Source organism: Paenimyroides ummariense, assembly GCF_900115115.1.
Classification (GTDB): Bacteria; Bacteroidota; Bacteroidia; order Flavobacteriales; family Flavobacteriaceae; genus Flavobacterium; species Flavobacterium ummariense.
In genome coordinates, this window is sequence record NZ_FOVI01000016.1 from 1 (window position 1) to 56,311 (window position 56,311).

Annotated in this window: 63 protein-coding genes and 4 pseudogenes (1 of these 67 cut by a window edge); 25 read left to right on the forward strand and 42 right to left on the reverse strand. The window is 34.4% G+C overall.

Annotated elements, in window-relative coordinates; all coding sequences use genetic code 11:
• From BM253_RS17525 to BM253_RS11395, 3 genes and pseudogenes are all read right to left on the reverse strand, one after another.
• Positions 1 to 245, reverse strand: a pseudogene (locus BM253_RS17525) (beta-ketoacyl-[acyl-carrier-protein] synthase II); the annotation flags it as partial.
• Positions 245 to 796, reverse strand: coding sequence for a beta-ketoacyl-[acyl-carrier-protein] synthase family protein (locus tag BM253_RS17530; RefSeq protein WP_317040956.1), 552 nt, complete (start codon positions 794 to 796; stop codon positions 245 to 247). The pseudogene BM253_RS17525 and the gene BM253_RS17530, both read right to left, overlap by 1 nt.
• Before the next feature lie 172 nt (positions 797 to 968).
• Positions 969 to 1,598 carry an NAD(P)H-dependent oxidoreductase gene (locus BM253_RS11395; RefSeq protein WP_091524140.1) on the reverse strand — a complete coding sequence of 210 codons (630 nt, stop codon included), beginning with the start codon at positions 1,596 to 1,598 and terminating at the stop codon, positions 969 to 971.
• Between the two features lie 73 nt (positions 1,599 to 1,671).
• On the opposite strand from BM253_RS11395, the gene BM253_RS11400 reads away from it, so the two are divergent.
• Positions 1,672 to 2,040, forward strand: coding sequence for a winged helix-turn-helix transcriptional regulator (locus tag BM253_RS11400; protein WP_091524145.1), 369 nt, complete (start codon positions 1,672 to 1,674; stop codon positions 2,038 to 2,040).
• Positions 2,041 to 2,285: 245 nt separating this feature from the next.
• Here the strand turns inward: BM253_RS11400 and arsB are convergent, their stop codons facing one another.
• The 9 genes from arsB to BM253_RS11445 all read right to left on the reverse strand — a co-directional run bounded on the left by arsB (position 2,286) and on the right by BM253_RS11445 (position 8,961).
• Complete coding sequence (arsB, locus tag BM253_RS11405) at positions 2,286 to 3,314, reverse strand: ACR3 family arsenite efflux transporter (protein WP_091524149.1); 1,029 nt, start codon at positions 3,312 to 3,314, stop codon at positions 2,286 to 2,288.
• 3 nt (positions 3,315 to 3,317) lie between these two features.
• Positions 3,318 to 3,932 (reverse strand): low molecular weight phosphatase family protein, encoded by a 615-nt coding sequence (locus BM253_RS11410; RefSeq protein ID WP_091524355.1) that lies wholly within the window; start codon positions 3,930 to 3,932, stop codon positions 3,318 to 3,320.
• 17 nt (positions 3,933 to 3,949) lie between these two features.
• A complete protein-coding gene (locus tag BM253_RS11415) occupies positions 3,950 to 4,414 on the reverse strand; it encodes a DUF6428 family protein (protein ID WP_091524152.1) in 465 nt (154 codons plus the stop codon).
• 96 nt (positions 4,415 to 4,510) lie between these two features.
• Positions 4,511 to 4,840, reverse strand: a complete 330-nt coding sequence (locus tag BM253_RS11420) for an ArsR/SmtB family transcription factor (RefSeq protein WP_091524157.1) — start codon at positions 4,838 to 4,840, stop codon at positions 4,511 to 4,513.
• A gap of 580 nt (positions 4,841 to 5,420) precedes the next feature.
• On the reverse strand, positions 5,421 to 5,915 hold the full coding sequence (locus tag BM253_RS11425) for a DUF6691 family protein (RefSeq protein WP_091524159.1): 495 nt from the start codon (positions 5,913 to 5,915) through the stop codon (positions 5,421 to 5,423).
• Positions 5,916 to 5,925: 10 nt separating this feature from the next.
• Positions 5,926 to 6,489 (reverse strand): YeeE/YedE family protein, encoded by a 564-nt coding sequence (locus tag BM253_RS11430; RefSeq protein ID WP_091524164.1) that lies wholly within the window; start codon positions 6,487 to 6,489, stop codon positions 5,926 to 5,928.
• An 18-nt stretch (positions 6,490 to 6,507) separates the two neighbouring features.
• Complete coding sequence (locus BM253_RS11435; RefSeq protein ID WP_091524167.1) at positions 6,508 to 7,920, reverse strand: MBL fold metallo-hydrolase; 1,413 nt, start codon at positions 7,918 to 7,920, stop codon at positions 6,508 to 6,510.
• A gap of 72 nt (positions 7,921 to 7,992) precedes the next feature.
• Positions 7,993 to 8,283 (reverse strand): DUF202 domain-containing protein, encoded by a 291-nt coding sequence (locus tag BM253_RS11440; RefSeq protein ID WP_091524170.1) that lies wholly within the window; start codon positions 8,281 to 8,283, stop codon positions 7,993 to 7,995.
• A gap of 57 nt (positions 8,284 to 8,340) precedes the next feature.
• Positions 8,341 to 8,961: a Crp/Fnr family transcriptional regulator gene (locus BM253_RS11445; protein ID WP_091524173.1), complete on the reverse strand. Its 621-nt coding sequence runs from the start codon at positions 8,959 to 8,961 to the stop codon at positions 8,341 to 8,343.
• 306 nt (positions 8,962 to 9,267) lie between these two features.
• Between BM253_RS11445 and BM253_RS11450 the strand changes: the two genes are divergently transcribed.
• Entirely contained in the window at positions 9,268 to 9,561 is a 294-nt protein-coding gene (locus tag BM253_RS11450) for a hypothetical protein (protein WP_091524177.1), read from the forward strand.
• A 52-nt stretch (positions 9,562 to 9,613) separates the two neighbouring features.
• On the opposite strand, the gene BM253_RS11455 is transcribed toward BM253_RS11450, so the two are convergent.
• Positions 9,614 to 10,390 (reverse strand): DUF3050 domain-containing protein, encoded by a 777-nt coding sequence (locus tag BM253_RS11455; RefSeq protein WP_091524180.1) that lies wholly within the window; start codon positions 10,388 to 10,390, stop codon positions 9,614 to 9,616.
• A 338-nt stretch (positions 10,391 to 10,728) separates the two neighbouring features.
• On the opposite strand from BM253_RS11455, the gene BM253_RS11460 reads away from it, so the two are divergent.
• Positions 10,729 to 11,547: a universal stress protein gene (locus tag BM253_RS11460; protein WP_091524183.1), complete on the forward strand. Its 819-nt coding sequence runs from the start codon at positions 10,729 to 10,731 to the stop codon at positions 11,545 to 11,547.
• A 47-nt stretch (positions 11,548 to 11,594) separates the two neighbouring features.
• Here BM253_RS11460 and BM253_RS17535 read toward each other — a convergent pair whose 3' ends face one another.
• On the reverse strand, positions 11,595 to 11,783 hold the full coding sequence (locus tag BM253_RS17535; protein ID WP_245758495.1) for a DUF5675 family protein: 189 nt from the start codon (positions 11,781 to 11,783) through the stop codon (positions 11,595 to 11,597).
• A 605-nt stretch (positions 11,784 to 12,388) separates the two neighbouring features.
• Positions 12,389 to 12,550, reverse strand: a complete 162-nt coding sequence (locus BM253_RS17345; RefSeq protein ID WP_177205772.1) for a hypothetical protein — start codon at positions 12,548 to 12,550, stop codon at positions 12,389 to 12,391.
• A gap of 59 nt (positions 12,551 to 12,609) precedes the next feature.
• Between BM253_RS17345 and BM253_RS17585 the strand changes: the two genes are divergently transcribed.
• Positions 12,610 to 12,741 (forward strand): hypothetical protein, encoded by a 132-nt coding sequence (locus BM253_RS17585; protein WP_262487587.1) that lies wholly within the window; start codon positions 12,610 to 12,612, stop codon positions 12,739 to 12,741.
• A gap of 253 nt (positions 12,742 to 12,994) precedes the next feature.
• On the opposite strand, the gene BM253_RS11465 is transcribed toward BM253_RS17585, so the two are convergent.
• Positions 12,995 to 13,768 carry a response regulator transcription factor gene (locus BM253_RS11465; protein ID WP_091524186.1) on the reverse strand — a complete coding sequence of 258 codons (774 nt, stop codon included), beginning with the start codon at positions 13,766 to 13,768 and terminating at the stop codon, positions 12,995 to 12,997.
• 123 nt (positions 13,769 to 13,891) lie between these two features.
• Here BM253_RS11465 and BM253_RS11470 point away from each other — a divergent pair, with 123 nt between their 5' ends.
• The 9 genes from BM253_RS11470 to BM253_RS11510 all read left to right on the forward strand — a co-directional run bounded on the left by BM253_RS11470 (position 13,892) and on the right by BM253_RS11510 (position 18,781).
• Positions 13,892 to 14,380 carry a hypothetical protein gene (locus BM253_RS11470; protein ID WP_091524190.1) on the forward strand — a complete coding sequence of 163 codons (489 nt, stop codon included), beginning with the start codon at positions 13,892 to 13,894 and terminating at the stop codon, positions 14,378 to 14,380.
• Between the two features lie 87 nt (positions 14,381 to 14,467).
• A complete protein-coding gene (locus BM253_RS11475) occupies positions 14,468 to 14,899 on the forward strand; it encodes a hypothetical protein (RefSeq protein WP_091524194.1) in 432 nt (143 codons plus the stop codon).
• 35 nt (positions 14,900 to 14,934) lie between these two features.
• On the forward strand, positions 14,935 to 15,417 hold the full coding sequence (locus tag BM253_RS11480) for a papain-like cysteine protease family protein (protein WP_262487588.1): 483 nt from the start codon (positions 14,935 to 14,937) through the stop codon (positions 15,415 to 15,417).
• A gap of 13 nt (positions 15,418 to 15,430) precedes the next feature.
• Positions 15,431 to 15,838 carry a hypothetical protein gene (locus tag BM253_RS11485; RefSeq protein WP_091524200.1) on the forward strand — a complete coding sequence of 136 codons (408 nt, stop codon included), beginning with the start codon at positions 15,431 to 15,433 and terminating at the stop codon, positions 15,836 to 15,838.
• 233 nt (positions 15,839 to 16,071) lie between these two features.
• A complete protein-coding gene (locus BM253_RS11490) occupies positions 16,072 to 16,590 on the forward strand; it encodes a hypothetical protein (protein WP_091524203.1) in 519 nt (172 codons plus the stop codon).
• 47 nt (positions 16,591 to 16,637) lie between these two features.
• Entirely contained in the window at positions 16,638 to 17,156 is a 519-nt protein-coding gene (locus BM253_RS11495; protein ID WP_143095633.1) for a hypothetical protein, read from the forward strand.
• 22 nt (positions 17,157 to 17,178) lie between these two features.
• The gene (locus BM253_RS11500; RefSeq protein ID WP_143095634.1) at positions 17,179 to 17,736 is read left to right on the forward strand and encodes a hypothetical protein; all 558 of its coding nucleotides are present in this window, start codon (positions 17,179 to 17,181) and stop codon (positions 17,734 to 17,736) included.
• Between the two features lie 23 nt (positions 17,737 to 17,759).
• Positions 17,760 to 18,317, forward strand: a complete 558-nt coding sequence (locus BM253_RS11505) for a hypothetical protein (protein ID WP_143095635.1) — start codon at positions 17,760 to 17,762, stop codon at positions 18,315 to 18,317.
• 20 nt (positions 18,318 to 18,337) lie between these two features.
• Entirely contained in the window at positions 18,338 to 18,781 is a 444-nt protein-coding gene (locus tag BM253_RS11510) for a hypothetical protein (RefSeq protein ID WP_091524216.1), read from the forward strand.
• Between the two features lie 248 nt (positions 18,782 to 19,029).
• Here BM253_RS11510 and BM253_RS11515 read toward each other — a convergent pair whose 3' ends face one another.
• From BM253_RS11515 to BM253_RS11540, 6 genes are all read right to left on the reverse strand, one after another.
• Positions 19,030 to 19,785, reverse strand: a complete 756-nt coding sequence (locus tag BM253_RS11515; RefSeq protein ID WP_091524221.1) for a HEAT repeat domain-containing protein — start codon at positions 19,783 to 19,785, stop codon at positions 19,030 to 19,032.
• Between the two features lie 314 nt (positions 19,786 to 20,099).
• Entirely contained in the window at positions 20,100 to 21,287 is a 1,188-nt protein-coding gene (locus BM253_RS11520; RefSeq protein WP_091524225.1) for an ABC transporter permease, read from the reverse strand.
• A 1-nt stretch (position 21,288) separates the two neighbouring features.
• Positions 21,289 to 22,242, reverse strand: coding sequence for an HlyD family secretion protein (locus BM253_RS11525; RefSeq protein ID WP_091524228.1), 954 nt, complete (start codon positions 22,240 to 22,242; stop codon positions 21,289 to 21,291).
• Between the two features lie 2 nt (positions 22,243 to 22,244).
• Entirely contained in the window at positions 22,245 to 23,621 is a 1,377-nt protein-coding gene (locus BM253_RS11530) for a TolC family protein (RefSeq protein ID WP_091524231.1), read from the reverse strand.
• Positions 23,622 to 23,625: 4 nt separating this feature from the next.
• On the reverse strand, positions 23,626 to 24,069 hold the full coding sequence (locus tag BM253_RS11535; protein ID WP_091524235.1) for a MarR family winged helix-turn-helix transcriptional regulator: 444 nt from the start codon (positions 24,067 to 24,069) through the stop codon (positions 23,626 to 23,628).
• A 721-nt stretch (positions 24,070 to 24,790) separates the two neighbouring features.
• Positions 24,791 to 25,213 carry an META domain-containing protein gene (locus BM253_RS11540; RefSeq protein WP_177205774.1) on the reverse strand — a complete coding sequence of 141 codons (423 nt, stop codon included), beginning with the start codon at positions 25,211 to 25,213 and terminating at the stop codon, positions 24,791 to 24,793.
• Between the two features lie 268 nt (positions 25,214 to 25,481).
• On the opposite strand from BM253_RS11540, the gene BM253_RS11545 reads away from it, so the two are divergent.
• On the forward strand, positions 25,482 to 26,846 hold the full coding sequence (locus tag BM253_RS11545) for an exonuclease domain-containing protein (RefSeq protein ID WP_091524241.1): 1,365 nt from the start codon (positions 25,482 to 25,484) through the stop codon (positions 26,844 to 26,846).
• 55 nt (positions 26,847 to 26,901) lie between these two features.
• Here BM253_RS11545 and BM253_RS11550 read toward each other — a convergent pair.
• The 6 genes and pseudogenes from BM253_RS11550 to BM253_RS11580 all read right to left on the reverse strand — a co-directional run.
• Positions 26,902 to 27,456 (reverse strand): annotated as a pseudogene (locus BM253_RS11550) (AAA family ATPase); the annotation flags it as partial.
• Between the two features lie 156 nt (positions 27,457 to 27,612).
• Positions 27,613 to 28,152, reverse strand: a complete 540-nt coding sequence (locus BM253_RS11555) for a hypothetical protein (protein ID WP_091524248.1) — start codon at positions 28,150 to 28,152, stop codon at positions 27,613 to 27,615.
• 248 nt (positions 28,153 to 28,400) lie between these two features.
• Complete coding sequence (locus tag BM253_RS17590) at positions 28,401 to 28,532, reverse strand: hypothetical protein (protein ID WP_262487589.1); 132 nt, start codon at positions 28,530 to 28,532, stop codon at positions 28,401 to 28,403.
• A 297-nt stretch (positions 28,533 to 28,829) separates the two neighbouring features.
• Positions 28,830 to 30,044 (reverse strand): hypothetical protein, encoded by a 1,215-nt coding sequence (locus tag BM253_RS11565; RefSeq protein WP_091524253.1) that lies wholly within the window; start codon positions 30,042 to 30,044, stop codon positions 28,830 to 28,832.
• 353 nt (positions 30,045 to 30,397) lie between these two features.
• Positions 30,398 to 31,330 carry a hypothetical protein gene (locus BM253_RS11570; RefSeq protein ID WP_143095636.1) on the reverse strand — a complete coding sequence of 311 codons (933 nt, stop codon included), beginning with the start codon at positions 31,328 to 31,330 and terminating at the stop codon, positions 30,398 to 30,400.
• Positions 31,331 to 31,927: 597 nt separating this feature from the next.
• Entirely contained in the window at positions 31,928 to 32,926 is a 999-nt protein-coding gene (locus tag BM253_RS11580; protein ID WP_091524359.1) for a YhdH/YhfP family quinone oxidoreductase, read from the reverse strand.
• Positions 32,927 to 33,038: 112 nt separating this feature from the next.
• On the opposite strand from BM253_RS11580, the gene BM253_RS11585 reads away from it, so the two are divergent.
• From BM253_RS11585 to BM253_RS11595, 3 genes are all read left to right on the forward strand, one after another.
• Positions 33,039 to 33,389, forward strand: a complete 351-nt coding sequence (locus BM253_RS11585) for a winged helix-turn-helix transcriptional regulator (RefSeq protein ID WP_091524263.1) — start codon at positions 33,039 to 33,041, stop codon at positions 33,387 to 33,389.
• Between the two features lie 521 nt (positions 33,390 to 33,910).
• The gene (locus BM253_RS11590; protein ID WP_143095637.1) at positions 33,911 to 34,450 is read left to right on the forward strand and encodes a Crp/Fnr family transcriptional regulator; all 540 of its coding nucleotides are present in this window, start codon (positions 33,911 to 33,913) and stop codon (positions 34,448 to 34,450) included.
• A gap of 58 nt (positions 34,451 to 34,508) precedes the next feature.
• A complete protein-coding gene (locus BM253_RS11595; protein WP_091524269.1) occupies positions 34,509 to 35,024 on the forward strand; it encodes a DinB family protein in 516 nt (171 codons plus the stop codon).
• A gap of 349 nt (positions 35,025 to 35,373) precedes the next feature.
• Here the strand turns inward: BM253_RS11595 and BM253_RS17350 are convergent, their stop codons facing one another.
• Together BM253_RS17350 and BM253_RS11600 are read right to left on the reverse strand one after the other, a co-directional pair.
• A complete protein-coding gene (locus tag BM253_RS17350; RefSeq protein ID WP_177205775.1) occupies positions 35,374 to 35,520 on the reverse strand; it encodes a hypothetical protein in 147 nt (48 codons plus the stop codon).
• A gap of 577 nt (positions 35,521 to 36,097) precedes the next feature.
• Positions 36,098 to 37,423, reverse strand: a complete 1,326-nt coding sequence (locus BM253_RS11600) for a serine hydrolase (RefSeq protein ID WP_091524273.1) — start codon at positions 37,421 to 37,423, stop codon at positions 36,098 to 36,100.
• Positions 37,424 to 37,659: 236 nt separating this feature from the next.
• Between BM253_RS11600 and BM253_RS11605 the strand changes: the two genes are divergently transcribed.
• The 4 genes from BM253_RS11605 (at position 37,660) to BM253_RS11620 (ending at position 42,058) form a co-directional block, all read left to right on the forward strand.
• Positions 37,660 to 38,712, forward strand: coding sequence for a sensor histidine kinase (locus BM253_RS11605; RefSeq protein ID WP_091524276.1), 1,053 nt, complete (start codon positions 37,660 to 37,662; stop codon positions 38,710 to 38,712).
• A gap of 5 nt (positions 38,713 to 38,717) precedes the next feature.
• Positions 38,718 to 39,440: a LytR/AlgR family response regulator transcription factor gene (locus BM253_RS11610; protein WP_091524280.1), complete on the forward strand. Its 723-nt coding sequence runs from the start codon at positions 38,718 to 38,720 to the stop codon at positions 39,438 to 39,440.
• A gap of 250 nt (positions 39,441 to 39,690) precedes the next feature.
• Entirely contained in the window at positions 39,691 to 41,037 is a 1,347-nt protein-coding gene (locus BM253_RS11615) for a serine hydrolase domain-containing protein (protein ID WP_091524283.1), read from the forward strand.
• 214 nt (positions 41,038 to 41,251) lie between these two features.
• Positions 41,252 to 42,058, forward strand: a complete 807-nt coding sequence (locus tag BM253_RS11620; protein WP_245758496.1) for a pepsin/retropepsin-like aspartic protease family protein — start codon at positions 41,252 to 41,254, stop codon at positions 42,056 to 42,058.
• A 189-nt stretch (positions 42,059 to 42,247) separates the two neighbouring features.
• Here BM253_RS11620 and BM253_RS11625 read toward each other — a convergent pair whose 3' ends face one another.
• The 8 genes and pseudogenes from BM253_RS11625 to BM253_RS11660 form a co-directional block, all read right to left on the reverse strand.
• Entirely contained in the window at positions 42,248 to 42,880 is a 633-nt protein-coding gene (locus BM253_RS11625) for a hypothetical protein (RefSeq protein WP_143095639.1), read from the reverse strand.
• A 218-nt stretch (positions 42,881 to 43,098) separates the two neighbouring features.
• On the reverse strand, positions 43,099 to 43,650 hold the full coding sequence (locus BM253_RS11630; protein ID WP_091524289.1) for a putative antibiotic biosynthesis monooxygenase: 552 nt from the start codon (positions 43,648 to 43,650) through the stop codon (positions 43,099 to 43,101).
• Between the two features lie 77 nt (positions 43,651 to 43,727).
• Positions 43,728 to 44,510 (reverse strand): alpha/beta fold hydrolase, encoded by a 783-nt coding sequence (locus tag BM253_RS11635; protein ID WP_091524364.1) that lies wholly within the window; start codon positions 44,508 to 44,510, stop codon positions 43,728 to 43,730.
• Between the two features lie 164 nt (positions 44,511 to 44,674).
• Positions 44,675 to 46,253 (reverse strand): annotated as a pseudogene (locus BM253_RS11640) (Na+/H+ antiporter).
• A gap of 434 nt (positions 46,254 to 46,687) precedes the next feature.
• On the reverse strand, positions 46,688 to 47,800 hold the full coding sequence (locus BM253_RS11645) for a serine hydrolase domain-containing protein (RefSeq protein WP_091524292.1): 1,113 nt from the start codon (positions 47,798 to 47,800) through the stop codon (positions 46,688 to 46,690).
• Between the two features lie 217 nt (positions 47,801 to 48,017).
• Positions 48,018 to 48,241 (reverse strand): annotated as a pseudogene (locus BM253_RS11650) (IS3 family transposase); the annotation flags it as partial.
• 433 nt (positions 48,242 to 48,674) lie between these two features.
• Positions 48,675 to 49,424: an SDR family NAD(P)-dependent oxidoreductase gene (locus BM253_RS11655; protein WP_091524295.1), complete on the reverse strand. Its 750-nt coding sequence runs from the start codon at positions 49,422 to 49,424 to the stop codon at positions 48,675 to 48,677.
• 106 nt (positions 49,425 to 49,530) lie between these two features.
• Entirely contained in the window at positions 49,531 to 50,487 is a 957-nt protein-coding gene (locus tag BM253_RS11660) for an NADP-dependent oxidoreductase (RefSeq protein ID WP_091524298.1), read from the reverse strand.
• 201 nt (positions 50,488 to 50,688) lie between these two features.
• On the opposite strand from BM253_RS11660, the gene BM253_RS11665 reads away from it, so the two are divergent.
• The 3 genes from BM253_RS11665 (at position 50,689) to BM253_RS11675 (ending at position 52,881) form a co-directional block, all read left to right on the forward strand.
• The gene (locus tag BM253_RS11665) at positions 50,689 to 51,039 is read left to right on the forward strand and encodes a winged helix-turn-helix transcriptional regulator (protein ID WP_091524302.1); all 351 of its coding nucleotides are present in this window, start codon (positions 50,689 to 50,691) and stop codon (positions 51,037 to 51,039) included.
• A gap of 71 nt (positions 51,040 to 51,110) precedes the next feature.
• Positions 51,111 to 51,977 (forward strand): AraC family transcriptional regulator, encoded by an 867-nt coding sequence (locus BM253_RS11670; RefSeq protein WP_091524305.1) that lies wholly within the window; start codon positions 51,111 to 51,113, stop codon positions 51,975 to 51,977.
• Between the two features lie 151 nt (positions 51,978 to 52,128).
• On the forward strand, positions 52,129 to 52,881 hold the full coding sequence (locus BM253_RS11675; RefSeq protein WP_091524309.1) for an SDR family oxidoreductase: 753 nt from the start codon (positions 52,129 to 52,131) through the stop codon (positions 52,879 to 52,881).
• A 69-nt stretch (positions 52,882 to 52,950) separates the two neighbouring features.
• Here the strand turns inward: BM253_RS11675 and BM253_RS11680 are convergent, their stop codons facing one another.
• Positions 52,951 to 53,292, reverse strand: a complete 342-nt coding sequence (locus BM253_RS11680; protein ID WP_091524312.1) for a winged helix-turn-helix transcriptional regulator — start codon at positions 53,290 to 53,292, stop codon at positions 52,951 to 52,953.
• Positions 53,293 to 53,396: 104 nt separating this feature from the next.
• Between BM253_RS11680 and BM253_RS11685 the strand changes: the two genes are divergently transcribed.
• Positions 53,397 to 54,143, forward strand: coding sequence for an SDR family oxidoreductase (locus tag BM253_RS11685; protein WP_245758497.1), 747 nt, complete (start codon positions 53,397 to 53,399; stop codon positions 54,141 to 54,143).
• 516 nt (positions 54,144 to 54,659) lie between these two features.
• Here the strand turns inward: BM253_RS11685 and BM253_RS11690 are convergent.
• The 3 genes from BM253_RS11690 to BM253_RS11700 form a co-directional block, all read right to left on the reverse strand.
• Complete coding sequence (locus BM253_RS11690) at positions 54,660 to 55,208, reverse strand: DNA-3-methyladenine glycosylase I (RefSeq protein WP_091524370.1); 549 nt, start codon at positions 55,206 to 55,208, stop codon at positions 54,660 to 54,662.
• Positions 55,209 to 55,289: 81 nt separating this feature from the next.
• On the reverse strand, positions 55,290 to 55,655 hold the full coding sequence (locus BM253_RS11695; protein ID WP_091524373.1) for a hypothetical protein: 366 nt from the start codon (positions 55,653 to 55,655) through the stop codon (positions 55,290 to 55,292).
• Between the two features lie 22 nt (positions 55,656 to 55,677).
• Positions 55,678 to 56,311, reverse strand: partial view of an SDR family oxidoreductase gene (locus BM253_RS11700; protein ID WP_091524319.1) — the 3' portion only. It continues 161 nt past the right edge of the window; the window shows 634 of its 795 coding nt (coding positions 162–795); the start codon falls outside the window, past its right edge; its stop codon occupies positions 55,678 to 55,680.

The following is a 56,311-nucleotide window of genomic DNA, read 5'->3' on the forward strand; positions in this document are numbered from 1 at the left end:
ATATCTCCCACAGGAGTAGAAGTTGCGTGTAAGTTCAAATAATCAAGTTCATCTGGATTTAGTTTTGCTTCTTCCAAGGCAAGCTGCATTGCTTTGGCAGTGCCCAATCCTTCTGGATGCGGAGAAGTCATATGGTAAGCATCTGCTGTCATTGATGCGCCTACCAGTTCGGCATAAATCTTTGCACCTCTTTTTTTAGCATGTTCATATTCTTCCAGTATAAGTGCACCTGCACCTTCTCCCATTACAAAACCGTCACGGTCTTTATCAAAAGGACGACTTGCCCTAAGAGGATATCAGCATTTCTTACGGACATGGCTTTCATGGCAGAAAAACCTCCTATCGAAGCCGGAGTTATGGGAGCTTCGGAACCGCCTGTAACAAATACTTTTGCTTTGCCCAAACGAATGTAATTAAATGCATCCATCATTGCTGTGTTGGCAGTAGCACAAGCCGATACGGTAGTGTAATTTATTCCCTGTAATCCGAATTTCATAGATATCATTCCCGAAGCCATATTAACAATAAGCTTAGGTACAAAAAACGGACTGAATCTGGGTACATAATTACCTGTTACATAGTTTTCAACTTCACTCTCAAAGGTTTCCATACCACCCTGACCAACGCCCCATATTACCCCTATGTCAAAAGGATCCATTTGTTTTACATCCAGACCTGAATCTTCTAATGCCTGTGAAGCACTGTAAAGTGCATATTGCGTAAAGAGGTCGCCTCGCTTTATTTCGTTGCGGTCCAGATATGTTTCTGGTTTAAAGTTTTTAACTTCACATGCTATCTGTGTACGAAATTTGGATGTTCAATTATGAACTGGCATGTTTGCTCTGCTTTTGACATTTTAAGCGATTTTATTAATTCAAAAACAATAAAATATACCATACGGTATATTTTATTTTGAAATATTTAACAAAAGTTGTTGCTTTGACCTTACATGTTCATAACTGTAAGTTTTATCTTATATAAGTAACAAAATGATCCTTTTCAAGGCGTACTTTTTTAAACCCTGCAAATATATCTTTTTCTGTATCCCTGTATCCTAGCGCAAGTATTACGACTGTTTTAAGTCCTCTTTCCTTTAAGCCCAGTAAGTTGTCAAATTTGTCAGCATCAAAGCCTTCCATAGGTGTGGCGTCTATTTTTAGTTCTGCAGCAGCAATCAAGGCAGTACCCAAGGCAAGATAAGCCTGTTTTGATGCCCAAACATGATTTTCATGGCTGCTTCTGGGAAGGATGTTATCTACCAAAGCAGATTTAAATTCCGACAGGTTTTCAGTTTCGATCCCTCTCACATCTGCAATATGTTGAATATATTCTTCAATGTGGTTTAATGTAATTTCATCAAATGCCGCAAAGACCAGCAGGTGTGATGACTCTGCAATTTGAGAATTGAATGAACCTTCGCCAAGTTTTTTCTTAAGTTCTTCATTCTCTATTGAAATAAGGCGGAAAGGCTGCAATCCTGCCGACGAAGCAGATAAGTTCGTTGCTTCAATTATCTGATCTAGTAATTCTTCACTGATTTTTTTATTACTGAATTTTTTGGTGGAATACCTCCACTCAAGGTTGTTTATTAATTGCATATCTTTTATTTTTTGTCAAAGTTGCAAAATATTTGTATACTTTTGTCACTAACAAACAAAAAGTAATAGTAACATGCAGGTAACTACTAAACCAGAAACGCCACATTCTTCAGAAGAGTGCAAACATTCAATCAGGGCTGTACATGACGCTATGTATGTATTGGGCGGAAAATGGAAAATTTCAATAATAGCGTGTCTGCTGTTTGGTGCAAAAAGATACTCGGACATTCTAAGGGAAGTTGAAGGCATATCAGGTAAGATGCTCAGTCGGGAATTAAAGGAAATGGAAGTTAATTTTTTGGTTAAACGAACAGTAGGTAAATCGCAACCGGTAATGGTTAGTTATGAACTTACCGAATACGGTGAATCTGTAAAACCGGTAATTTCTACGCTTGCAAATTGGGGGCATATACACCGCAAATGTGTTACAAAAAATAGTTAATATTTGTTTATACATAATTCAACATATTTGTAAATAATGCATTTTACACTCAATATGCGTTTATGTATAAATATTACTTGATAAAAAAAGAGGCTGCAATAAATACCCGCAACCTCTTAATAACCAAAAAAACACTTATGAGGTACAAAGATAATAATTTTGTATGCACGCATATATTTTTTTCCTTTTTTTTTTTTTTACTGCTAATTCTTTGCATCTGCGGTAATTCGATACTGTACTATGGGTCAATAATGTTTTTTCTTTAACCATAAGCTTGCACGTACTAAAAGGATCAAGACAGGAACTTCTACCAGAGGACCTATTACACCTACAAAAGCCTGTGGCGAATGAATACCGAAAACAGATATTGCTACTGCTATTGCTAATTCAAAGTTGTTTCCTGTAGCTGTAAATGCAATGGACGCATTTTTCCCGTAAGGAACTTTAAGCCATTTATTAACAAAGAAGCTCACAAAAAACATCAGTACAAAATAGATGATTAACGGAATAGCTACCTTTATCACATCCATTGGCAATTCTACAATTTTATCGCCTTTTAAGCTAAACATCAATACGATTGTAAACAGTAAAGCATATAAGGTAATCGGCGATATTTTGGGTATGAATGTCCTGTTATACCAGTCTATCCCTTTTGATTTTAACAATGCATAGCGGCTTATAAATCCTGCCAAAAATGGAATACCCAAATATATCAATACGCTTTTTGTTACGTCTTGAATGGATACGGTTACATTGAAGTTGGCTAACCCTAATTTTGCAGGCAGTACATTTATAAACAGCCAAACTAAGAAGCTGTAAGAAAGTACCTGGAATATACTGTTTAATGCCACTAACATTGCGGTGTATTCTCTGTTTGCTTTAGCCAAATCACTCCATACAATCACCATTGCAATACATCTTGCCAATCCTATCAATATTAAGCCTGTCATATAATCAGGCTCATTTCGCAGAAACAAAACAGCTAATCCGAACATCAATAAAGTACCGATAATCCAATTAAGCAATAATGAGATCCCTATTACTTTTTTATCCTTGAAAGCTTGGGGCAATAATGAGTAATCTACTTTTGCTAATGGCGGGTACATCATCAGTATCAAACCTATTGCCAAAGGAATGTTTGTAGTGCCCACAGAAACGGTATCCGTAATTTTTGCGATGCCCGGAAAGAAGTGTCCTAATCCTATACCTACCGCCATTGCAAGGAATATCCATAAGGTAAGATAACGGTCGAGAAATTTTAGTTTTGGTTGCATCGGTTATTTTTTAATCATTGAAAAAACATAGAACATCTCCGTTGCTATCTGCAAACTCCTTTCGGTATATATCTTTGATTGTTCCGGTGTATTATCTGAAATTTTCGGGTCTTCAAACGTTATGGGTATTCTCTTTTCCGCTCCTGCAATAAAAGGACAGCCACCATCTGCCTGCGAACAGGTCATAATAGCTGCAAATGCAGATAAAGGATTGAAAGGACTATCATATTTTTTTGAAAAACCGATTACAGGTAAAGCATTTTCACTGTATTTTATAGCATATACAGGATTATTATTGTCTGCAATTTTGAAAACACTAAAACCCTGATTGATCAATGTTTCTGTAACTTTCGGGAATAATGCTGTTTCTTCTGTTCCACCTGAGTAACAATGTACATTGGGAATGTTAAAATATGTTGCAGCAACCTGTGCCCAAACCTGCGATAAATGGCTTCTGCGTGAATTGTGTGTACAAATGAAGTTGATATTTATTTCTTGTTTGTCATTTACCTTTTGCTGTACAAAATCTATTAACGGTTGTAAAATACTTTTACGTTCTTCACTGATATTTTCAGTTGAATGTAACTGATTTATAGTGTCTTCTAATTTTCTATACATGATAATTTGCTTTAAGTTTAGCAACATCCCGAATTTGGTGTACAGCAAGTATTAGTCAAATCGGATAACTTTATTCTCTGTTTCTCTGAAGGAATACCACAAGCATCCTGAGCCAAACATGCAGTCGTTTTATTTTTTAGTACAAATGTTTTTCCGTTAAATTCCAAATCGTACTTGCCAATCGTTTCTCTTTGGTATTCTACTTCTATTTCTGCATCTTTAATATCCAACTTTTCTTCAGATAATTTGATGATGTCTAATAGTTTAGTCGGCTTTAATCTATGCTCGTAATCATCTGCATTCCATAATTGGAAATTGATCACTTTTTCATTTCTAATTGTTCCGCCACAATCAATAAAATTCTTTGTAATTACACCTACTTCTGTAATGTGGAAGTGTTCCGGCACAAATGTTCCGTCCTCTAATTGAAATTCAACATTATCTAATATCGGTAAAATTTCTTTGATTTTTGATAGTTTCATATTCCTAAACTTTTTTAATTAATAGAAAATTCAGTTTGCTTATTTATAAAAACGATATATTGCAATATAACGATGTAATAAAGTGTAAAAATGCTTTTAGCAGCATTGATTAGTCTGTACCTCTTGGTTAAAGAAATCGTTGAATGTATTTTGAACATTATTCCATTTTTTTTCATCAATACAGTAACATACCGATTTCCCTTCAATAGAACCTTTGATGATACCTATACTTTTCAACTCTTTTAAATGCTGGGAGATGGTAGCCTGAGCCAATCCTAATTCATCTACCAGATCATTACATATACAGGCTTTTTTGTTAATAATGTATTGCAAAATAGCCACTCGTGCAGGATGCCCCAATACTTTAAAAAGCAATGCTAAGTTGTTCTGTTCTTCAGTAAATATGTCTGATTTAGTAAGTCCCATATTATATATTTATATATTGCAATATTACGATATTAATTTAAATGCTCAAGTTTTTTTTGGATTTTTTTTAATTGAGCATTAGTCATTACCAAAAAACGGTCATATCGTACTTGTAGAGATATGTTAGTAATATAAAGACAAAAAGTCTTCCCATGCAAATCTACATCATTCGGATCTGAAGTTGTGAGCTAGAAAGCCATTAAGGTTGTACAAATATCAAATATTAATCCTCCTTTCTATTTTACCTTCTATAATATAAAAAGTCCAACAAAGCAACATACCAAAATCAAAAGCAGTATTAGTGAGAAAACCAATAGCCTGTGCCTATTGAAATTGGGATTGAACCAAAGAATATAGCGTAGAATGACGGTGATAGTCGGTGAACTACGGTTGTTGTAGCTTGCCGAAGTACCTAACCGAGATGAGTTAGCGAACAGAGAAAAGTTCAACCGTTTTTGAACTGAGGTAAGAATTGAAAATTCATGATTTAAAATGGCAAATAGATCATATTAAAAGAGATTTTCACTTCTTGTATATCTATTTCATTAAAAAGAACTGTTATTCAGACAGTTCTTTTTAATTAGTGCGGAAGTTTATCTCTTAAAAACCCGTAGAACCAGGTGCCAGCAACAGCACTTAATAATGTAATAGAAATAACGGTCGCTCCTGTACCAATTTGTGCAAACAGCGGACCGGGACAGGCGCCTGTTAATGCCCAGCCTAAACCGAAAATCAATCCTCCGTATATTTGACCTTTATTGAATTTCTTTGAATTGAAAACTATTTTTTCGCCATGAATAGTTTTTATATTGAATTTTTTAATGATAAAAACAGAAATCATTCCTACCAAAACGGCACTTCCAATTACTCCATACATATGGAACGATTGTAAACGGAACATTTCCTGTATACGGAACCAGCTGATTACTTCGGCTTTTACAAACACGATTCCAAATAATATGCCTACAACCAGATATTTTAAATTGTTATAAGGTTTGTATTGAAAACTTCTTTCATGTATGCATTGTTCAGTTGAATTTTTTCTCTGTGGCTTTATATCTATATTTTTAAGCATAACAATATTATTAAAGTGAAAGAATAAACGGTAAAATTAAGTTTGCCATTATGAATCCGCCAACCATAAAACTGATAGTTGCCACCAATGAAGGCCATTGCAGGTTAGACAGTCCCATGATGGCGTGTCCGCTGGTACAGCCGCCTGCGTAACGTGTTCCAAAACCTACAAAAAAACCGCCGATTACCATCAGAATAAAACCTTTCAAAGTAAATAATGTTTCCCAGTTCATAATATCTATCGGGACTAGATTAGTGTAATTGTTAATTCCGTAGCCACCCAGTTCTTCAGCTAAATCTGGATTGATTACGATTGGATCAGTATTCGGAACCAAATGAACAGCGACAACTCCTCCTACGAAAATACCTGTAACAAAAAATAAATTCCATACTTCTTTTTTCCAATCGTATTTAAAGAAAGGTATATTTGCAGGCATACAGGCAGCACAGATATGGCGTAGCGAAGAACTTATCCCGAAAGATTTGTTGCCAAGAATAAGCAGTAGGGGAACGGTTAATCCTATTAATGGTCCCGCGACATACCAAGGCCACGGCTGTTTTATGAATTCAATCATGTTTATTATTTTAATTTGTTAGATACTTGTTTTACTTGGGCACACAAAATTAGTTCTGGGAACACTGGTTTTTAAAATTGCATTAAAACCGCCCGAAATTTCTGTAAAGTTATCAAATCCTCGGGCTTTTAAAATACTTGCTGCAACAATGCTTCGGTATCCGCCGGTGCAATGCAGGTAAAAATGTTCTTTTGGGTTTATTGTACCAATCCAATCGTTTATGTATGCTAACGGCTTACTGTATGCTTCTGCAATATGCTCGGCTGCAAACTCACTTTCTTTACGGACATCTATAACAGCAGTTTTGCCAATTTTAAATTCACAGGAGAATTGCTCTGCAGTAATACGCTGTATCATATCTGATTGTTCGCCCGAACGTTCCCATGCTTCAAAACCACCAGACAAATATCCCAACACATGATCAAAACCTACGCGACTGAGACGTGTGACGGTTTCTTCCTGCTTATCCATATCGGTAACCAATAAAATAGGTTGTTGCACATCTGCTATCAGAGCACCCACCCATGGAGCAAAATCTCCATTTAAGCCAATGTTGATTGCTTTTGGGATAAATCCTTTTACAAAATCGGTATTGTTGCGTGTATCCAAGATTAATGCTCCTGTTTGCTTAAGCACCTCTTTAAATTCATTTATGTTTAAAGGTTTTAAACCTGTTTTAAAAATTTCATCAAAACTGTTATATCCTTTTTTGTTCATTGATACGTTCATTCCAAAGTAGGGTGGTGGGGGTAATAATCCTTTGGTAACTTCTTTAATAAAAGCTTCTTTGTTTGGTTGGTTTAGGGCGTAGTTGGTCTTTTTTTGATTGCCAAGCGTACCAACTGTTTCCTTCATCATGTTTTTCCCACATGCCGAACCGGCTCCATGGGCAGGGTACACAATAATGTCGTCGGATAACTTTATTATTTTGTTGTAAAGGCTTTCATAAAGCATACCGGCTAATTCTTCCTGAGTTCTGTTGGCTGCTTTTTGTGCAAGATCGGGTCTGCCTACATCTCCTAAAAACAAGGTGTCACCACTAAAAAGAGCAACTTCCTTACCATTTTCGTCAATAAGTAAAAAGCAAGAACTTTCCATTGTGTGACCGGGAGTATGCAAAACTTTTATTTTAACGTTCCCTATTTCAAAAATCTGATCATCTTTCGCTATTATGGCTTCAAATCCAGTATCTGCAGTAGGTCCGTAAACAATAGCCGCATTTGTTTTCTTACTCAGATCCAAATGTCCGCTTACAAAGTCTGCATGGAAATGTGTTTCGAAAATATATTTAAGTTTTACACCGTCTTTTTCCAAGCGGTCGGTATATGGTTTAGTGTCACGCAGCGGGTCAATGATCGCTGCTTCGCCGTTCGAAGCTATGTAATAGGCACCTTGTGCCAGACAGCCTGTATAAATTTGTTCTATCTTCATTATTTGAATATTTTTAAACAAATTTATATTACCGTTTCCAGCTGTACAGTTACTTTTGTTACATAACGTGAATTATTCGTTTAGGTACTCTAATTTATAATCCCCTATATGCTTCCTGCTTTTTGAAATACTTTTTTTCTGTTTGAAGTAATTGTAAATTCCTGTAATTAGCAGGATTGTTGCAACAGTTATAAATACAGTTTCTATTACAACCCCGTATTTTATCGTTGTAAGGTTATTAATGCTGATGCCTGCTACCAGAAAATACATCGAAGTACGCAAAAATGCCAGAAAGGTTGACTGGTTTGCTAGTATGGTACGTTCTAATGCTAATTTTTCGCGTAAAATTAAATCTTTATTCATATTTTAAGTTGTTTTGCCAAAAATAGATCAATAAATAAATGTACTGTGCTACTTTGGTTACATAAGGGTTATTTTGTTACGCCCTAATTTTACTCTTTTTTCTTCTTCCAACTGTTTTAGTAAGCGTGAAACTACTACCCGGGCAGTGCCCAATTCGTTGGCTAACTGTTCATGGGTAATCAAAATGGTTTCCGATTTTAAAAGTTCCGATTTCTTATTTAAAAGGTTCAACAGCCTCTCATCCACTTTTTTAAATGCGATGGCATTCACAATTTCCAGCAGTTCCTCAAAACGTTTATGATACAGGCGGAAGATATAGTCTAACCATTGGGGATATTCTTTAATGAAGACAGATACTTTATCAATGGGTAAAAACAATATTTCTGCGTCTTCTTCAACCTCTGCTTTTACCTTACTTGTTTCGTTATGTAAGCCTCCAAGAAACGACATAATGCAGCTTTCACCGGTTTTAATGTAATAGAGAAGAATTTCCCTGCCGTCTTCTTCGGTACGCAGTACTTTCATGGATCCTTTAACCACTATAGGGATAGATCCTATGTGTGCACTTTCGTTTAGTATAGTAGTACCTGCTTTAAAATGCTTCCGAATACTGTGTTCTTGTAATTTTTCTACAAGTTCAGGTGAAGTTTTAAACTCTGCAATTTGTTTTAGTTCCATTGGTTAAAAGATATTTTAGATTCTTTTGGTTAGAATAATCAAATTTACAACTATAATTTACAGTAAGTAAGTTTTGTATAGGATGCTTATACCATAGCTCTAAGGTTCTTATACTTAAGGTTTATAAAGCCTGTACTTGGTCTGTATTTCAATTTGGGGTTCCTTTGCATTTACTTTTTAATCTCTATAAGCACGTCATAAGTAATAAAAATGATCTTATATAATAGACATTTTTATAGATAGTTTGTAGAAAAAGTTACAACGAAAATTTGTATTTTTAAATTACAACAATAAAAATAATAAGCTATGAAAAGACTAAAATCGTATCGAGGAGATCCTACGTTTATTACTGTATTTCAAAACGGTTACCACTTAATTAATAATGGTTATTACATTGTTAGGGCAGATAAAGGTACTGCTTTAGATTCTTCGAAAAAGAACAATGAAAATGTACTGATAAAAATTAATTCCGATTATTATCTGTTTGAAATGAATGATGAGGTTAAAAAAAATAACACATTCTTTGATAATTTAAAGCGGTACAACCAAATCAGCTTACGGAATATATCAAAAGAAGAATACGATAACTATCGTAATTAACAACAAAACCGATCCAGATGATCGGTTTTTATCTTACTATAATAATTATTCTTTAATTACTGTTTTTATCGATTAACTCTTCAATCGCATCCCATAATCTAATCCTTTTTTCTAAAGATGTAACTGCTGTTTGTGCGGCTTCGTTCCATTTTACAGCATCAGTTCCACATAAGTAGGCAATCATCTCAAATGCCATAGGCCCGTGCTCGTCTGCGTCCAGTTCAATATGGCGTTCAAAATAATAAACAAGATCGGTAAGATCGGTATCTTTAAAGCGCAGTTTAAATTCTTTAAGCATTTCGGTAAACATATTCGGAATCAGATCTTCACGCCCAAAAGTAAATGCAGATGCTATTTCATGGGGTTTTCCAGCATCGATTACCTCAAAAGTGAAGGTTAGAAATTCTTTGATATAAGGGTGAAGCATGCTCAATTTTATAGCGTTGAATATATCTGTTTGCTGTACATTTTTTAAAAACGTTTCAATGTATTTCGTATCCGTATTGCTTTTTCGCATAGCTTCCAGATACATTTCAAAATGGCTCAGCCTTTTTCCATCCAATGTTACATCGGATTCTTCTGCAAGTACAATTTCGTTGATCAGATACCTGACTTCGGGGTTGGGAGAAGCAAACCATGGGCTTGTTGTACATGTAAGCTTTGACTGTAAAGCCTTTAACAACGACATAAAATCCCAGACCGCATACACATGAACCTGTAAAAATTGCTGCAGGTCGGGAATGGTAACTATCTTTTTGTATAAGGAATGGTTGATCAGTTTATCCTTCTGGGGCTGTATGTAGCTGTTTATTTCGTTTATTGAGGTCATATTTTTTTTGCAAATATATTATTAATATAGGGATAATGTCAGTATAGTTTAGCTTTTTAAAACATAATAGCGAAAATGTAATCCTTCATAAAGTGCTGTAAACTGTAATTTCAGATTCTTATCATTTGCGAAATCATCTAATATCCAAACCACAAGAGATGAAACGTTAGTTGATCCGGGAGCAAGACACTGTTTCGGCGGGGTAGCTTCAAAAGCTAAACTGGAACACGTAGCTTAAGGGTAATAAAAATGAAAGTCGTCAAATATAAGTGAATCCCTAATGTACTATGTATTATTAAATTTGGTAACTTTAATTAACTTATTTAAATTCTTTTGATATGATAAAAATACTGTTCCCTACAGACTATTCTGCAACGGCAGACAATGCTTTTATCTACGCAATGCAGATTTGTAAAAATTACAACGGTGAACTGTTCGTTTTACATTCTTATACATCAAAAAGTAGTTATAAAAATGTAGGTCAGGGAAATCCACTGGCTGCATCGGATTTGTTTAAAGACCAAATAAATAAAATGCACCGGCTTGCTGCAGAAAATAATTTAGGACAGGTACCTTTAAATTTTTTTATGGAAGAAGGAGAACTGGTACAAAGTATTCTTGATATTGTTTCAAAACAAGATATCAGCTTAATTGTAATGGGTACAACAGGCAATTCCGGCGTCGAAAATAAAATATTGGGTTCTACCACAGTCGGCGTTATAAACAATGTAGATATCCCAGTACTCAGTATTCCGCACTTATGTAAATTTCAGGAAATTGATGCCGTTGGGTTCACAACGGTTTATGATGAAGAAGATGCTTTGGTTTTGCGAAAGATGATTCCTTATGTCAAATTGGCTAATGCTGATATTTACTGTATTCACGTGAATAAGGGTAAGGAAGCTAAAACGCAAGAAGAAGTTGTACGATGGAAACTGCAGTTTAAGCAAGATCCTGTTTATTTCGTCGAAAAAAATCAGGATGATATCATAAAGGCAGTTTTTAATTTTATCGACCAGTATTCTATTGATATGTTAAGTTGTATTACCAGAAACAAATCACTTTTTCAGCGTGTTTTTGAAGGCAGTATTGCCGAAAAATTATCTTATCATAAACGAATTCCTTTATTAACCTTTCATGAAAATATGTTTAAGTAACGAATCATTTTAAAATATAGTGAAAAGTAATTATTAGCTATCGTGGTTTATATTTTTATGTGTTGCCGGTTCGTTTTTAGATAACAGTACAAAGTGCCATTTGAATTTTTCAGAATACTTTTTCTCAAAATATAAGTTCCTTCAGGTATGCACGAAAAACGCCTTTTGTTGTCCTGCCAAGGCAGCTCAATGGTGTAGGCTATGTGCTTTCCTTTTAGGGTAAGTTTGCCGTGCACGGTCGTTGCCAGATAAATAGTATAAGCACCAGCATATTACTGCTTGTTAAGGTTAACCACTGCCAGTACGTTAAACGAACCGTTGTTCAGCATATAGAACACCCCGAAACTGAATAGAGTAGTAACATGAATTTGAAAAACGACATTATAAAAAGCCGTAAAGCGATGAATGTTTTTACACGTAAAGAACAAAACGCCTTTTTGAGCGAAGCGAGCATTGTTTTGTTTACTGGGAAAGTTTGAAGAGTAGGTTTTTTTATGAAGTCTTGATTTTTTTGATTCGTTTTTGTGTCAAGACAAAAATGAACAAATAGGGTTTTAAACTATAAATTGTATTTTTTTGTATTATAGTTGTTATTTATCTTAACCACAAACCTTAAGTTTCACGGTTTCCAAACTGTAAAATAATGAATGTCGCAAAAGATGAAGAATGAAAAGTCCAATTTTAATTGTAAAAACTGAGATATTATATTTTTGATTGATAATGGAATAGTTTAATTACGAAAATTTAAAAAGGACATTCCTTGGTAAATTAAAATACTAACAAAAATCCTCATTTAATTCCTAGTTATAATAAATTTTTTGTCTCCCAAGGTGGTAAACCATCAATCTGTTTGCGACTTATTTAGCAGAATAAATAAGGAAATATCGACATCAATCAAACCTTTGAACTCAAAAATGGCAGCAGGCAGTACAACTATTTCAAATGCATACAGTATATAAAGCAGCAGGGTAAAATTCTCTATGGCAGCAGCTACCGTATCCATCTGTCACAAAAACAGCAGCTGTACCAATTGTTATTTTATGCTACTGCAAACAAAGCGGAGTGTATGTTGTACGGAATCGATCTGAAAAAGGACTATTGGTTACCGAACCCGAAAACAGTTATGTATCGGTTGCCGAATTCTGTATCTACAGCGGACTCCCGTATCAGGAAGTTACGGCCTTCTTAGATTGAATTGAATAACCACAACCATAGAATTAAAATCATAATCATAATTTTTATTCTATGCCTTTACCTCTGTTTCTAAATTCTCTATCTTCATATTTGGTATACCTGCCCCGGGTAATGCGTAGAGCGTCTGCCGTCTTCTGCTGTGAGATATCTGTCTGGCTTCTAAGGTAGCATATGTTTTCTTATAAAAATAGCGATTCCTATAATTTTTAGCGGCAAACATAGGTAATATTGGATATTAAATGTACTTTTTATACTATAGATATCCGTTTTCTAAACTACGTTTTATAAGTTCTATGCTGTTTTTTGATTTTGTTTTCTTTAAAATATTTTTGTGGTGTGTGCGTACCGTGTGGTATGAAATGTTTAAGACACTTGCAATTTCTTTATCGCTGTAACTTCTTGTAAGTAAAAGTAAAATTTCCAGCTCACGTTTTGTAAGCCGTTCTTCCAGCTTATCTTCAATTTTTTCCACTTTAAAACATTTCTGGTAAAAATCATTTCGGTAGCCTACACCGCTAACTGTTACAATATAGTTGTTTGTGGTGGTAATGTGCTGTATGTTGGTGTGTATGTTAATGGTTTGTATCAGCCTGCCCATTTCATCTTTCGCTGTGTGTATGGCTTGGTGGTGAAAAAGTTCGTATTTATTCTCGGAAACCTTCATACGAAAACAATATCCCGATTTTAAATTTAGGATATGTTCTGACCCCATAGAATTAATTTTTTTAAAAGACCAGGTTTCAGCTTCTACCACAAAAGGTAAGTCATCAGGATGAATCAAATCGATAATGTCTTTTAAATGTGCTGGATAATCTGGTAACGGGTGAAGTGTAAGAATATCCGGATGAAAGTTGTTAATGTTACTGGTGGCGATCTCTAATACATAATAGTAATATTTACCCATAACAAAAATATCTGCCAAAATACGTTCTAATTTAGGCGGATCTATAACAGATGCACTGTTCTGGGCAAGTGCATCGGGGTATCTTTCCCAAACTTCGTTCAATACATGCTTAACAGATTTCATAAGCCATTACTTTTGTTATAAAAATAGTTAAAATACTCTTAAAAATACCGCAATTGAGGTATTTTTTAACAATTAAAAAAAATTGAAATTTATATCTGCAAATTTATTGGTATGCGAGTAGTTATGTATTTTATAATAGTTGCTTTTTATTCAGCAGGTTATAGTCAAAAACCTAAAATTACTGAAGCACTTAACAGTGCGTTATATACAGAAAATAAAATGCAACGTTCAAACCCAGCGAATAGTTACAAAATAAGCTGGCACCAGGGCTACAAAGTAAAAGACAGTTTGCTGTATATACACTTTACAAAAACCGATACCCTTAGTAAATGCAGCTATACAGTTTACAGAACAGTAAACATATATAATATAAACGCTGTTGCAAAAGATATTAACGTAGTGTTTTTAACCCGTCCAAATGCAGTAAAAGAGGTTATAACATACAATAAATGCGCTGCCAATACAGCTACACCAAGAACAGAAACCTATTACAGCGATTTGTTTTTTACCGAAATAAGAAGTGCTAAAAACAATGAAGATTTAGCAGTACGTTTACAACAGGCATTCGCAGAAAGCTGTTTACAGATTAATATACCTTATTGGTATGATTGAAAAGAAAGATAAAGAGTAGGTATTGAGAAATTATAATAGTTAATGATGATTAACCCTTAAAAGTAGAACAATTAAATAATAGAAACTATGAAAACAACAATTAAAACAATATGCCTATTGGCTTTTTTAAATTTTGCAGGACAAAGCCAAGCCCAGACAAAAGAGGAAACAATTTCATGGATAAAGGAAAAGATAGAAAAATATCCTATTTATGATAAAAATATTGTAAAATCAATAGATCCATGTAAAATTACTGTGGAGGAATATATCGTTGAAAATGGGAAAGAGTACTTGTACTTAACATCTAACATTCCAACTACCCCAATTGCATTCCAAGGTAAAATGATGTTTTTTAATAAAGAAGTTGTCGAAAAGATCTATCAAAATCTAAATTCGATAGAATATAGTAGTAATGCAGCTGTATTTGATCCAGAAAAAGAACCTGAACTAGACAAAAGAATGCTTAAAGCCTTAATTCATCTAAATACCTTTTGCTCAAACAAAAAAGAAACATTTTAACTTTAAATATAAAAATTATGAAAACAAAAATACTAATGTTGGTACTGCTGCTATATAGTACTAGTCAATTAAAAGCACAAATAAATTGTCAAGAAAAAAGTATGTGGTGTTGGGCGGCATGCGTGCAAAGTGCATTAGGGCAAGCGGGTGTGCAACAAACACAATCGCAAATTGTTTCACGTCTTACAGGATGGCCAGAAGACAGACCGGCACGTAGTGAGGAAGTAATTGCATTGTTAACCTCATATAACTTTAGGGCGTGGAATGTTGCTTACCCTGCTAATCCGGAACAATTATACAATACCTTGGCAAGCGGTTGGAAATTAATTGCCTTTGTAAATCCCTCTAACAATCCTAATATTGGGCATTTTATTATGTTGCAAGGTATTTCGCCTTACACGGGTAATATTATGGTTAGCGACCCATCGTCATGTTTAACATATGAACAAGATATACAACATTTATATTATGCGTGGAAATGGAGTAGTTCTATTGTTGTAGGAACACCTTTAACTTAAAACAATTTTACAAATGAAAAAACTAATTACACTTTTTGTACTATTTCTTGGATTAGGAATAGCGAATGCACAAGAAAAGAAACCTATTTTCGGATATTTAGAATATCATTACCACTTTAATGATATATATTATAGTGACATTTTTCAACTAACACAGAACGAATGCGGTGATAAAACCTTTATTACATCTGCAAAAGAAACTTTTGAAAAATACTTGATATCTCAATACGGATTTAAAGCTGATCAGTACGGTGATATAGGATTTTCGTATTTGCCGTATGGCGATAATGAAAATGAAGAAGATTTTCGGACTAAAGAACAAGCTGAAGAGGGTAGAAAAAGAGCAATAGCACGAATAAAATCTGATATTACAGATGTTAAAATAACCGTTACGACTTTTAATTTTATATGTAAGAAATAATAGTTTGATGATAAACCAACGCTTCAATGACCAAAGCAAAACCACCTAAGATTTTTACCAGGAAGTCTGGGTGGTTTGTTCTTCTTGTAATATAAAAGTTATTGCAAAAGCAGATTATAAAGGTCAAAAGTCCGGTTGTTTTGTGCAAATTGCAGTTATAACAAAACAATCTCAACAGAGGCGGAGGTTTTGGGTATATAATATTTTAAATTAAAAACTTAAATTTCACCAACATGCAAAATCTATTTTTAATTCTCGCATTCCTCCTTGCAGGAATAGGATATGCCCAAACAGAAAATAATTCAGAACCGAATCTTGACGGACTGTGTGCGAAAGTATACACAGCCCAAGAAGAAGATGAAGGCAGTCCAAATATATACACATATCAAACAAAAATTCTTTCAGCAGCGCGCGTAAGTTCCTCCGATACCGAAGATGAAGTCAAAAAAAAAGTTCAAAAATTCTGGAAGAAAAATGAAGAAAAACTTATTTGTGATAATTTGGGCTTCAATGTTCCAAAAGGTTCAATTGTTAAACTTGCAGTAGCCCGTAGATTTGAAGATTTTATAGATGATGTTACTGAGACTTGGAACGTAGATTTAAATAAAGTTGACAAATCTGATAATAAAACTGTTTTGGACTATGTTCATTATGAAATGGAAATAAGAAAAGGCACTCCTCATGAACCTGTCCTCCAAAGATACTATAAGAAACTAAGAGCCGCCGGCGCAAAATATAAATCGGAATTGTAGCCCGTAAAAAAAAGCCTGAAATTATGAACATAAAAAATTTCACAAACATGAAAAATCTATTTTTAATTCTCGCATTCCTCATTTCAGGAATAGGATATGCCCAAACAAAAAATAATTCAGAATCTAATTTGGATGGCTTATGCGCAGTTGTTTCAAGTCTTAGAGAAGAATCTGCTGAAAGTGAACATGAATATGTTTATCAAACTAAAATTCTCTCCGCTGCGGGTGTTAGTAATGAAGACAGTGAAGAAACAATCAGAAAGAAGGTTCAAACTTTTTGGAAACAAAATGAAGCAAAGTTAATTTGTGATTCTCCCGATTTTAACGTCCCCAATGGTTCTATTGTCAAATTCGCTGTTGCAAGAAGATTCGAGGCTTTTATTGATGATGTTACTGAAAGTTGGGGAGTTGATTTGAACAAAATTGATTCAAGCGACAACCGGACCGTTCTTGATTATGTAAAATCAGAGATTGAAAAACATAAAGAAACGCCAATCGAATCAATATTAAAAAGATACTATAGGAAACTACGAGCCGCCGGCGCAAAACATAAGTCGGAATTGTAGCCCGTAAAAAAAGCCTGAAATTATGAACATAAAAATTCCAAAAATAACGGCATGTATTCTTTTATCGGTATTGCCCTGCACCGTTTTTTGTCAGGATAAAATCGACTTTTCAAAATGCAAACCGACAATGCCCAATCCGGGAAAGTTTGGCAGCGATGTTTATACTAAAAAAACCTATAAAGGGGCAGACGGGAATTTCGATTATACATATCAGCAAGTGATGTTCGAATCAGCTTGTGTCGACGTGGAGAATATGACAGAAAAAGAAATCGGACAAAAACTTCGAGATTGGTGGGATTTGTACAAAGGGAAACTTTTAATTGATAGTTGGAATTTTAATGTCACATATGGAAGCATATTTAAATATGCCATTTATGGCGGTGTAACAGCTTTCATAGACGATGTCATCTATTACAAATTCGATCTAAATTTTGTGGATGAATCGGACGGAAGAACAGTTCTTGATTACACAAGAGATGAAATGAAAAAACACGAAGAAAATTCCGCGATAAGAAAATGGCTTAAAGACACTTACGAAAAGCTAAGAAAAGCCGGCGCAAAACATAAATCGGAATTGTAACATGTAAACAAAAACCTCAAATTATGAACATAAAAATTTCCAAAATAACGGCAAGTATTCTTTTATCGGTATTGTTCAACACTGCTTTTTGTCAGGATAAAATTGACTTTTCAAAATGCAAACCCACAATGCCCAATCCGAGACATTTTTGTGGAGAAGTTGGCGCCAAAGGTAGTTATAAAGGAGCAGATGGCAGCTTTGATTACTCATACCAGAAAATAATGTATGACTCCGCCTGTGCTGATTTAGACAACATGCCTGAAAAAGAAGTAAATCAAAAGCTCCGTGATTGGTGGGATCTCTATAAGGATAAACTCACTTGTGACAATGTACAGTTTAATGTTCCTAATGGCAGTGTATTTAAATTTGCAATAAGAGCAAACCTAACTGCTTTTATTGATGATGCAATCTATGCAAAATTCGATTTAAATTATGTTGATAAAGCAGATGGAAGGACTGTTCTTGATTATACAAAAGATGAGCTTAATAAACAAACTACATCGTCTCCAATAAGAAAAGTTCTTCAGGAGTATTATGATAGATTGAGAGCCGCCGGCGCAAAACATAAATCGGAATTGTAACAAAATAAAAATTGAGTAAAATGCCTAACCGCTTTCAAGACGAAAACAAAATTCTATCCGACTTTTATGGTGAAGTTTGGGTAAAATGCCCGCAATGCAACAAAAAAGCCATTGCAACAGCAGACTATGATAAAAAAGAAGCACGCTTGTATTGTGAAAGCTGTGGCTATAACAAACAAACATCTACCGAAACATCGGTTTTTGGTATAAAAGGAAATTGGGAAATGGCAGCACATGGTTATTTTAATGCCAAACTATGGCTGCAATATTCGTTTAAGAACGATGTATTTTATGCTTACAATAATGAACATCTCCATTACTTGGAACAATACATTGCCGCCGGGTTACGTGAACATAAAAACAGAAAGGGTTTTACACTTTTAGAAAAGTTACCCAAGTTTTACCACGAAGCTAAAAATCGTGGCGCACTGCTTAGGATTATCCAAAAGTTAAAGGTGAAATAAGTAATCTATTGGAATATTAACTAGAATTAATCTTTTGTCAATTTTAAATAAGACAACTTTATTTTTTTTGAATTATCTTCTCAGATACCGAATGTTTCTGCTAAAGTAAACATTAAGATAATAGGTGTAAATAAATACGTTTGATTTTGATATGTCTTATACTAATTTTGTTCCTGTAATAGCATGCCAACAATATCAGTGATACAATTATGATAGGGCTGCTTATTAAAACATATTTATTGTTTTAATTAGTAATTATCTTCAATATATTTTTTTGCTTCGTTTTGTGACATTGCAGCAAAATTCCTGTAACGGTAATGTACGTCTATTATTTCTTCCAATGCTGCAGCAACCAACTCTTTGTTTTTCCACCTTTTTAAATGTGCAACGACTATTTGAATACAGCCTTTTTTATATGCTATCTGTCCGATAACGTGTACCAAAGTATTTCTAACCCTTGAAGTTTTGTCGTGTTGCAGTTCCTCTAACAATGGTAAAATATCTTTAGGATATTTTCTACCCCGAAGTTCTATCCCATGGCAGATTTCCCGCCTGATTTCTTTGTCTTTATGATGAAGATACTTCCTTGCCCACTTTAAAACAGGTTCAGGGTTTACCTCTCCCATTTTCTTTATAGAACCAATAACGGCATTTCGTGGCGAATGATGTAAGTCAAACAATCCTTCATCAAAAAAATGCTGTACTTCTTCAAACTGTATTTTGCCAATTTCCCCTGCGGAATTGATAACGGTTTGCCGAATTTTAAAATTGTGGTTGTGTAATAAACTTTCTAAACAAGCAATGATTTTGAGTTGTAACTCTTTGTTTTCAAAATAAATTCTCCAAATGGATAAATAAGCCGCTTTTCGGATATATGTATCTTCATCAGAAAAGTAGCGGGTGATTTTTTTTGTTTCGGAATTAAGCAGATCATTGTTGATGTCATCTTTGATTTGTTCAACCAATGTTGCACGTTCTTGTTTGGAAAGGTTGTAAAAGGCCATTATTATTTTGCAATTTTTTTTAATACATCAACATATTTTTTCTTTACTCCATTATCATTTTCCTTTTTGCTAAGTATTTCAATTTTGGGTAATAACATTTCCACTATTATCGGTCTTCAGTTTAAGTATTTCGGCTAATGCGTAAGCGGCTGCCCAGCGAACAACTGTTCCATTTGTTTCAGCATTTGGAAGTAGATTCCTAATTGTCTCATCAAGCTGAGTTGGAAAAAGTTTCTTCGATAATCCTACTCGCCTTTTTGATCCTGAATTTATTTTGGACGTTAGCGATTTGAATTTTCATTTTTGAAATTGTATTACTTTTCTGTGAGTTCAGTTAACGCTGTTGTTTGGCTTTTTAAAAGTCTACGGGTTTTCCATTTTAATGCAACAAAACTTAAGGTTCCACATACTAAAGCAATAATAAGCATATTTATAATGTAAGGATACGTTAAATCTACCGTTCCGTTTTCGATAATCAGAATTCTAAAAGCGGGTAAAAAATGCGTTAACGGGATTCCGCTTGCAATAACTTGAATCCATTGCGGCATTTGACTTAAAGGCCAGGTAAACCCTGAAATCATAAAACTTGGCGTTGCCACAACCATTAAAATTTCGGTTGCTTTTAATTGGTTCGGAATTAAAATACTAATCAAAATTCCGATGAAGCAAACTGCTACTATAAAAACACCGGCAATTAAAGTAAGTGCACCTAAATTATTGTAAAACGGAATGTTAAACCACCAGGTAAATGCCCAATACATAAGCCAAACCGCAAAACTCATAATTAAATACGGAATTATTTTAACCGCAATTAACGAGAAGGTATTTTTAGTTTGTTTTACTAAATTGATAAATGTTCCGTTTTCGAATTCTGAAGCAAAAGAAAGCGCTAAACCAAGTAATAAAACCTGTTGTAAAACGGTAGCCAAAACTCCTGGCCACAAGAAATACATATAGTTTGTACTTCGATTGTTCTTTTTAATAAAAGTTGTTTTAAATGGTTCGTATTGGCTCATAATCAAACTTTCGGGTGTTCCTTGTTTGCGCAAAGTTTCGATTTGAGTTCCAACTTTTAAAGTTCCTAAAACAACCTGCAGAGCGCCCGAAGCGTAATTTGCCGTTAAAACATTCGATGTATTTACAATCGTTGTAATTTCGGGATACTGTTTTGTTAAAACATCTTTTTCGAACCCTTTTGGAATTAAAACCACACAAGCCGCATCTTTTTCAATCATCAATCTGTCTAACTTTTGTGTATCGAATTGCAACGCCGAAATCGTTAAAATTTCGTTATCCTGCATCATTTCTATTGCTTTGGAACTCATAGAAGATTGATCTTCGTCTACAACAACAATTGGCAAATCTGTTACTTTTCCTTTGCTGTAAACATATCCAATCAAAATTCCATATAACAACGGAGCTCCAAAAAAAAGCATTTTAAGTACATCGTTGCCCCAAAACAATTTAAATTCTCTTTTTAATAAATTTAAAAACGTTTTCATGTTATTTCTTTAGGGTTACCGTAGATTTAGCTAACAGATCTTTCGCATCTTGCAATTGCGTTGGGCGAACTGTTACTTCGTATAAAGGATCCTGAATATCATAATCAGGATAAGCCGTGGCAATATTCGCGTACGCGCCAATTTGTTTTACGTTTTGAATCGTTCCTGCAATATCAACTTTTTTATACGCAACATGAACCGAAACCGTTTTTCCTTTTTCGTAAGCCGAAATACTGCTTTCAGGAACCGTAAATCTAAAATAAGTTGTCTCGGGCAATGAACCTTTAAACAACGTATAACCAGGCAAAGCCAGTTCGCCCAATTTAAGCGTTACTACTTCTATTTTCATATCCTGAGGCGCAACAATGTAACGTTCTTTTTCTGCAACAGCAACTTCTTGTAAAGCTCCTAAAGCACGATCTTGTTGCCCTAAAGCCATAGTTTGCTGTTCTAATCTAACGCCGTTTTTAACATCAGCAATTTCAGCATCTACCGCAATTAATTGTGCTTGCGCTCCTTGATATTTCGCAAAAACTTCGTCGTACTGCTGTTGCGGAACTAAAGAATCTTTTACCATTGCTTCTAATCGGCTTAATGATTTTTTTGCAAATTGATATTGCTCGGTCAACGCAGCTTTTTTAGCATTCAATTGTTTTAATTGATTCGAAGTGGCTCCGTGAACACTCATTTCGTATTGGGCTTCAGCCGATTTCACAGCTCCTTGTGCTTGTGCTTTTTTAGCGGCAACTTCCGGAATATCTAAAATTGCCAAAGTATCTCCCTTTTTTACAAAATCACCTTCCTTAACCAATATTTTATCAATTCTGCCGGCTAATTTTCCAACAACAGCAATTTCGTCCCGTTCTATTTTTCCTTGGATTGATTTTGCAACTTCTGATTTGTTTGAACATGAAGCTATTGTGCAAATACCTATAACTACTAATAACTTTTTCATAACTAATTATTTTTTATATACTGAAGCAAACTACCCGAAGCCTGATAAACATCAATTGCTGCTTGCCTTTGTTTTATAGTGGTTTCTATTTTATTTAAAGATTCCTTGTAAATATCGTTTTCGGCTGATAATCGGTCTGTAACGCTGATTAAACCGGCTCTGTATTGTTTAGAAGCAACTTCGTTATTATTTTTTGCAATAGCTTCGCGTTGTTTTGCAATATCTAATTGTTTTAAAGAAGTTGCATAATCTTTTTTCGTTTTTTCTAATTGAAGTACGATTTTCTCTTCTGTGTCAATTCGTTTTGCTTCAATTTGTTTTTTGTTTAATTGTGCTGTTTCTAACTTGTGTTTTCGTTCAAAACCAGAAAAAAGTTCCCATTTCATTGCTACACCCACCATCCACGTAGGATTCATAGTTAATGCATTCATTTTTAGATTTGCGGTTCTGTTTATATTGGATAACGGAATATCGATTTCGCTATTGAAAATAGAGGTGTATGAATACCCTCCGAAAGCTCCTATAGAGGGTAAAAAGGTTCCTTTTTCTTTTTTAATGGCATATTCCGCGGCTTCATCGAACGATTGTAGGGCTAATAATTCATTTCGATTATTTGAATTTAAATCTTCAAAAATCAAAATAGGATCTACATTGTGTTGAATTTTTAAAACTTTTTCAGTAGACCAACCCGTTGCTTGCTGAATTTTTAAAGCCAATAAGTCCTTTTTATTTAAAACGTCTTGCTTCCTGGTTTCCAGTTCTAGCGTTGCCAGTTTAATTTTATCACGATCGTACGGAATCGCTAAACCTTGTGATATGGCTTTTTCAACACGTTCGTTTTCTTTTTCCAGCCTTTTTTCACTGTCTTGAATAAGGGCTTCTGCCACATTCAACATTTGTAACTGATCTAAATCCAATAGCAACTCACGAACTACCTGATCTTTCCGCAACTCCATCATATAACTAGTTCCATCAGCTTTACTTTGTAGTGCTTTGGTACCATTATAGATCTGTCCGCCACTAAATAAAATCGCCTTTGCCGTAACCCCCGCATGAAAAGCTTGCCCTTTTGTTGAAAAATCAGCCGATCCTGCAAAAAGCTGGGCTCCTGTAATAGGCAGTTGAATTGTTGGAATATCCAAAGATCCTTCACTGTTTAAATACCCATAAAGTGCATTTGCTTCGACTTTTGGAATGTACTTGGCTTTCACCGAACGAACCTCGTTTTGAAGTTTTTCTTTTTCTAAATTATTCGTAAAAATTTCAACATCTTTATTTAATGCAGCTTCAATTAAAGTGTTTACCTCCTTTTCGACAAGAATTTGACTAAAACCTAGCTGAGCAGACAATACTCCAAAAAATAAATAAATTCGTTTCATAGCTTTATTTTATATTATCATATACAATTTGAAAAGCATCGCGGATTATTACAATTTGTTCTTCTGTTAATCCTTTTGTAGCTTTTTCAATAGTTTTACTTACTACATTTAAAATGGGGTCTTGCATTTCTTTTCCGCTATCAGTCAGAAATATCAAATTTAATCGTCGGTCAGTTTTATGATTTCTACGCTCCACAAAACCTAATTTTTCCAAGTTATCCACTAAACGAGTAACACTTGGCTTATCTCGGCTAGTGGCTTCAGCCAGAAACTGTTGTGAAACCCCGTCTGTATGATACAAAATAGCCAAGATAGACCATTGTTCGCGGCTTAAGTTTATTCCTTCATTTTTAAACTGCTGGCCTAAATATCTATTCAATAGTAAAGGCACTCGGCCTGCCAGTAAGTTATATTTATTCTCATTTGTTAACAAATTTGTCACATTCATAATTATAGTTGTTTAAACAACTACAAAGTTACATAATAAATAGTTGTTTGTGCAACTGTTTTTTTAAATAATTATTTCATTTCAACTTTTTGTAGGTTTTAAAAAATAGTTTATCAACAGTAATACAGCAAAAGTAGCTATATTAAAAATACTAAATTTTAACATGTATTAATTATAAATGTAAATGTTTTTAGTTATATTTTTCGTTTTAATAATAAGGAATTAATAGTTTGATGCATTTGATAATATATGCAAATCCAATATTTCCCATATCAGCAACATGGAAAAACAAGCTGTTTAAAGACCCCTACTTTGTTTTATTAGACAAGCTTTGGGTAATACCCCTTTGAGTAATGAGCCTCACTAATTAAAGTTTAAGATCTATCTGAAGATGCAAAAATTAGCAAATGTATCTCTTACCCTAGACAAGGATGTGATAAAAGTAAAATGGATTCAAAACTGTAAGTTCTCTTCAGTATAGTAGATTATTTAATTGTTGAATATTCTGCTAAAGAAGATAATGAGGGAGTCAAAACTATATCGCAAGATACAGTTCTTTGGGTGAGCACTCTCGGAAGATTAACAATGATAAAATCTAATACAAAAAAGACAGCTTTTAGGACTGTCTTTTTTACATATGAATTCCACGAACTAGCAAATTTTATGCACTGGATGAAATTTTCGCACTGTTCTTTTTCAATGTTTATGTTAGAAATTATTTCTAGTTTGCTACCATCTTAAATTTAGCAAGAGCCGTTCCATTTCCTTGTGTAAAGATCAACTTGTTATTTTCAACACGGTAATGATCTGCTTTCTCAAACATATTTTGTAATCCATATTCAGCACTCATATCTTTACATGCCATCATAGTAGACATACCGCGGGAAAATTTAATACCCTCATTTTTCTTCCATTCATACGTACCACCGATACCATTGCACCCGCCATTTGCCGAATAATTTCCGTCGGTTCCTAATTCCAAATAAGGCATCTTGCCATTTACTTTTTCCGAAATTACTTTACCTCCTACTTCAATCAGTTGCCATTTCTTACCCGTAATTTGAGTAGAAGTTGTTTCTACCTGTTTTTTCATCACACAACTACTAACTAATACTACAACAATTGCCGCTGCTAAGTAACCCAATTTAATTTTTTTCATAATCATATTATATTAATGTTTAATTAAATTATATGCGCGCATATAATTTGACGGCTCAATAATTTTCAATAAGCGTGCCAAATAAAATTATTATTCATATGAAAGAGTGTCATTATTCAACTCACTTTTCAAAGTCATATCAGGTACGACAAGGCAGCCAAAAAGTAAAACGACATTTACTGTCTAACATAGTTTTTTTTAAATCGTAAATTTGAAACAGATACATTAAGATAAATTACACGGATCATAGTAGATGAAGAAGAAGGAATATGCGGTGGTAGATATAGAAACCACCGGCGGAAATGCAGGAGGAAGCAGGATTACGGAAATAGCCGTTCTCATACACAACGGCACTGAAGTAACAGATCGCTGGGAAACACTTGTAAACCCGCAGCAACACATACCGCTATACATTACTGCTCTTACGGGTATTAGTAATGAAATGGTGTACGAAGCACCATTGTTCCAAGACATCTCTAAAGAACTGTTAGACCTGCTGTCTAACCGTATTTTTGTGGCGCATAACGTTAATTTCGATTATTCGTTTGTTCGTCACCAGTTTGAAGAGGCAGGATATAAATGGACTGCACCTAAATTGTGTACGGTGCGTGCCGCACGTAAAATAATCCCCGGACTTCCATCATACAGTTTGGGTAACCTTTGTCGATCTCTGGATATATCATTGGAAAACCGACACCGTGCCGGCGGTGACGCAGATGCTACGGCTGTACTTTTGTCAATGCTTATACAGAAAGATTCCAACGGGGAAATTCAGAAAATGATTAAAAAAACAGCACCGGATCAGCGGCTGCCACCAAACCTGCCTCCTGCAGATTTTGAATGCCTGCCAGAGAAACCGGGGGTATACTATTTTTATAATGCCCAGAAAAAGGTAGTCTACGTAGGCAAGGCGGTAAATCTTAAAAAAAGGGTAGCTTCTCATTTTACAGGGCATAAGATCACGCCGCAAAGACAACATTTTTTGCGGGACATCCATGGTATTTCATTTGAAGAATGTGCTACCGAACTCATGGCATTGCTTTTGGAATGCACAGAAATCAAAAAGCTGTGGCCTGTTTATAACACCGCACTTAAAAGGTTCGAACCAAAATACGGCCTTTATGAATATACCGCCCGTAACGGTTACAGATACCTTGCAGTTGGTAAGGTAAGCAAACTGACGCCATGTATAGAGGTTTTTGGTACTGTAAACGAAGGTATCAGCCTTCTGCGTAGTCTGCAGGAAAAATTTGCTTTAGACTACCGTTTTTGTAAATACGCTGTAAGCATTGAAAGTGAAGGTGTGGTTATTAATACCCTGTCTGATTTACCATCGGTAGAACAGCACAACCAGCTGGTACAGCAGGCAGTAGATTTTGTAACGGAAATTAAACCGAGTTATTATATTTTGGATAAGGGCAGGACTACAGACGAGCGCAGCTGCATATGGGTTCAGGACGGCCATTTTTACGGCATGGGCTATATTTCAGATGAAGCAGTTGTCACAGATGTACAACAGTTGAAAGATTTCCTTATACGCTATAAAAGCAACACCTATAGTATGCAGCTCATTTCTGCGTATGCGGTTAAGTATCCTGATAAAGTTACATGGCTGTAATTGTAGCTCAGTTCTAAAAATAAAATTGTCAACAGTTCAATTTTAACAGGACAATTTAGATGCAATCCAATACAAACCCTGCTCTCTTTTCAATAGAGGTTTTTGGAACTTCAATAATTTCATATCCAAACTCCACGTAGGTTTCCTTCATTTTTTCAGAGGTATAAACAGCTTCTTCCCAGGTTTGTTTTCGTTCGTTGTCTGTTTCATATATTTCTTCCCAAGGTGACAGTATAAAAACTTTCGTTTGATAAGTATGCAAGCTTATTGTTATAAGCAATTCTTTCGATATAGGTATATTTTCCATCTGCATGTAACAGATCGTGTCCAATATCCCCCGATCAAAAAATACAATATTTGAAGAAGCTTCATTAATTACACGCTTGTATGTCTTAATTGAAGCTTCAAGCATTAACTGCGAATATAATGCCTTATTTTTCCAAGGCAGTCCCTCACCGTTTATCCTCATCTGTTCCCTAATAATTTGTCGGGCATCTTCAGGAACCGTTTCGTAACCTTTTCTACTCAACTCATTTAATAGTAGTGTTTTACCAACACCCGGTCCGCCGGTAATTATATATAGTTTTTGGTTTTTCATCGTAGCCTTAACTTTTTCCTGATTTTTCTTCCATGTTGCGTATCAAAACCAATATAACCTTACCGATATTGCTTTTACAATGAAAAAAAGTCAAACTCGTTTTTATCCCTATTAAGGTTTAGAAGTGTGTCTCAATTGCAATTAAACATTTACCTGTTAAAATAGCATCTAATTTGTTTTTGATATTTTAAACAGTAGTACCAAAGAATAAATCTGTAAAACGGTTTGTATAATATTTATTATCCCAACTATAGGGTTGTTTACAATGTTAAGCAGCATAACCGGTATTGCCAGTAATCCCACAAGCATTAATACCAATAATACATATTTAATCCATTCATTTCCTTTGCTTACCAGGTATCCTATTCCAATTAAAATTCCTAGTGTGAAAATTGCGACAATTATTCCAAAAGCAGTTGTAGCTTGTGGACTTAAAATTACATTTATTAATCCTAAACCAGCTGATACATAAATTAGATTGGCAGCTTTTTTATAGTTAGTGTGAACCGCAATTTCTTCAAATTTAGTTTTTTGTGGAATTAGAAGCATAATTCTTTGTGTTTCGGCTTCCGAGAATTCAATGCCTCTATCCTTTAAAATTTCAAAGGCATACAATCGGGCTTCCGGAATAAATCTATTTCCTTCTTTTAAGTATTCCTCTAATTCTTTGTTTGTTTTTGTTTCTAAAATACTCTTTTTTACACTCATGGTTTTCTTAATTATCTTCTATTATTATTACTTTATCGCTGCAACAACGAGGGTATTAACTATGTGTAAATAATGGGTAAGCGGCAGTGTTTTAAGAATAGTTAACCTAATGTTTATTTATTGCTTTTAACTTAAATGATTTTTGTCCTCTGTCAGGCAAAATAGAATGGATTTTGTCGGAGAAGAATTCCTTAATAAGATTCAAATCACTTCCATTCATTTTGTCTAGATTATCAACAATTTTCAGGTTACGCAGCAACAGTGAAGCAATGACGGCTTTTCTCTTTGTATGTACTTGTGCAAAGTAATGCTTTATACTTTTCATCGTTCGCTTTAAATGTCAATAAGTCTGCTTGGTTTATGTTGCTGTTTTTTTTCATATTGTATGCCCGGTACTACTGATAACTTAATCATTCACGAATATAATAACTTTTCCCATTCCTTTGGTCAGTGAGTCTGTCTAACTGTCCCATTTATAATTTAAACGAGTAGTAGGGCGTTTGTCAGTTGCACGGGGTTGATTTTAACTGGTCAAATATAGATAAAGTTTGATAATACACATTATATAGTGTATTGATAAGCAAGGTTGATTGACTATTGATTGATTAGTAGAGGAGGAATAAAAACCGCTACTATTCTGGCCCTCTAGACAAAAAGAAAATTGTGCTAATAACCTGTTATTTAATTTTTATACTGTATTTATCAATAATATTGTAGTTTTCGTCTTTCATCACTATTGTATAGCGTCCCTTAATCAGATATAGCTCTCCAGGTGTATTGTTATCAGTTATTTCAATAATGTCTGCAGGTATTCCGCTCTGCTCAAATTCGTTGTTCCTATAGGCTAAAACAAGTAAAGGTTGATGGTTTTTCGTTTTTGAATTTGGTACCGTATATCTTACTTTCCCTTTCGAAAACCAGTCCGGTCGGTTATTAATATACGATGTCTGGGGATGGATAATTACGATGTCTGTCTGAATCAGTTCATTTTTTCCATTAAAAACTTTTCCATTTTTATCAATCAAGACAATCGGGCCATCTGTTTTATTCATTCTCATAAATAAATGGTTGTTTTCTATTTCGGACCTTTCTAAAAACATAGTCTGGTCTATGGTTAGGGGGTCTATCTTCATATTTTCCTTTAACCTGCCTGCCATTGCTTTACCCCATGCCGGATAGTCATTTTCGTACGCATGAGCGTAACCAACATGAATAACCACTTTTCCATTTGGATTATTTTCTATGTATTTCTGAATATTTTCAGCTTGTTCTATTTCTCTCTCTTTACCGTTTTTACCTTCTGATGCCTCATATTTGAAAAGCGTAAAGCCAATCTTTAAGGCTTCTGAAATTAAATTGCCGAATTCAGGTTCTTGGGTATAGTAACCTGTATCCAATACCGGAAATTTTCTTTCATTAACAGCAGTCTCAAACAATGCTTCAAGTCCAAGATAACGATACCCGTTTTCATACAATCCTTTTAAAACAGATCTGGTAAAAGTGCGGTGTTTAGCAATGTGGTGCGCTTCGTTAATAATAAGGATCTGTGCGTTCTTAGATTGTTTTATTATATAGTCTTTCGCATTGACTTTGTTGCTGGTTGTAAAAAATAAGCTGTCCTCTTCTGTTATTTTTGGCTTCCTCACACCATTCTTATCCCAAACTTTAAGAACATCCTCATAGTATCCGCTAAATGATAATTCTGTTGCACCAGTTTGATATTTCCACGAAACGGTGTCTTTGTTTATTTGAGATATAATATCTTTAGAGAACCTGTAACTATCTGGAGTTAATTGCCCGAATGCAACTGATATATTTAAAAATAAGATTGTACAAAAAAGTTTGTTTATTAAAATTGGTTTTATAGCTGCCATTGCGTGTAGGTTTTCCATGTTTGTTCACATCTAAATTAGGATTTTTTTAAACTTCAAACTCTTTACTATTTTTATGGAATAGGGCAGAGCCTAACGAATGCTATTTTACTTGAAGTAATGCCAAATATAATAACTGTACCCTTAAAAGCAATACTCAACCTTTATGTGTCAAATTAATCTACACATGCAAAAAACTTTTTTCAATGGTGTTTCTGCCTTGCAAATTATTCTAACGGTATCGGCATATTTTTTAAATATTTAAACACATCAAAGGCATTCTTTATATTAACTACGGTCTTTATTATTTGTGCCCTTTTTTGTTTTAAGCAAACTCGTTAAACAGCCATTAAACAAAGCAACAATTTATCATCTTACATTACCAGACTAAATTTATAGTTTGGCAAATTGTATTGCATTCGCATTTTCTCTTCTTGTTCGGTAACAACTTTAGTCGTATTATTCCATTTGACTTTTTTCAGCTCATTCACGATCAAAAAATCAATTTTCTTGTCAATTGGGAACACTCCTGCAGTAACGGCATCGTTTAATAGTTCCAAATAGTATTCGCGCCGTTTTGTATCATTATCATGAAGTAAAAATACAAGTTGTATATAATGGAGTTCACCTACTTCAGCTTCTGAAAAAAGTTTTCCTTCCTTTCTATAGAACTCGAATACCACTTTGCATATCTGTTCGGCTTTTTTTTCAAATTGACGCTTGCTTTTATATTTTTTAAACTTATGCAGCCTGTCTTTATTCTCATCTGTATAATCATGAAACAACCTGTTCTTTTGATCAGCAATAAAAAAATCAAACAGTTGCAGCCCTTTTTTCTTTTCAGTATAGCTCTGTGTAACAGAGGCTTTCATCGCTATTTCCTTAACCTTTTTCTCAATATATTTCCAGTTTTTATCTATACTCAAGAAATATAAGTAGCCGGTTTGGTTTTCAGAAAGAAGGTTTGAAGCAGCAATTCCCGATGTATATTTGGAGAACTCTTTTTCTACAAGACTTTTACTCAGATCAATATTTCCTTCAAAGAAATGAGCAGCTATTAAATTGTATCTCACTAAACTGCCAAGATGTGCTTCGGATTGTCTGTTGCTACATTCCTGGATGATTTTTTTGTATTCTTTCCTTAAAAATAACGAATCTAAATGCTGTCTCAGTACTTCCTTCTCTTTGTCTTGTTGCCTTAAAGCAACCCTCATCTCTTTCATATCAGTAGAATTCATATCTAATGTTGGTACTCGCTGAGCCTGGCAAATAGGGACAAAGGAAATTAAGACAATAGTCTGTGTCATTAAAAAATTAATCGTTTTTTTCATAATAGAAACTATCTACAGGTTGTTGAAAAATAATCGAGCAGGTCAAGAATTTAACAGGTGTAACACCAAATATAATAAATGTGGCAGAAACTTTGTAATCATTATTGTTCTCTAATCTTTCTAAATAAGGTTTAAGCGTTTTTATATACCTGAAAGTATTGCTCTTCGTTGTTGTAAGCAAACTATTATAATAAGTTCGTAAAAACAACAGCTAATTGTCGCCTTTTATAGTATTTGCAATGAGGTCAGAGGTGTGTGGACTGAACTTGCGGCTGCTGAGTTCATCGAAGTATTGAAGTAAGGTTGATTATCCCGCGGTTGCTAAGTTTATCGAAGCATCGAAGTCGCTATATTCCTAGCGCTCTAAAGAGTAATATTTCAGCAGCAAATGTTTTCTTTTTGGTAAACAAACGCTATAAGACATATACATGGTACTTGGGTGAAGGTATTTATTAAAGTGCAGAGAAAAATGACTATCATTTAAAAAATTATAAATTGTGGGAATAAGCAATAAATTGTTTATTCCCGTTGGCAAACTTTCTTTTAAAAAAAATCGTTTAAATCATCTAAAATTTACAGTGAATGGTTTAAGACATATCGTCCTTTGGCTTTTCCTTCTAATAGTGTTTTCAAGACATCGGGAAGTTGTTCCATAGAGATTTCTTTTACTATATCTTTTAAATGTGTAGGCTTCCATTCCTTAGCAAGCAAATTCCAGATTTTACTTTTATATTCAACAGGCTGTTCAACAGAATCTATTCCAATAAGCTTTATCCCCCTTAAAATGAAGGGGAAAATACTCGTTAAAATTTCAGCAGAAGCTACATTGCCACAAGTGGTAACAGCTCCGCTGTATTTCAGTGATTTTATAATTCCCGATAAAATACTTCCGCCCACGGTGTCTATTCCCCCTGAATAATCTGCTTTTGAAATTGCTTTTTGATCATAAGTATCAATAAACTTCTCTCTTGAAATAATTGATTCAGCTCCTAATGTATGAACTATAAAATCTTCTTCTTTTTTTTCTGATATAGCTACTACTTCATATCCCAATTTAGAAAGAATTGCTGTAGAAATGCTTCCAACACCACCTGTAGCGCCACTTACAACTATTTTTCCGTTTTCTTTTTCAAGACCGGAATGTATAAGGTTGTAAACAGATAAACCTGCTGTAAGTCCTGCAGTTCCAAAACACATAGCTTCAAAAAGGGAAAGACCTTCAGGCAATTTAATTACCCAGCTGGCAGGAACGCTCACATACTCACCAAATCCTCCCCAGGTATTCATACCCAGATCATATCCTGTAACTATTACATTGTCTCCTGCAGAAATGCCCTCAGAAGTCGAAGAAATAACCTCACCTGCAGCATCTATTCCCGGTATATGAGGAAACGTTCTTGTCACACCTTTATTTCCGGAGGCCGATAAAGCATCTTTGTAGTTAACAGACGAGTATGCAACTTTTATCACAACCTCATCTTTAAGTATATCTCCCATCAAAACTTGTTCTACTTTAGCATTAAAAATACCATTTTTTTCTCTTACCATTAAGGCTTTAAACTGCTGTGCCATAATCATTAATTTTTGTAAATTTGAGAAATAAAAGCTTATTATACAATAACTTACATTTTGTTTTCCTACTGAAATAAAGTGCAGTTTTGCTGATATTCAAATATATATAATTATGCAGGAAGTAGAAAAAATTGAAACGTTATGCCCTTCAGATGTTTTCTTACAGGTAATAAAGGGTAAATGCAAAACAACTATTATAGTGCTAATAAAAAAAGGCCGCAATCGTTTTTCTGAAATGAATAAAACGTTGCCAACTATCAGTGAGCGGATGCTTGCAAAACAATTGGATGAACTGCAAAAGGATGGAATAATTATGCGAAAGGTATTTGCCGAAGTTCCTTTAAGGGTAGAATATTACTTGACAGAGTATGGAGAAAGTCTATATCCTATAATCAATGAAATGAGAAAATGGGGATATAAGCACCTTGAGATCCAAAAAACGGAAAGTGGCGATACAGAGTGAAGTATTAATTGGTAAAGCCAAATTATTTCACTAAATTTTCTGTATAAATTTAAGACAATTTCAAATGAGGAATGCAGTTACCAAAGGTAAATAAAGCGATGTGGATTCTGTCTGGGAAAACTGTAGATTTAAACTTTTAAAATCATACTAAAGGAAATGTATTTTCTTTAAGTAAACTAAATATTTTTAATATACGCATTTATAATTTTTCGCTTTTTGCAGTTCGGTGGTTCTCATAGCAAAAAGAAAATTTTAATTATTTAATTATTTAATAACACAAAGGTCTAAGTTTGTAATTAACCCGCTATTTTAGCAACGTAATGCTAAAATGTACTTTTGTTTTAATATGCCTTTCCTAAAGTTGATAGAAGTTCCCATCAGTCTGCTTTTCCCTCTTTCTTTCTAAGTCTTACAATGATCAGATTTTTTTCGTAATTTAGTCACAGTCCAAAGCGCACAATTTGTAAAAAGGAATATTGACATTGCAAATGCAATCAATAAAAAATGACATTTTAAAAAAAATGAACACAATAGACAAAGTAGTTTTTTCTAAGTATCCCATTGATCATTACGGGGAAATATGGGAGAAGCTAACTATTATAAATTTTGATAAGAAAACGGTTTTACCTAAAGATGTGTTATGCTTTCTTCAAAAAGGTACAATAAGAAAATCCTTTACAGAATGTATAGAAGATGATGGAATTTCCATTGATTTCTATTTTGAAGGAGATATTTTTACGACAAAATATGAAGCAGACAATCCGTTTAATTATGAACCTATAAGTACTGGAATTTTGGGCTACGTTGAAATGACAGTTGTAAAACAACTTTTTTTAGAATCCAAACTTTGTAGCACCACTCAAAGAGTTTTTTTGGAAGAAAGATTACGTGAAAAGACCATCCGTGAGATGCAGCTTTTGCGATCTACACCAAAAGAAATGTACTTACATCTTCTAAAGAGCAAACCTCACTTCATACAAAATGTTCCTCTAAAATATCTGGCCTCATACATTGGAATTACACCGCAAGCATTAAGCAGGATCAGGAAACACATTAATTAACCTTGGTTAATTGCTTTGTTTTTCAAGATTAAGGTTCTTTGTGTAAAAACTAAGACAAATGCAAAAACAAGAATTAATTAAATGTTTCATCGGCAATCATCAAAAAGTAGTTCAATATATCAATGGTTTAACTGATGCCGAATTTACTTATGCCAAAGAAGGAAAATGGACGGCAGGACAACAACTGGAACATATCTTGCTTACTGTAAGTGCATTTCCAAATATTTTAAGCTCCAAAGAACTCATTATTAAAAAATTTGGAATCATCGATCGTCCAATGTGGAACTATAAAACGGTATTAGATAAATATTTTAAAACAACTTTGAAAGCTCCAGAATCTTTTTTACCGCAAAGAGAGGTTACAGCTGATCTAAAAGTAGAAATCATTAATGAGATTAGTAATAATCTCAAAGAGATAAAAGAAGCCTTTTTAAAGTATTCTGAAAAGGAATTAGACAGCCTTAGCTTACCTCATCCATTACTCGGTAAGCTCACTATCAGAGAAATGTTTTACCTAATGTCCTATCATCCTTTGCATCACCAAAATCAAATCATGAAAGCACTTAGTTATTAATAAAAATTAAAAGTCTTTTTTGAACTTGGTACATCTTGTAGAGTGTGTTAATATATTGAACAAAAATAAACAGTTTAATAAATCAATTTTTGTTAAACTGTTTAATTTACTTTGAACACATAGAGTTTTCTTTCGTCCGTCTTATTTTTACTGCTGAAATTTTAACAAGTTTAAGCCTTAAGTCAGAGTGTATTTCAAATTCGCTGTCTAATTGACTTTGAAAAACATAAATAAATCAGTGCCTGGCAACACAAAACAGAAAGATTAATACTAAGCTGGTATTATTAATATCAGCAGATTTTTTGTGTTCAAGAATTATAATTCCGTTATTAATGTTAATTTTTATTTATCAATAATTTTTGAAATTATTAAAAAGATTGATGATATGCTGAAAGTCTTTTTGTAACGTAAAAACACAGATCGTTGCATCAGATTCTGGAGAATAAATAATATCTGTTCCCCACCATCCACCATGATAATAAACATGGAATCCCATATCTAAATGATTTTACCGTGATTTTTATTCAAATCGTAGCCGCCACTTCCCAATAAAATTTGTGTTTGTTTGGTTAACAGACTTTTAATTGGCTGTTCAATAGAAATTTCGCCTTCTTCTACAGCCTTAATATTGCAGTAGAAACGTAGTGTTTGGTATTGCTTGCAATTAAAACCGGCTGCTGGTAATTTAGCGGTTCAGTTGTTTTGATATTTGAAATTCCTTTGCGTAACTCCAAGAAATATTTGGCTTGAGTGCCTCAACATGAATAATTAGTCCTATAGTATCTCTGTTACTATCATAGATCGAGTCAATTTTATTCTTAAAGACCGTGTTTATTCTGGCAAATCCCATAATTGGGATGCACACCACATGCGATAATAGTGTTTTTTCATACAGTTATGAAGAATAAGAGAATAAAACATTTTAATACCTGTCTTTCGTGTCAATGCTAATTGAATCTTTCTTTGTCTGCATCAAGTTCCCATCTGGTTATATAATATAGTTTTAAAATACAGTAAACTGTAATGAACTTTACATTATAGATTTGCTATGTAACGCTCACTGTCTTTAAAAATTATTTTTTAGTCATCTTAAAAACCATACCTCCCTGTTTAAAAATCATTTGGTTGCTTTCCGGTAGAAATTCAAGCTTTACACCAGCCTGCTCAAATTGGTATTTGTGGGTATCGTAAGCTTCTAAAGGCAGTGCAGGCTGATCGGTTCCCTGCGCGTACAATACTCCTTTATCGTGAAATACCGAAATATCTATAGGCAGTTCTGGCGAGTTGTAGGTACCTGTGTACCTATCCAGGTCGGCTGTATTTACTTCTACTTCCTTAAAGACAGGAACTTCGAAATCTTCTTCATACATCATACTTAAAACTCCCAATAAAAACTGGTTCCTGCTGTAGCGCTCTCCGTTTAAAACAAGGGCTATCGATACTTTGTCTTTTTCATTGTATCCCAATGCAGAATGTGTGCCTTGTGTATCGCCCCCGTGTCCGTAAAACATCTGGGTACGCATAGGCATCTGCATAAGTCCCCTTCCAAAATACTCTTTATTTTCAATTATGGGTTTCATTTTTTCAACCGTTTCCTTTTTCAATATTTTGTAAGTAAACAGGCTGTTAATAAATGTTAGCATATCAGCTGTTGTTGCAGCAATGTCACCGGCACCTGTAGTATTTGGAAAATAAAAATCTTCTACTTCTGTCCATTTTTGATCAATTCCGTAGGTGTACGATTCATAAATGTTAATGTATTCTTTAGACATGCATATCGTATTCTTTAAGCCCAAGGGGCGGCATATTTTTTCAGCAATAAGTGCGGTATAATCTTTATTACTTACCTGTTCAGCAATTTTTGCAAGCAGGTAATACGCGGAATTGGAATACTCTTGTTTTTCTCCCGGTTTAAAAGAAAGTCCCTGCTTTTTAATCTCTTCATAAATTTCTTTTTCAGCAACCTTCTGGTTCAGCCATTCAGGGTTTTCTTCTTTCCATACATAGTCTCCCAATCCGCTGCTGTGATGAAGCATCTGATCGATGGTAATTTCTTTTGCTCCCGGCATATCAGGAAAAAATCTTTGCAATTTGTCTTCTAATGAAAGTGACCCTTTCTCAATCAGTTCAAAGATTAATACGGCCGTATAGGTCTTGGTAATAGAACCGATCTTGTATTTTGTCTGTTTGTCAAATTTCTGCTCCGGTATATGGGCTTGTCCGAAGTTTCTGTCGTAAAGTTGCTTTCCGTCTTTATAAATTGTTAGGGAGCCTATACCTCTGTTATTGTTTTCAATCAGGGTTACAAAAGCATCCACTTTATCCAGATGAAAATCTTGGGCAGTACAGTTAAAAATAGCAGCAATAAAAAGCACAATGTAAATAAGTGTTGATCTCATAAATAAATAGTGTTAGGTTATACATATAGGAATGCTTCGGGTAATTAAGCATACTGCAAAGAAAACTACTAGCGTGTGTAGTGCTTTATGTTTTTTGACGTACGATCGTTTACAGGGGATATATATTTTTTTATTATGTATGGTTTACGTTTGTCCAAGATATTGACCCATTAGTGTAAAAAAATAACAGACAGGTTTAAGAATTTTTAATTTTGCTTCATGTAAGTATTATATACATGAAAGTTATAAGAAGGAATAATATGGTCAGGCTGGTACTCAACCTCATCTTTACAGGTTTAATTCTCTGGGCAGCATTAGCTAACAACAGCGGTAAAGAAATTGCTGTGGTTCATATCCTGGCTTACAACCTGCTTATTTTTATTCCCGGATGGATCAATATTTTCTATCTGCTTCCAAAACTTTTAAGAAATAAAAAACCTGTTCCTTACTTCTTTTACCTGCTTGTATCTTTTCTCGCTTTATGTGTGGTATTGGGACAATATCTCCAATGGCTCTTTACAAAATATCACACGAATGAATTAGATACATTTACACCTCTGGCAATAAGCTCTTCAGCTCCCAATTTCTTAAATAATGTACAATATTACTTTGACGCTTTTCCGGCTGTCGCTATTGTAATTACGGCGTTGATGATAGGTTACGTAGTACGGGAATTTCTTTTAAAATTGAAAACTGAAAAAGAAATAAAAAGCCGGCAGACAGTCGCAGAACTAAGTCTGCTTAAATCTCAGATAAGCCCCCACTTTCTGTTTAACATGCTTAACAGCCTGTATGCTTTATCGTTGCGCAAGTCCGATGATACTCCGGGCGTAATATTGCAGCTGTCTGATATCTTGCGGTATTCCCTCTACGAAACCCGTGAACGCGAAGTGGATGTCTTGGATGAAATTGCAATCATTGAAACCTATCTGGCCATACAAAAAATAAGGATTTCCGAAACGGCACATATTTTTTTTACACATAAGGGTATCAGTGCTGCCGACAGGATTGCACCGATGTTATTGTTGCCTTTGATAGAAAATGCTTTTAAACACGGGGTTGATTCTACTGCTGGCGATTCCTATATAGATGCAGCTGTATTTAAGCACGAGGACCGATTGGTTTTTACTTGTGAAAATAATTACAAAGAATCTAAAGAATCTATAGTAGGGGGTATCGGTATTGAGAATATCCAAAAACGTTTGCAGTTAATTTATCCGTCCCGCTATAAGCTGGATATCAAGAGGTCAGCAGGAGTTTTTAGAATCACATTATCAATTTTAATTTAGAAAAGATGATTGGAAAAATAAGATGTCTGGTGGTAGACGATGAAAAGCTGGCTCAGGAAGTCATGATCCATCATATTTCAAAGTTCGAGGTGTTGGAACTGGCAGGTGTCTGCAACAATGTATTTGAACTTATAAGTTTTTTAAATAGGGATAAAGAGATAGAGCTTATTTTTCTCGACATCAAAATGCCCGAAATAAGCGGAACCGAATTTGTAAACCTGTTTCGCAATCCTCCGGCAATTATTTATACAACAGCTTTCAGCCAGTATGCACTTGATGCTTTCGATCACAATGCGCTTGATTATCTTTTAAAACCCATATCGTTAGAACGTTTTACAAAGGCAGTACAGAAAGCACAGCTTTTTCTTACTCCTTTAAAAAATCCTGTTCCTGTTTTGAACGAAACCGCAAACGAAAGTTTTTATGTGAAAAGCGACAGGAAGCTGGTAAAGATAGATCCCGATGAAATACTCTACTTAGAAGGTATGCGCAACTATGTGTGTCTGTACTTGGAAACACAGAAAGTTATTGTTCATGGAACACTTACAGCAATAGAGGAACAGTTAAAATGTTATAAGCAGATCATCAGGGTACATAAGTCTTTCTTTGTAAACATAAATAAATTAAAATTTGTAGAGCAGCATGTAATAACGCTTACCAACTCAAAAAACATTCCCATAGGTTTGCAGTACCGCCCGCAGGTATACGAAAAACTAAAGGTGATCTAAAAAATAAATACATTAAATTAATTCGTACTTCAACCTTTTATGAATATGAATTCGAGTACCTTGATTATCTTGCCCTATGATGTATTCAATATAACAATGTCTCGCTTTAACAAATTTTATTTAGAGTCTTCTTCACAGTAACAATAAAAGTAGAATTAAATATGTATGTCACTTATTTCATATCATTGGTCAAAAAAATAAATAAAGTGCTTTATTCTGCACTTTATTTGCGTTACATAATTAGTTAAAAATGAAAAACATCTTCCTTATTTTTGCGCTAAGCATTTTTGGTTTAATGTCTGCGCAAAATACATACTATGTAAAATCTATAGACAGCCTTATGGGGTCATTTAAGCATAATAATGCTTTTTCAGGAAGTGTCCTGATTCAAAAAGATGGTAAAACAGTATATAAAGGCGAGTTTAATAGATTTGGAGATTATTCTGATAAATACAGAGTAGGTTCCATTACAAAGATTTTTACAGCCATTATTACTTTTCAGCTTATAGAAGAAGGTAAATTAACGTTAGATACAACGCTTGATAAGTATTACCCTGATATTAAAAATGCGGATGAAATTACAATAGGTCATTTGTTGAATCATACCAGCGGCATCTACAATTATTTGGAATGGGATGTTTATTACATTTCTAAGCAGAAAAGATTTTCAAAAAAAGAGATGCTAGATCTAATTTTTCAAGGCAAGCCCGATTTTAAACCCGGAAAAGATTGCATATACAGTAATTCAAATTACCTGCTGCTTGGTTACATTATTGAAGATATTACCGCAAAATCATACAAAGATAATTTAAATGAAAGGGTTGTAGATAAAATTGGCTTGCAGAATACCTACTGTGAAACCAAAGAAGAAGAATACCCGAAAAGGAATATCTCTTACTTGTTTAATGGGGAAAAATGGATTAAAGAAACCGAAACACATCCAAGCTTTACATTTTCTGCAGGTGCGGTAGTTTCCACTACTGAAGATTTATCGAAATTAATGGATAATCTTTTTAAAGGGAAATTGGTTTCAGAAGCTTCATTAGCACAAATGGGAAAAACCAATAATAAGGCAATTGGTTACGGTTTGTTCATGACGCCGTTTTATGATAAGATTGGTTATGGACATTCGGGAAATATCGATGAATTTCATTCATTTACAGGTTATTTTCCAAATGAAAGGGTATCTGTTTCACTACTGTCAAACGGAGGTAATATACATCTCAATGACATTGCCGTGGGTATAGCTAGCAAGTATTTTAACAGGGTTTATAAGAATAAAGATTTTACAGTTTACAAAAGCGAAACTGCACCGCCTACAAAAATTTATAGCGGTGTATACAAAGCAAAATTGTTAGGACTTATTAATATTGAAACATTTCAGATAAGCCAAGCTGCAAACAATTATCTTTTTTTAAGTATGTATGAAGATGGAAAGGATGCTCAAAAAGTTTTGTTGGAACGAAAAGGAGAAAATAAATTCTATGCACGGAAAAATAATGCACAGTTTGATTTTATAGTGGACAAAAAAGGTAATGTTACCGGTATGAAGCTTACACAAAATAAGCAATCTATAAGTTGTAAAAAGGTAATGTAACCTACGTAATAAAAATTATTCATTTTATTATATTTTGCTGTAGCATTAAAATTGTATTTTTAGCTGGTAAAATATATAAAACACTATTATGCAACCTTCTATGAATATAAGCTTTTATCATCTTAAACCAAATCTGCCGATATATTTTTTTACAATCTTTTTAATAGCAATTACCAACTGTTCCTATGCTCAAAATAGTTTAGTACGAGATACAATGTCGTTGACAATTAACGAGCAGAATACCGTATATGTAAAAGCAATCTTCAATGAAAAAGATTCGTTAAATCTAAATTTTGATACAGGTACAACAGAATTGGTACTGACTAATGATATACTCAAAAATAAACTGAATTCAGAAACAAAACTGTACAATACTATTTACAATCTAAAAATTGGAAACAACGTTTATAAAACAAGGGTATATGATGCAGAACTATCAGGCCATGGTACAGACGGGAGGTTTGGTTGGGATTTGTTCAAAGGTAAAGTTGTAGAAATAAACTACAATGAAAATATATTTGTTGTGCATTCCCAAATTCCAGACTATGTATTAAGTGATAACCATTACACAAAATTATATATTAATTATTTCAGCAGTATTTTCTCTGTAGAAAGCACTATTTCTCAAAATGGCGAACAAATAACCGATTGCTTCCTCTTTGATACGGGATATCAGAGAACCGCCATGCTAGACAATGATCTTTTAAAGCAAGGAAATTTTCCGGTTGAAAAAATGGAAGAAATTAAAAAAGTAATGATGAAAGGCGCTCAGGGAAATGAAGTTCCGGTTATTACATCAAATCTGGAAATGTTAAAGATAGGGCGTTATGAACTAAAAGATGTTCCTGTTCAGCAAATAACCACCAATAAACCTATGCGAGGGCACGATATCCATATCTTAGGAAATGAAATTTTAAAAAGATTCAATATTTTTCTTGATTTCCAAAATAATGTTGTTTACCTAAAACCAAATAAACTTTACAATATAGAATACATTGAAAGCAAGAGAGACAAAGCTTAATGGTAAGTTTTTAACAGCTTAGCAGATTTTTACAATAAAGTAAGCGGTTTTATACGTAAATTTATATTAATCGGACCCTGCTGTATTGTTAAAGCTTTAATTCATTTAAAGCTTACGTTGTAACGAGAGATAATGCTTAAGAACATTTAATACAGCCACAAAACTTATATTTATTTTCTGTAGTGTTTTTTAGTATCGATCTTTATCAGAAAATTTAAAATCCTGTATTTTAGGTAGGGGTCTAATTAAAACTGCTTTTATTCGCTTTTCATTCTTAAATGTTTTTTCTGAATTTGTACTGTCAGTTTCAATTCTCACCCCTGTAATTAAATTAAATTTAGTTTCGGTAAATACGGTGTTTTCGTCAATATACCCTTTTGTAGCATTATTAGTTAACTTCTCTATATTAATTAATTCAAAATTTCCCTTCTCATATTTAAATTCGTATGTAATATTTCCTCCTTTAATTTCACTCCACATCAGTAAAGATCCATTTTCAATTCTAAAATCCGGAATTTGGTATCCATTGTATTCTCCATGCTTGTCGGTAGGATATTGGGGTTCAATTATCTGTGTTGAGGAAACTGCTAAAGCCCATTTCCCGTTCGGTTGCGACAGAAATATTTGCAGTCTTAAAGGATATGTGTTATCAATAGTGTCCATATGTACTGTAATCCTGTCCATTTTACCGTCCCTATTTAAGTCGCCTTTTTCCTCTTTAACAAGGTAATTAAATTGACCTTTGGAAAGAATGTTTTGAGCAAACACATTTGTTTGGGCTGACATAAATAAAAATGCTAAAAGTAAAAAAATGTTGTTCATAGTACGTAAGGTAATCTGTTTGCATTCATTCTGCATTCCTAAATTTTTTGATTGAAAATAGTAGAAGGGCGGTTGCTGTATTTGTGTGGTGACTTTAACTGGTCAAATATAAATAAAGTTAGATAATACTTACTGTATAGATGGTTCATATACCTTTACACCCATTGTAGCCGAAAAGCTAAAAAAATATGCTATAATCGTTAAAAATGTACACCTGTTTATCTGTACAGCCAGTTTTTAATTAGCTTTGTATAACTTGGCATCAGCAGGTAAACCATTATTGCAACAACTACGCCTGAAATAAAAAATGAATTGACAAATCTGTTATCTGGAAAATTCAAGATTTTTAAAAAAGGTAGTATAATTAATGGGATGAGGATAGAAAGCGGATAAATTGCAGACCAGGTAACTACATATTGTTTCCAACGAACAGGATTACTTTTTCTGTCACTGTGGTCAGTGAAAAGAAAATCCAATCCCGATTTAACTTGGTATTGATCATCTTTAGAAAATAAGGGACGTGCTTTTTCAATTAGGTATTCTCTGTCTTTTGATTTCATCCATATCGAAAGGTTTTCAATCGTGTCGAATCTTATAATTACCGTATAAACGTATGTTAAATTAGGAATAGGACGAATTATTTGCCAGTCTATATTGCCAGCATAAGTTCTACAAATTGATCCAATTTCAATTAGCCACTCTTCGTACTGATTTTGTTTTCCGTCTTTAATTTGGTGATTAATTACTACAGTTGCACCTTGATCTTTCATAGATATAATTATTGTATATAGTTACCTTGTTTTAAACCCATAACACCTAATAATAGAAGTGTTTTTTTATTACGTGTTCACAATATTAATTCTTTAAAAACTTTATCTAAAAGCATATTGAATTCGTCTGGTTTCTCGAGCATTGGATAATGTCCTGTTTCTGATATAGTTGTATAACTATAGTTTTTAAAGTACTTTCTGTTATTTTCTAAGTTTGTAGTAGCTGCATCAGAATTAATTGCCCTTACAGGTATATTGGTTTGTTTTGCAAATTTTTTAATATCCATTTCATATAATGGACTAAGGGTGTTTATTGCTAAGTCTGGTTTATTTTGTAGAAATTCATGCTGAAGTTGTTTTTTTATGATTTCTGGTGTTTTCTTTACAAAAAGATAATCAGTTAGTAAATTTTCAACTGCATCTTTAAAATCTTTACGATAATGCTTAAACATAAACTTTTCTGCTTGTTCAGGGCTGAATTCCTGATCTAGATCCCTTAGGGTATCAACTACAATTAAAGCTTTAACCTGTGGTAGGTTAATACTTGCTTCAACAACGTATGCTCCAGACATTGAATGTCCTACTAATATGATATCACATGAAGTATATTGGTTTAAAACTGTTTGGATGTCATCTGCATATTGTTCGCTTGTCCAGTTTGTTCGCGATTTATCAGATTTGCCATGACCGCCAAGGTCTATCTGTATGACCTTAAATTTCTCACTAAAGTACCTTTCCTGACTTTGCCACCAGTTTGTATTTCCCAGCCATCCATGTACAAAAGCAATTATAATGTTACCGTTTCCAGTTTCTGTATAGTGGATATTTATGTTGTCTGTTGATCTTATATACTTTTCCATAATCAATTTATTTTTGTAATATTTTATCCTGAATTCATCTGTAATCAAATTTAGAAGAAGGCCTGCTTAAAGTAGTATAAAAATCTAAATTATAAGTTTTTTCTCTTCTTAAAACATCTCTTTATTTTTAAATAACAGAGAAATCAGGTGTAATTTTTAAACAGCTAACTTTTCATATTCAGTCTTTCTTCCTGAAGGTCAAGCAATCGAAGGTGTTTTCTGATAATTTCTTCATCTAGCAAAAGTTCCTCGCGATTTTTGTTTATAAGCCATATTCTTTGCGTCTCAATAATATCAATATAAATATTTCGGTATTCTGTATAGTTAATTATAATTTCCGAACTGTTCAATTGGTTTTCATATTTCTGTAACTGGTCTTTCAGTGCCGGAAAACTATCTATTTTATGTGAATAATCGGTACGAATTTTATCAACCGCTATCTGGGCTAGATTGTTCTGTATTTCATAATCTATTTCTTTTACACTTCTCACAAAATCACGATCTATCGGCGGGAATTTCTTTAAAAGAAAAGGCAGCGTAAGCCCTTGGAAAAGCAACGTTAAAAGTATCACCAGAAATGTAATGAAAAGGATCAAGTTTCTCTGCGGAAACGCAGTTCCGTCATCTAAGGTCATAGGAATGGAAAGTGCAGCAGCTAAAGAAACTACGCCTCTCATTCCTGTCCAGCCAATAATCATAGGTGTTTTCCAACCTGGCGACTGTGCATCTGCAACCGTGATGAAATTCCGCATAATTAAAGTCGTAATCACTGCGGCGTAACCTGCTAAAATTCTTACAATAATTAAAACTGCTGTAACTGCTGCTCCATAACCTATTGCGGTATAAATATCGGTGTCACCTAAACCGGAAATAATTTCGGGCAAATCTAACCCTATCAGCATAAAAACGATTCCATTAAGTAAAAAAACAAAAACTTTCCCAAACAGTTACAGCACGTATTCTGGAAGCACTGCTTAGAAAATCATGACTGCGGTAGGAGAGGAACAGCCCGCCACTTACCACTGCCAGAATTCCCGAAGCATGAAGTTCTTCTGCTGCCAGATACATCGAAAATGGTGCAATGAATGTAAGCAATATATCAATATTGGGATCAGTAGGTAAAATTTTGTGCATTTTAAAAAAAAGGTAGGCAACGCTAAGCCCGATCCCGACTCCCCCAACACACATCCATATAAAGCTTCCGGCTGCCTCCAGCCACACAAACTGTCCGGTTGCAGCAGCAATCATAGCAAACCTAAAAATTATTAAAGACGAAGCATCATTAAGCAAACTTTCACCCTCTAGAATGGAAGCCAGTCTTTTTGGTACTTTTACAAATTTTAAAATAGCCCCTGCACTTACTGCATCAGGTGGAGATACTATTCCGCCCAATAAAAAACCTAATGCTAAAGAAAATCCGGGAATAAAATAATTAGCGAAAACCGCAACAGATAATGCGGTGAAAAATACAACTACAAAAGCAAAGCTGAAAATAATTCTACGCCATCTCCAAAGTTCTTTCCATGAAGTAGACCAGGCGGCTTCATACAGTAATGGCGGTAAAAAGATAATGAATATTAGTTCGGGTTCTATTTTTATCCTCGGAACGCCCGGAATAAAACTAATTAAAAGCCCTGCCAACACAAGCAAAATGGGGTAGGCAACCTGAATTTTTTTAGCCAACATGATCAGCATGGTTATTATCAGAGCCAAAAAAAGATAAAATTCAAAATTCTCCAGCATAAATAAGTTTTGTTAAAAAAAATATTAAATCTTTAAAATATTTATAGCACCAAATTTAAAAAGATCCAAACATTGTCATGCAATTATAAAAATTGTAATTCGTTTATAATCACAGCTAATAATTCGGTACTTTGCGGTCGGACAGGAATTTATAAGCCAAAAACTTTCAAATAAAATAGCAAATTCTAACTAATAGCAAAAATGAATTGCATACTTTCATCCGCTGCTGTTAGTCAATCATACAAACAATATACCTGAAGAAGTGTGGGTTCTTATTGGTCAATTATTTGTCTCAACGTTGCGCCGCTAGGCACTCGGGTGGCTTTCATAGAACAAAGCTTCATTTTATTAATATACTTTGTTACACGCACAAAGGTCCAAGTTTGTAATTAACCCGCTATTTTAGCAACGTAATGCTTAAATGTAATTTTGTTTTAATATGCCTTTCCTAATGTCGATAAAAGTTCCCACCAGTCTGCTTTTCCCTCTTTCTTTCCAAGTCTTATAATTATCAAATTTTTTTCAGGGTTTACATAAATGTATTGTCCTAAAATTCCCTGAGCCATAAAATCACCTGTTTGTGTTGGCAGCCACCATTGATATTGGTAATACCAGACACTTCCTTTTGTTGTGTCAACTTTGGTCGATTGTTTTACCCAATCCTCAGATACAATCTGTTTCCCGTTCCAGTTTCCTTTGTTTAGATAAAGTCGTCCAATTTTCGCATAATCTCTCGCTCTGGCATTAATGCAGCAAAAAGTCTTTTCCAGCCCGTCTTTTTTTCTGTCTAAACTCCAACTTGCGTCAAATTCCATCTCTAAAGGCTTCCAAATTTTTTCTTCAAGATAAGAGGTAATTATCTTGTCTTTTAAGGCTCTTTCCAAAACTAATCCCAAAAGTTGTGTATTGCCGCTTACATATTCAAACTTTTTTCCAGGTTCTGCTTTCAACTTCATTTTGTCTATTGCTTTTCGCAAATTGGTTCCATAGTAAAAAGTTGCAGCATCTCCGAACGGATTCCAATAACTTTCTTTAAAGTCAATACCAGAAGTCATTTGTAGCAAATGCTCAATAGTTACCTTTTCAAAAACATTTTCTTTTAGCTCCGGAATATAATTTGTTATTGGTTCGTTTACCGATTTAATTAGTTTGTCGTCTATAGCACAGCCTATCAGTATTGAAGTAATAGATTTTGCCATTGAGAATGACGGAACTATTGAGGTAGAATCATGATCATCCCAATATTTTTCATATTGAATGGTGTCGTTTTTAATAACTAAAAATGCAACTGTTTTATTGTCTTCTAAATATTGTTCAAAAGGATAGGTTTTGTCCTTCAAATGTAGTTCTTTTGGAAACTTGCCTTTTTCAGCAGTAGGAAAAATAAATTTTGTTGTGCCGTTTTCAATGTTTCTTGCAGGAAATTTTTTATGGTCGTTAATGTCTGCAAAATTGTACACTGCAAATCTTGCAACTTTACATGAACTTAAAGTTGTTAGAATAAGTATAGTTATTACTATAAAATTAAGTTGGTTAAATTTTTTCATTTTTCAGTTGCTCTGTTTTAAAATGGCAAATAACTTCTTTATTGAAGTGGTAAGTATAGCTTTTACTAAAATCAAATATAAAATTTTTAACTTAAAATCAATACACGTTTTTTTATTTGGTTAGTGCTTATTATACTTTGAATATTCAATGTAGCCAGATACCTAGGATCTACTTACTGAACTTGCAACTATTTCTGAGACAAAACTTATATACTCTTTATGCTACATTTTTAGATTGATTAGACATTAAATTTTGATACTCTTTTATGGTTAAATTTCCTAGAGCCGAATGGCTTCTGTGAGTGTTGTAAAATGTTCTATATATTCAAAGATAGAGTTTTTAGCATGATCTCTAGTTTCATATTTATTTTGATAGACAAGTTCGGTTTTCAGAGTTTTGAAAAAACTCTCAGCTACAGCATTATTATAACAATTTCCTTTTACTCATTAATTTTTATTTTATTTAGGTATTCGTGATATGCTTTGCATTTCCGCTAATACTTTGGGAAATGTTTTTTTTTCGACCATTAACGTAAATTCTGTATATGTATACTGTATTCCCCTGTCTGAATGGAAAATTAGATTTTAATGATCTTGTAAAGGGCGGTGGAGTCTTGCCATTTTCAAGGGAGCAATACTTGTATCCTGAGCTTTCATCATCTCACTGAAATTGTTATCTAATTTATTAAAAATTGAGGATTGTAAATTGAGGACAAAGTTTATTAAAACTTTATCCTCTTCAAGGGAGCAATACTTGTATCCTGGGCTTTCATCATCTCACTGAAATTGTTATCTAATTTATTAAAAATTGAGGATTGTAAATTGAGGACAAAGTTTGAAAACCTTGTCCTGTTTTATATTGTTTCAAAATCAATTATGCGGAAATACCGCCATCAATTTTAAAGCTGCTGCCTGTGATGTATCCTGCTTCATCACCCACTAGGAAATTAACCAAAGATGCTACTTCCTCTGGAAGAGCAAAGCGCTTTAATGGAATGGATTCCATAAGATACTGGCGTATATTTTCATCAGCATTAATCAGCATATCTGTTTCCGTAGCTCCGGGCTCTACACTGTTCACTGTAATTTTTCTGGGCGCAAGATCCCAGGCAAGACCTCGGGTATAAGCAGAAACAGCGGCTTTTGTGGCTATGTAATCAGACATACCCGGACTGCCAATCCTGATTCCACCAACCGAGGCAATGTTGATGATTCTTCCTCCGTCAGGCATATATTTCTGTGCTGTTCTAACGGCTTCGGCAACAGAACGAATATTTACATCGATCTGGTTATTGTATGCTTCTGCTCTTTCGCTTGCAGTTTCAATTGGACCGTTTACGGCTACTGCAGCATTATTGACCAATATATCGATTTTGCCAAATGCTGCTGCTGCATTTTCGACAGCATTTTTGACAGCTCCTTGAATTGCTCCATTAGCTTTTATGGCTACTGCTTTTCCTCCGGCCTCAACAATATCAGATACGATTTGCTGAGCGTTGCTTTCTGAGTTTAAATAAGTGAAGGCAACCATTGCGCCTTCTTTTGCAAGGCGTTCTACAATTGCTTTTCCCATTCCGCGAGTTCCTCCGGTAACGAAGGCTGCTTTTCCTTTTAATTTTGACATTTTATTTAAATTTTATTTTAAGTTCGTTAATATCAGTTTATAGATAATCTAATGCTTGTAATATTGATCATGTACAATTTCTAAGTCTTTCATTAAAGCTTTATTGTTACGGATTGACGATAATTTTACCTGCAGTGTGATTTTTTTCGAGTTCTGTATGGGCATGTGCTATTTCTTCGAGTTTAAACTTCTTGGAAATATGTGGTTTTATTACCCCTTCTTTCAGTAATCCTGCAATGGCAGTCATATCTTTCCCGTTTGAAACAACAGCATTATAGTACGCATTCACATCTAATTCTTTAGCACGCTTTTCCCATCCGCTTCCATCAATGTGAGACCATAGGCTTAATAATGTGCCTCCCTTTTTCACTATACTAAGGGTTTTTTCGATATGCTCATCCCGTAAGCCTTCAATAACATAGTCTACCGGTTCGATTACTTCTAAAAAGTCAGTCTTTTGATAATCGACAAATTCATCTGCTCCGAGGCTCATCACCAGATCCTTTTTTGATCCGGAAGCTACAGCAATAACATAAGCACCAAAATATTTGGCAAACTGCACTGCAAAATGCCCCACACCGCCACCTGCTGCGGTTACAAGCACACGATCGCCCATTTTTATAGGATTTTTACTGAGCGGTTGCCAGGTAGTTAATGCTGCCATGCCTGCAGCAGCTGCTTCATCATGGGAAATATTAGCAGGTTTTATTGTAATGTCAACTATATTGGCAACTACATATTCTGCATAAGCTTTAGCATGTCCGGCTTTAGTAAAGGTTGGAAAATTGAGTAGACCGAACACCTCATCACCAACAGTAAAGGTGCTGACATTATTTCCTACAGCTTCAATTACACCCGAAACATCCCAACCCAATATTTTTGGGGTTTCATTGTTAAATATGTAGTCTAATGCAGGGTTTTGCCGGGCATAGATATCTGTGGGATTAATGCTTATTGCATGTACTCTGATGAGTACCTCATCATCATTGGGTGTTGGAATAGGGAGCTCTACCATTGATAATTGGTCAACATCTCCCTGTTTTTTTAGTATGACTGCTTTCATTTGAATGATTATATAATATTGTTGAGACTGTGAATAAATTGTTAAATTTTTGATCTTTATCTCAATTTCTTATGCAAAGTTATAAGCAATTAGGTATAACTTTGTAACCAGTATCATGGCTGATACTCGGGAACAAAAAATGGAAGTCTCTCGAATGAAGGCAAAATTTGCGATGGTAACTGAATAGTAAATAATAAGGATATGAAACAATGTGTAAAAACTACAATCGATGCTCAGGATATAAAAGCATTGCAGGATACAATTTATGTGATCGGGGGTAAGTGGAAACTGCCTATAATTTACTCGATCTGTAATGGCAATAAGCGTTTCAGTGATATCGAAAAGAGTATTCCCACAATTACCAAACGGATGTTATCATTAAATTTAAAAGAGCTGGAAGCCAATAAACTGATCACGCGTAAAGTTGACATAGATTTCCCATCAATTATAGAATATGAGTTTACAGAGTATGCAAAGGAATATGGAGCTCTAATTACCGATATGATCGAGTGGGGAAAGAAACATAAAAGAATAGTAATCAATAAAGGTTAAAATTTTAAATGATGAATTTACTGTGGTAAATAGCGCAATAAGCGTTAATTTAGAACTGCAAATTAATTGTTATGCCTAAAAACGATTCAATTACATTAAATACTATGGAATACAGCAGTGGGCTTGCTGTCGGTATTTGGGACGGATCCACACCCGGTATTATAAAAGCGCTTTATCCCCATAGGCATGACCATTATACCTGTATGCTGATTGAAACTGGTCAGCTTGAAGTTGTATTCGATTTTAAGCAATTAGTAATGCCTGCAGGTACATTTTTTATCTGTCCTCCCGGACAGGTACATCAGATTGTGGATACAATTGGCGCAGCCGGTTATTACCTCTCTTTTGAAAGCCGTCATTCCAGTGTAGCGGCACAGACAAGCTTAGACAATTTGCTGGAGGAAATGCTAAAGATTGCGCTCTCTGGTGATGAGCATGATTGGTTTAGAACCATCTTTGACTCAATGATAAAATTACAAGACCTTAACGATGGAACTTATACACAAGTGCAAGAATCATTGCTTTCGGCTATCGTCGGACAGTCTGTACTATGCTACCAGCGCCGTACATTGATTAAATCTGAGAAATTAGGTCTGCGTGCAATCAGTATTTCAAAGGAATTCAGAAACCTCGTAAAAGCGCATTTCCGAACTATTAAGCGCCCCTCTGAATACGCAGAAAAACTTAATATTACTGTTGCTCACCTAAGTGATACAGTAAAAAAAGCCACTGGACTCTCTGCTTCAGAACTGATCCAAAAAGAAGTTATGAACGAAGCACAAAGATTACTTTGCTATTCAGAAGCCAGCATCAAGGAAATTTCCTATCAGCTTGGATATACAGACACGAAGTATTTCATCAGACTGTTTGCTAAAAAATCAGGTTGCTCACCAAGTAAATTTCGTCGTACATACTCCAAAAAATCAGTTCAAAATTAAGTTACCAGTAAAATTCCTTTTTTTGTCCACCTTATACCTCAATTTGTGCGTTTCGCCGCATCTGCAAATAACTCAATTTTGTAAAAAAAAGAGCATTAAGCAAGCTTCGTTCTTTTAATCAGCTTTATAGTAATTAATTAACAAATCAGATATGAGAATTTTAGTAATAGGTGGAACAGGTCTTACAGGAAGGCTTGTGACTAAAAAATTAGAGAAAATGGGACATCAGGTAATCATCGGTTCACCTGCTGAAGGGGTGGATATACTTACGGGTCACGGACTGAAGGAAGCTTTGAATGGAACCGAAATAGTAATTGATCTGTCGAATTCATCTTCACCCGATGGAGAAAATGCGCTCCGATTTTTTGAAACCGCAGGAAAGAATCTTGTCAAAGAAGAATTGTCTTCCAGTGTTAAGCATCATGTTGTTTTATCAATTGTAGGAACAGATGATGCATTGGAGATCGGTTATCTAAAAGCAAAGAAACTTCAGGAGGATACCATTAAAAACTCAGGCATACCTTACACAATAATTCGGTCAACTCAATTTCACGAACATGTAGAAACCATCATACAGGTGCAGGGGCAAGGGGATAAAGTTTTTGTTTCAGAACTGGACTATCAGCCTATTGCGCTTGAAGATGTTGCCGGGTTCATCGTACAATTTTCTCTGGAAAAACCTAAAAATGATACTGTTGAAATTGCAGGTCCGCAACGTGGCAAAATGGGGGATTTTGTCTCTAAATATATTGAAATTACCGGTCAGTATAAAAAAGTGATTACAGACAATGAAAGCAAGTATATGCATTTTGTTGTTCCAGCTTCATTACTCGTTCCTGCTGGGCAATTCCATTCCGGTACAATACTTTTTCAGGACTGGGCAATTGAAAAACTTAAAAGCTAACATTTAAGCTTCTACCTTGCTATTTGTAATGGTGTTAAAAAAATTTAAATGAGGTTGCTGTTTCACGGTTTAGTTTTTATCATCACGAATAATCACACTTCTGTGTTCCCTTCCCCAATTAATCATTTCACCTATAATGTTTCCGAAAGTTCTGCAGTAATCGGTTGGTTCATATTCTATTAAAACAGGGGTTTCGGGATAAACGGTGCGTTTTACAAGCTTGTTCAGCTCCATATCTTTCAGTTCTTTAGAAAGCATTCTTGTGGTAATTCCGGGGATGCTTCTTTCGATTTCACGGAAACGTCTGTTGCCGTTGCAAAGCGAATTGATGACAGGAATTCTCCATTTTCCCCCGATGAAATATAGGGTGTCCTGCAATGCTCTTAATTCTTCGGTTTGGTCTCTTTCCATAGCTGCAAAGTTAAATGATATAACAGATGATATTGATATACTCTGTGATACTGGTTACAAAAGTATATCAATTTGAAATAACTTTGTCAAAAAAATTTAAAGAAATGAATAAATTCAACAACAAAGTAGCCATTGTAACAGGCGGTAACAGTGGAATAGGGTATGCCACTGCAAAAGAATTAATTGCAGAAGGTGCGAGTGTAATCATCACTGGAAGAAGAAAAGAAGCTATCGAAAAAGCGGCAGAAGAATTGGGTGCCATTCCATTTATAGCTGACCAGGGAAAATTGGAAGACATAAATTCTTTTAAAAATGAAATTGAAAATCAATTCGGAAAGGTTGATATTTTGTTCATCAATGCAGGAATTACGGGAACTTTAGATTCCATTGAAAATATGAGTTCTGAAAATTTTGATAACGTAATGGACATCAATTTCAGAGGCGCTTACTTTACATTAGGTAAATTTATTCCTTTGTTAAACGATGGTGCGTCGGTAGTTTTCCTATCTTCAAATGTTGCTACAACTTATAAAGCCAACAGTTCGGTTTATCAGGCGAGTAAAGCTGCTTTGAATTCGATTGCAAAAACTGCGGCTGCGGAATTGGCACCAAGAAAAATCCGTGTGAACATTGTAAGCCCCGGACCAACAAAAACAGAAATTATGACAAAAGCCGGATTGGATGAAAAAACGTTGGAAGGTTTGAACGATTGGATGATTAATGCAATTCCTTTAAAGAAAATGGGAACTGCAGAAGATGTTGCTAAAGCTGTCGTTTATTTATCAGATAACGAGATTGCCAGTTTTATGACCGGAACCGAAATACTGATTGACGGCGGAATGATATTATGATCATATATTTTCTCCTATTTTAGTTTAGCTGAGGTGGAATGGTAAACAAAAAGGACTGTAAGCTGCAGTCCTTTCTATAATTTTGTACCTATAGCTTTTACTTTTTCAGCATTATTTTATTTACAAAATTACAACCCTAGTTAGTAAAAGTTTGGTCAGCTGTTCTTCGTCTGAAGATCTTGCAGCGTTACCCGCAACATATTTCCATTCAGATCAATCAATATGACACGCGGAATGGATTGATAAAAAATCAATTAAAATGATGCTTAATGATTTATCAGGAAGAAATTCACCGTTGAAAACCAATTTGATTGGAGCAAAGCAATAAAGAAATAAAAAAGAGGTAAGATTCATAAGAAGGAGATAATTGCAAAATGAACAGTTAGATATGAACCTGAATTAGTGTTTAGTACATAATTTTTGTTCATTTTTGCGTTTTTTATAATAATACACAACGTTTGGCTATTGGTAAAGTAGGGTGTTTGTAGCACAATAGCTCAATCGAACAATGCAATTTCATTTCTTCCACATTGGTTTTTGTTTCAAAATCTCGTTGTAAACAGGGCAGTCATCATCGTGGGCACCGCGTAGGTAGCCTATGCTCATTAAAAACTCGTTAACAATTTCGCCACCTGTAAAGCGGAATGTCTTCTTAAATAATTTAACCCATTCTTCTTTGGTTTTAGGATGATTATGTGCTAACCATTTTTCAAAAGAACCGAATTCTTTCTGCAAAATAAGGATTGCTTTTGCATTTTCTATTGCGGCATTTACTTTCAGTTTGTTGCGTATAATTCCTGCATCAGCCAAAAGCCTTTCTCTGTCTGTTTCTGTATATTCAGCAACTTTTTCAATATTGAAATTACTGTAAGCATTTCTAAATGATTGCTCTTTCTTCAAAATCGTTTCCCAGCTCAATCCTGCCTGATTGATCTCTAAAATCAATCTTCCAAATAATTCGTCGTCATCGTGGATTGGGAAACCATAGTGGTTGTCGTGATATTTTTTATGCAAAGCCTTTTTTTCTTCAGATTGCATATTTAGTATAGCTGTACAGTATGACATTCTTGATCTTGATTTAATGGTTGAGGTAATTTTAATTCTTTTTTCTAAACAAAAAGAAATGGCTAAGATAGCCATTTCAATTTATCCTGTAATCTTTAATGACTGTATCAATCCGTCACTTATCTGTAAATGGTAACTCAAAGCAATTGGGCTTCCCGGAAAATTACCTGAAACTTCTACTTTTAAAATAGCTTCTTTTGCAGCATATCCAAGAGGCTTCATCGTAGCTTGATATTCTTTGTTGGCTTTGTCAATCCAGTTTTCAATTTCTTTTCTGCCGTTGTGCGTCTTGCCTTCATCAAAAACTACGGCTGTTTCGGTAAAACATTTTGCATATGCAGCGCTGTCAAAATTGTTTTGCGTTTTTACTAATTCTGCTATTACATTAGGTAAATTACTCACCGAGTAATTATTGTTCGTGTTGTGTTCGTGAATCTTCGATTTCATTTTATTAAAGTTTTTAAAATTATTAAATCGTTGGTACGGTACCGCCATCAATTACAAAGTTAGTACCTGTTAAGTAGCTGGCTCTCGGTGAAACCAAAAAGCCTACAAATTCCGCTACTTCTTCCGGTTCGGCTGGTCTGCCAAAAGGAATTCCACCCAAAGCATCTATTACGCCTTGTTGTGCTTCTTCTACGGTACTGTTCGCGTTTCTTGCAATTTCACCCAGCCAGGCTTTAGAAGCCGTGGTATTGATCCATCCCGGAGAAACAGTGAGTACACGAACTCCTTTTGGTGTTACTTCGTTTGATAAGCTTTTGCTGTAGTTAATTAATGCTGCTTTTGATGCCGCATAAGGCAAAGTAGAATCATACAAAGGCAGTTTACCCTGAATGGAAGCAATATGGATAATAACCCCCGTTTTGCGCTCAATCATTTGTGGTAGAAATCCTCTGTCCAATCTTACTGGAGCCAGCAAATTTGCCTGTAATGTTGATTCCCAGTCTTCATCGGTCAATACTGTAAAGCCGCCGGCAGGGGTCGATGATCCACCGAGATTATTCACCAAAATGTCCAACCTGCCATAAGTTGCAAGCACTTCGCTGATCACTTTTTGTGCATCTGTTGCTTTGCTTAAGTCGGCAGCAATAAAATGCAGG

What these genes read in the sequence shown, in the direction of transcription:
- BM253_RS11690 (WP_091524370.1), bottom strand. Translation starts at nt 55,208, where the DNA reads ATGTCATACTGTACAGCTATACTAAATATGCAATCTGAAGAAAAAAAG.
- BM253_RS11445 (WP_091524173.1), bottom strand. Translation starts at nt 8,961, where the DNA reads ATGGAACTAAAACAAATTGCAGAGTTTAAAACTTCACCTGAACTTGTA.
- BM253_RS11545 (WP_091524241.1), top strand. Translation starts at nt 25,482, where the DNA reads ATGAAGAAGAAGGAATATGCGGTGGTAGATATAGAAACCACCGGCGGA.
- BM253_RS11490 (WP_091524203.1), top strand. Translation starts at nt 16,072, where the DNA reads ATGCAAAATCTATTTTTAATTCTCGCATTCCTCCTTGCAGGAATAGGA.
- BM253_RS11505 (WP_143095635.1), top strand. Translation starts at nt 17,760, where the DNA reads ATGAACATAAAAATTTCCAAAATAACGGCAAGTATTCTTTTATCGGTA.
- BM253_RS11470 (WP_091524190.1), top strand. Translation starts at nt 13,892, where the DNA reads ATGTATTTTATAATAGTTGCTTTTTATTCAGCAGGTTATAGTCAAAAA.
- BM253_RS11530 (WP_091524231.1), bottom strand. Translation starts at nt 23,621, where the DNA reads ATGAAACGAATTTATTTATTTTTTGGAGTATTGTCTGCTCAGCTAGGT.
- BM253_RS11585 (WP_091524263.1), top strand. Translation starts at nt 33,039, where the DNA reads ATGCAGGAAGTAGAAAAAATTGAAACGTTATGCCCTTCAGATGTTTTC.
- BM253_RS11685 (WP_245758497.1), top strand. Translation starts at nt 53,397, where the DNA reads ATGAATAAATTCAACAACAAAGTAGCCATTGTAACAGGCGGTAACAGT.
- BM253_RS11495 (WP_143095633.1), top strand. Translation starts at nt 16,638, where the DNA reads ATGAAAAATCTATTTTTAATTCTCGCATTCCTCATTTCAGGAATAGGA.
- BM253_RS11590 (WP_143095637.1), top strand. Translation starts at nt 33,911, where the DNA reads ATGAACACAATAGACAAAGTAGTTTTTTCTAAGTATCCCATTGATCAT.
- BM253_RS11435 (WP_091524167.1), bottom strand. Translation starts at nt 7,920, where the DNA reads ATGAAGATAGAACAAATTTATACAGGCTGTCTGGCACAAGGTGCCTAT.
- BM253_RS11515 (WP_091524221.1), bottom strand. Translation starts at nt 19,785, where the DNA reads ATGGCCTTTTACAACCTTTCCAAACAAGAACGTGCAACATTGGTTGAA.
- BM253_RS11655 (WP_091524295.1), bottom strand. Translation starts at nt 49,424, where the DNA reads ATGTCAAAATTAAAAGGAAAAGCAGCCTTCGTTACCGGAGGAACTCGC.
- BM253_RS11625 (WP_143095639.1), bottom strand. Translation starts at nt 42,880, where the DNA reads ATGAACAACATTTTTTTACTTTTAGCATTTTTATTTATGTCAGCCCAA.
- BM253_RS11535 (WP_091524235.1), bottom strand. Translation starts at nt 24,069, where the DNA reads ATGAATGTGACAAATTTGTTAACAAATGAGAATAAATATAACTTACTG.
- BM253_RS11395 (WP_091524140.1), bottom strand. Translation starts at nt 1,598, where the DNA reads ATGCAATTAATAAACAACCTTGAGTGGAGGTATTCCACCAAAAAATTC.
- BM253_RS11475 (WP_091524194.1), top strand. Translation starts at nt 14,468, where the DNA reads ATGAAAACAACAATTAAAACAATATGCCTATTGGCTTTTTTAAATTTT.
- BM253_RS11595 (WP_091524269.1), top strand. Translation starts at nt 34,509, where the DNA reads ATGCAAAAACAAGAATTAATTAAATGTTTCATCGGCAATCATCAAAAA.
- BM253_RS11665 (WP_091524302.1), top strand. Translation starts at nt 50,689, where the DNA reads ATGAAACAATGTGTAAAAACTACAATCGATGCTCAGGATATAAAAGCA.
- BM253_RS11520 (WP_091524225.1), bottom strand. Translation starts at nt 21,287, where the DNA reads ATGAAAACGTTTTTAAATTTATTAAAAAGAGAATTTAAATTGTTTTGG.
- BM253_RS11480 (WP_262487588.1), top strand. Translation starts at nt 14,935, where the DNA reads ATGTTGGTACTGCTGCTATATAGTACTAGTCAATTAAAAGCACAAATA.
- BM253_RS11615 (WP_091524283.1), top strand. Translation starts at nt 39,691, where the DNA reads ATGAAAAACATCTTCCTTATTTTTGCGCTAAGCATTTTTGGTTTAATG.
- BM253_RS11670 (WP_091524305.1), top strand. Translation starts at nt 51,111, where the DNA reads ATGCCTAAAAACGATTCAATTACATTAAATACTATGGAATACAGCAGT.
- BM253_RS11510 (WP_091524216.1), top strand. Translation starts at nt 18,338, where the DNA reads ATGCCTAACCGCTTTCAAGACGAAAACAAAATTCTATCCGACTTTTAT.
- BM253_RS11455 (WP_091524180.1), bottom strand. Translation starts at nt 10,390, where the DNA reads ATGACCTCAATAAACGAAATAAACAGCTACATACAGCCCCAGAAGGAT.
- BM253_RS11630 (WP_091524289.1), bottom strand. Translation starts at nt 43,650, where the DNA reads ATGAAAGATCAAGGTGCAACTGTAGTAATTAATCACCAAATTAAAGAC.
- BM253_RS11605 (WP_091524276.1), top strand. Translation starts at nt 37,660, where the DNA reads ATGAAAGTTATAAGAAGGAATAATATGGTCAGGCTGGTACTCAACCTC.
- BM253_RS17350 (WP_177205775.1), bottom strand. Translation starts at nt 35,520, where the DNA reads ATGGGATTCCATGTTTATTATCATGGTGGATGGTGGGGAACAGATATT.
- BM253_RS11430 (WP_091524164.1), bottom strand. Translation starts at nt 6,489, where the DNA reads ATGATTGAATTCATAAAACAGCCGTGGCCTTGGTATGTCGCGGGACCA.
- BM253_RS11565 (WP_091524253.1), bottom strand. Translation starts at nt 30,044, where the DNA reads ATGGAAAACCTACACGCAATGGCAGCTATAAAACCAATTTTAATAAAC.
- BM253_RS11400 (WP_091524145.1), top strand. Translation starts at nt 1,672, where the DNA reads ATGCAGGTAACTACTAAACCAGAAACGCCACATTCTTCAGAAGAGTGC.
- BM253_RS11620 (WP_245758496.1), top strand. Translation starts at nt 41,252, where the DNA reads ATGTCGTTGACAATTAACGAGCAGAATACCGTATATGTAAAAGCAATC.
- BM253_RS11465 (WP_091524186.1), bottom strand. Translation starts at nt 13,768, where the DNA reads ATGAAATCTGTTAAGCATGTATTGAACGAAGTTTGGGAAAGATACCCC.
- arsB (WP_091524149.1), bottom strand. Translation starts at nt 3,314, where the DNA reads ATGCAACCAAAACTAAAATTTCTCGACCGTTATCTTACCTTATGGATA.
- BM253_RS11695 (WP_091524373.1), bottom strand. Translation starts at nt 55,655, where the DNA reads ATGAAATCGAAGATTCACGAACACAACACGAACAATAATTACTCGGTG.
- BM253_RS11660 (WP_091524298.1), bottom strand. Translation starts at nt 50,487, where the DNA reads ATGAAAGCAGTCATACTAAAAAAACAGGGAGATGTTGACCAATTATCA.
- BM253_RS11635 (WP_091524364.1), bottom strand. Translation starts at nt 44,510, where the DNA reads ATGGAAAAGTATATAAGATCAACAGACAACATAAATATCCACTATACA.
- BM253_RS11450 (WP_091524177.1), top strand. Translation starts at nt 9,268, where the DNA reads ATGAAAAGACTAAAATCGTATCGAGGAGATCCTACGTTTATTACTGTA.
- BM253_RS11555 (WP_091524248.1), bottom strand. Translation starts at nt 28,152, where the DNA reads ATGAGTGTAAAAAAGAGTATTTTAGAAACAAAAACAAACAAAGAATTA.
- BM253_RS11440 (WP_091524170.1), bottom strand. Translation starts at nt 8,283, where the DNA reads ATGAATAAAGATTTAATTTTACGCGAAAAATTAGCATTAGAACGTACC.
- BM253_RS11410 (WP_091524355.1), bottom strand. Translation starts at nt 3,932, where the DNA reads ATGTATAGAAAATTAGAAGACACTATAAATCAGTTACATTCAACTGAA.
- BM253_RS11420 (WP_091524157.1), bottom strand. Translation starts at nt 4,840, where the DNA reads ATGGGACTTACTAAATCAGACATATTTACTGAAGAACAGAACAACTTA.
- BM253_RS11580 (WP_091524359.1), bottom strand. Translation starts at nt 32,926, where the DNA reads ATGGCACAGCAGTTTAAAGCCTTAATGGTAAGAGAAAAAAATGGTATT.
- BM253_RS11600 (WP_091524273.1), bottom strand. Translation starts at nt 37,423, where the DNA reads ATGAGATCAACACTTATTTACATTGTGCTTTTTATTGCTGCTATTTTT.
- BM253_RS11425 (WP_091524159.1), bottom strand. Translation starts at nt 5,915, where the DNA reads ATGCTTAAAAATATAGATATAAAGCCACAGAGAAAAAATTCAACTGAA.
- BM253_RS17590 (WP_262487589.1), bottom strand. Translation starts at nt 28,532, where the DNA reads ATGAAAAAAAACAGCAACATAAACCAAGCAGACTTATTGACATTTAAA.
- BM253_RS11610 (WP_091524280.1), top strand. Translation starts at nt 38,718, where the DNA reads ATGATTGGAAAAATAAGATGTCTGGTGGTAGACGATGAAAAGCTGGCT.
- BM253_RS11500 (WP_143095634.1), top strand. Translation starts at nt 17,179, where the DNA reads ATGAACATAAAAATTCCAAAAATAACGGCATGTATTCTTTTATCGGTA.
- BM253_RS11675 (WP_091524309.1), top strand. Translation starts at nt 52,129, where the DNA reads ATGAGAATTTTAGTAATAGGTGGAACAGGTCTTACAGGAAGGCTTGTG.
- BM253_RS11680 (WP_091524312.1), bottom strand. Translation starts at nt 53,292, where the DNA reads ATGGAAAGAGACCAAACCGAAGAATTAAGAGCATTGCAGGACACCCTA.
- BM253_RS17345 (WP_177205772.1), bottom strand. Translation starts at nt 12,550, where the DNA reads ATGGATACGGTAGCTGCTGCCATAGAGAATTTTACCCTGCTGCTTTAT.
- BM253_RS11460 (WP_091524183.1), top strand. Translation starts at nt 10,729, where the DNA reads ATGATAAAAATACTGTTCCCTACAGACTATTCTGCAACGGCAGACAAT.
- BM253_RS11485 (WP_091524200.1), top strand. Translation starts at nt 15,431, where the DNA reads ATGAAAAAACTAATTACACTTTTTGTACTATTTCTTGGATTAGGAATA.
- BM253_RS11415 (WP_091524152.1), bottom strand. Translation starts at nt 4,414, where the DNA reads ATGAAACTATCAAAAATCAAAGAAATTTTACCGATATTAGATAATGTT.
- BM253_RS11525 (WP_091524228.1), bottom strand. Translation starts at nt 22,242, where the DNA reads ATGAAAAAGTTATTAGTAGTTATAGGTATTTGCACAATAGCTTCATGT.
- BM253_RS11645 (WP_091524292.1), bottom strand. Translation starts at nt 47,800, where the DNA reads ATGAAAAAATTTAACCAACTTAATTTTATAGTAATAACTATACTTATT.
- BM253_RS11570 (WP_143095636.1), bottom strand. Translation starts at nt 31,330, where the DNA reads ATGACACAGACTATTGTCTTAATTTCCTTTGTCCCTATTTGCCAGGCT.